The organism is Streptomyces sp. A5-4, assembly GCF_051131715.1.
Lineage (GTDB): Bacteria > Actinomycetota > Actinomycetes > Streptomycetales > Streptomycetaceae > Streptomyces.
Genome location: NZ_CP178591.1, coordinates 8,690,244 through 8,744,922, shown reverse-complemented (window position 1 = coordinate 8,744,922; position 54,679 = coordinate 8,690,244). Strand labels below are relative to the sequence as shown.

At 67.8% G+C, this 54,679-nt stretch carries 52 protein-coding genes, 1 tRNA gene and 10 pseudogenes (1 of these 63 running past the window's edge); 27 read left to right on the top strand and 36 right to left on the bottom strand.

Annotated elements, in window-relative coordinates; all coding sequences use genetic code 11:
• Nucleotides 1-1,133, bottom strand: partial view of an aldehyde dehydrogenase family protein gene (locus ACLLJJ_RS40925; protein ID WP_434599884.1) — the 5' portion only. It extends 466 nt beyond the left edge of the window; 1,133 of the gene's 1,599 nt are visible here — the first part of the coding sequence; it begins with the start codon at nt 1,131-1,133; the stop codon falls past the left edge of the window.
• A 226-nt stretch (nt 1,134-1,359) separates the two neighbouring features.
• Between ACLLJJ_RS40925 and ACLLJJ_RS40920 the strand changes: the two genes are divergently transcribed.
• The 4 genes from ACLLJJ_RS40920 to ACLLJJ_RS40905 all read left to right on the top strand — a co-directional run bounded on the left by ACLLJJ_RS40920 (nt 1,360) and on the right by ACLLJJ_RS40905 (nt 4,525).
• Complete coding sequence (locus ACLLJJ_RS40920; protein WP_434599883.1) at nt 1,360-2,364, top strand: bifunctional lysylphosphatidylglycerol flippase/synthetase MprF; 1,005 nt, start codon at nt 1,360-1,362, stop codon at nt 2,362-2,364.
• Nucleotides 2,365-2,375: 11 nt separating this feature from the next.
• Nucleotides 2,376-2,460: transfer RNA gene (locus ACLLJJ_RS40915), tRNA-Phe, on the top strand.
• Nucleotides 2,461-2,496: 36 nt separating this feature from the next.
• Complete coding sequence (locus ACLLJJ_RS40910; protein ID WP_434599882.1) at nt 2,497-2,991, top strand: SRPBCC family protein; 495 nt, start codon at nt 2,497-2,499, stop codon at nt 2,989-2,991.
• Between the two features lie 43 nt (nt 2,992-3,034).
• Nucleotides 3,035-4,525 (top strand): hypothetical protein, encoded by a 1,491-nt coding sequence (locus ACLLJJ_RS40905; RefSeq protein WP_434599881.1) that lies wholly within the window; start codon nt 3,035-3,037, stop codon nt 4,523-4,525.
• Between the two features lie 89 nt (nt 4,526-4,614).
• Here the strand turns inward: ACLLJJ_RS40905 and ACLLJJ_RS40900 are convergent, their stop codons facing one another.
• The 3 genes from ACLLJJ_RS40900 to ACLLJJ_RS40890 are packed head-to-tail and all read right to left on the bottom strand — an operon-like array spanning nt 4,615 to nt 7,942.
• The gene (locus ACLLJJ_RS40900; protein WP_434599880.1) at nt 4,615-5,559 is read right to left on the bottom strand and encodes an alpha/beta hydrolase fold domain-containing protein; all 945 of its coding nucleotides are present in this window, start codon (nt 5,557-5,559) and stop codon (nt 4,615-4,617) included.
• 20 nt (nt 5,560-5,579) lie between these two features.
• Nucleotides 5,580-6,443: an SDR family NAD(P)-dependent oxidoreductase gene (locus ACLLJJ_RS40895; protein ID WP_434599879.1), complete on the bottom strand. Its 864-nt coding sequence runs from the start codon at nt 6,441-6,443 to the stop codon at nt 5,580-5,582.
• Nucleotides 6,440-7,942 (bottom strand): flavin-containing monooxygenase, encoded by a 1,503-nt coding sequence (locus ACLLJJ_RS40890; RefSeq protein ID WP_434599878.1) that lies wholly within the window; start codon nt 7,940-7,942, stop codon nt 6,440-6,442. The genes ACLLJJ_RS40895 and ACLLJJ_RS40890 overlap by 4 nt, the downstream gene beginning before the upstream one ends.
• A 222-nt stretch (nt 7,943-8,164) precedes the next feature.
• On the opposite strand from ACLLJJ_RS40890, the gene ACLLJJ_RS40885 reads away from it, so the two are divergent.
• Together ACLLJJ_RS40885 and ACLLJJ_RS40880 are read left to right on the top strand one after the other, a co-directional pair.
• Nucleotides 8,165-9,700 (top strand): flavin-containing monooxygenase, encoded by a 1,536-nt coding sequence (locus tag ACLLJJ_RS40885; protein ID WP_434599877.1) that lies wholly within the window; start codon nt 8,165-8,167, stop codon nt 9,698-9,700.
• Nucleotides 9,701-9,837: 137 nt separating this feature from the next.
• The gene (locus tag ACLLJJ_RS40880; protein WP_434599876.1) at nt 9,838-11,292 is read left to right on the top strand and encodes an MFS transporter; all 1,455 of its coding nucleotides are present in this window, start codon (nt 9,838-9,840) and stop codon (nt 11,290-11,292) included.
• Nucleotides 11,293-11,364: 72 nt separating this feature from the next.
• Here ACLLJJ_RS40880 and ACLLJJ_RS40875 read toward each other — a convergent pair whose 3' ends face one another.
• Nucleotides 11,365-12,030, bottom strand: coding sequence for a TetR/AcrR family transcriptional regulator (locus ACLLJJ_RS40875; RefSeq protein WP_434599875.1), 666 nt, complete (start codon nt 12,028-12,030; stop codon nt 11,365-11,367).
• A gap of 263 nt (nt 12,031-12,293) precedes the next feature.
• On the opposite strand from ACLLJJ_RS40875, the gene ACLLJJ_RS40870 reads away from it, so the two are divergent.
• The 3 genes from ACLLJJ_RS40870 to ACLLJJ_RS40860 are packed head-to-tail and all read left to right on the top strand — an operon-like array spanning nt 12,294 to nt 14,502.
• Nucleotides 12,294-13,094 carry an AfsR/SARP family transcriptional regulator gene (locus ACLLJJ_RS40870; protein WP_434599874.1) on the top strand — a complete coding sequence of 267 codons (801 nt, stop codon included), beginning with the start codon at nt 12,294-12,296 and terminating at the stop codon, nt 13,092-13,094.
• Between the two features lie 11 nt (nt 13,095-13,105).
• Nucleotides 13,106-13,786, top strand: coding sequence for a MerR family transcriptional regulator (locus ACLLJJ_RS40865; protein WP_434599873.1), 681 nt, complete (start codon nt 13,106-13,108; stop codon nt 13,784-13,786).
• 38 nt (nt 13,787-13,824) lie between these two features.
• The gene (locus tag ACLLJJ_RS40860) at nt 13,825-14,502 is read left to right on the top strand and encodes an SGNH/GDSL hydrolase family protein (RefSeq protein WP_434599872.1); all 678 of its coding nucleotides are present in this window, start codon (nt 13,825-13,827) and stop codon (nt 14,500-14,502) included.
• A gap of 67 nt (nt 14,503-14,569) precedes the next feature.
• On the opposite strand, the pseudogene ACLLJJ_RS40855 reads toward ACLLJJ_RS40860, so the two are convergent.
• The 7 genes and pseudogenes from ACLLJJ_RS40855 to ACLLJJ_RS40825 form a co-directional block, all read right to left on the bottom strand.
• A pseudogene (locus tag ACLLJJ_RS40855) lies at nt 14,570-14,874 on the bottom strand (IS6 family transposase); the annotation flags it as partial.
• Nucleotides 14,875-14,884: 10 nt separating this feature from the next.
• A complete protein-coding gene (locus ACLLJJ_RS40850) occupies nt 14,885-16,267 on the bottom strand; it encodes a helix-turn-helix transcriptional regulator (RefSeq protein ID WP_434599871.1) in 1,383 nt (460 codons plus the stop codon).
• Between the two features lie 709 nt (nt 16,268-16,976).
• Nucleotides 16,977-17,225, bottom strand: a complete 249-nt coding sequence (locus tag ACLLJJ_RS40845) for a hypothetical protein (protein ID WP_434599870.1) — start codon at nt 17,223-17,225, stop codon at nt 16,977-16,979.
• Between the two features lie 35 nt (nt 17,226-17,260).
• Nucleotides 17,261-17,806: pseudogene (locus ACLLJJ_RS40840) on the bottom strand (transposase); the annotation flags it as partial.
• Nucleotides 17,772-18,074, bottom strand: a complete 303-nt coding sequence (locus tag ACLLJJ_RS40835) for a DDE-type integrase/transposase/recombinase (RefSeq protein ID WP_434599869.1) — start codon at nt 18,072-18,074, stop codon at nt 17,772-17,774. The gene ACLLJJ_RS40835 and the pseudogene ACLLJJ_RS40840, both read right to left, overlap by 35 nt.
• Complete coding sequence (locus ACLLJJ_RS40830; RefSeq protein ID WP_434599868.1) at nt 18,071-18,535, bottom strand: IS3 family transposase; 465 nt, start codon at nt 18,533-18,535, stop codon at nt 18,071-18,073. Before ACLLJJ_RS40830 ends, ACLLJJ_RS40835 begins: the two co-directional genes overlap by 4 nt.
• On the bottom strand, nt 18,535-18,837 hold the full coding sequence (locus tag ACLLJJ_RS40825; RefSeq protein ID WP_434600668.1) for a transposase: 303 nt from the start codon (nt 18,835-18,837) through the stop codon (nt 18,535-18,537). The genes ACLLJJ_RS40830 and ACLLJJ_RS40825 overlap by 1 nt, the downstream gene beginning before the upstream one ends.
• 196 nt (nt 18,838-19,033) lie before the next feature.
• Here ACLLJJ_RS40825 and ACLLJJ_RS40820 point away from each other — a divergent pair, with 196 nt between their 5' ends.
• Complete coding sequence (locus ACLLJJ_RS40820) at nt 19,034-20,290, top strand: IS4 family transposase (RefSeq protein ID WP_434599867.1); 1,257 nt, start codon at nt 19,034-19,036, stop codon at nt 20,288-20,290.
• Complete coding sequence (locus tag ACLLJJ_RS40815; protein WP_434599866.1) at nt 20,287-20,673, top strand: hypothetical protein; 387 nt, start codon at nt 20,287-20,289, stop codon at nt 20,671-20,673. Before ACLLJJ_RS40820 ends, ACLLJJ_RS40815 begins: the two co-directional genes overlap by 4 nt.
• A gap of 187 nt (nt 20,674-20,860) precedes the next feature.
• Here the strand turns inward: ACLLJJ_RS40815 and ACLLJJ_RS40810 are convergent.
• Nucleotides 20,861-21,154, bottom strand: a pseudogene (locus ACLLJJ_RS40810) (transposase); the annotation flags it as partial.
• On the opposite strand from ACLLJJ_RS40810, the gene ACLLJJ_RS40805 reads away from it, so the two are divergent.
• Nucleotides 21,048-21,455: a DUF5372 family protein gene (locus ACLLJJ_RS40805; protein ID WP_434599865.1), complete on the top strand. Its 408-nt coding sequence runs from the start codon at nt 21,048-21,050 to the stop codon at nt 21,453-21,455. The pseudogene ACLLJJ_RS40810 and the gene ACLLJJ_RS40805 overlap by 107 nt on opposite strands.
• A 130-nt stretch (nt 21,456-21,585) precedes the next feature.
• On the top strand, nt 21,586-23,628 hold the full coding sequence (locus tag ACLLJJ_RS40800) for a recombinase family protein (RefSeq protein WP_434597914.1): 2,043 nt from the start codon (nt 21,586-21,588) through the stop codon (nt 23,626-23,628).
• 7 nt (nt 23,629-23,635) lie between these two features.
• Here ACLLJJ_RS40800 and ACLLJJ_RS40795 read toward each other — a convergent pair.
• The 5 genes and pseudogenes from ACLLJJ_RS40795 to ACLLJJ_RS40775 form a co-directional block, all read right to left on the bottom strand.
• Nucleotides 23,636-24,637 (bottom strand): annotated as a pseudogene (locus tag ACLLJJ_RS40795) (IS256 family transposase); the annotation flags it as partial.
• A 613-nt stretch (nt 24,638-25,250) separates the two neighbouring features.
• Entirely contained in the window at nt 25,251-26,042 is a 792-nt protein-coding gene (locus tag ACLLJJ_RS40790; protein WP_434599864.1) for an ABC transporter permease, read from the bottom strand.
• Nucleotides 26,039-27,040, bottom strand: a complete 1,002-nt coding sequence (locus ACLLJJ_RS40785) for an ATP-binding cassette domain-containing protein (protein ID WP_434599863.1) — start codon at nt 27,038-27,040, stop codon at nt 26,039-26,041. Before ACLLJJ_RS40785 ends, ACLLJJ_RS40790 begins: the two co-directional genes overlap by 4 nt.
• Before the next feature lie 59 nt (nt 27,041-27,099).
• Nucleotides 27,100-27,948, bottom strand: a complete 849-nt coding sequence (locus ACLLJJ_RS40780; RefSeq protein WP_434599862.1) for a DUF4097 family beta strand repeat-containing protein — start codon at nt 27,946-27,948, stop codon at nt 27,100-27,102.
• 79 nt (nt 27,949-28,027) lie between these two features.
• Nucleotides 28,028-28,546, bottom strand: coding sequence for a hypothetical protein (locus ACLLJJ_RS40775; RefSeq protein ID WP_434599861.1), 519 nt, complete (start codon nt 28,544-28,546; stop codon nt 28,028-28,030).
• A 793-nt stretch (nt 28,547-29,339) separates the two neighbouring features.
• Here ACLLJJ_RS40775 and ACLLJJ_RS40770 point away from each other — a divergent pair.
• The 3 genes from ACLLJJ_RS40770 to ACLLJJ_RS40760 all read left to right on the top strand — a co-directional run bounded on the left by ACLLJJ_RS40770 (nt 29,340) and on the right by ACLLJJ_RS40760 (nt 30,951).
• Nucleotides 29,340-29,510, top strand: coding sequence for a hypothetical protein (locus ACLLJJ_RS40770; RefSeq protein ID WP_434599860.1), 171 nt, complete (start codon nt 29,340-29,342; stop codon nt 29,508-29,510).
• A gap of 46 nt (nt 29,511-29,556) precedes the next feature.
• Nucleotides 29,557-29,721 carry a hypothetical protein gene (locus ACLLJJ_RS40765; RefSeq protein ID WP_434599859.1) on the top strand — a complete coding sequence of 55 codons (165 nt, stop codon included), beginning with the start codon at nt 29,557-29,559 and terminating at the stop codon, nt 29,719-29,721.
• A gap of 249 nt (nt 29,722-29,970) precedes the next feature.
• Nucleotides 29,971-30,951: a TIGR03557 family F420-dependent LLM class oxidoreductase gene (locus tag ACLLJJ_RS40760; RefSeq protein WP_434599858.1), complete on the top strand. Its 981-nt coding sequence runs from the start codon at nt 29,971-29,973 to the stop codon at nt 30,949-30,951.
• A 93-nt stretch (nt 30,952-31,044) separates the two neighbouring features.
• Here the strand turns inward: ACLLJJ_RS40760 and ACLLJJ_RS40755 are convergent.
• Nucleotides 31,045-31,521, bottom strand: a pseudogene (locus ACLLJJ_RS40755) (GNAT family N-acetyltransferase); the annotation flags it as partial.
• Between the two features lie 10 nt (nt 31,522-31,531).
• Here ACLLJJ_RS40755 and ACLLJJ_RS40750 point away from each other — a divergent pair.
• Nucleotides 31,532-31,786, top strand: a pseudogene (locus ACLLJJ_RS40750) (molybdopterin-dependent oxidoreductase); the annotation flags it as partial.
• A 20-nt stretch (nt 31,787-31,806) separates the two neighbouring features.
• Here ACLLJJ_RS40750 and ACLLJJ_RS40745 read toward each other — a convergent pair.
• Nucleotides 31,807-32,226: a TOBE domain-containing protein gene (locus ACLLJJ_RS40745; RefSeq protein WP_434599857.1), complete on the bottom strand. Its 420-nt coding sequence runs from the start codon at nt 32,224-32,226 to the stop codon at nt 31,807-31,809.
• Between the two features lie 281 nt (nt 32,227-32,507).
• Between ACLLJJ_RS40745 and ACLLJJ_RS40740 the strand changes: the two genes are divergently transcribed.
• From ACLLJJ_RS40740 to ACLLJJ_RS40730, 3 genes are all read left to right on the top strand, one after another.
• Complete coding sequence (locus tag ACLLJJ_RS40740; protein WP_434599856.1) at nt 32,508-32,903, top strand: TOBE domain-containing protein; 396 nt, start codon at nt 32,508-32,510, stop codon at nt 32,901-32,903.
• Between the two features lie 138 nt (nt 32,904-33,041).
• Nucleotides 33,042-33,848, top strand: a complete 807-nt coding sequence (gene modA / locus ACLLJJ_RS40735; RefSeq protein ID WP_434599855.1) for a molybdate ABC transporter substrate-binding protein — start codon at nt 33,042-33,044, stop codon at nt 33,846-33,848.
• An 81-nt stretch (nt 33,849-33,929) separates the two neighbouring features.
• Entirely contained in the window at nt 33,930-35,879 is a 1,950-nt protein-coding gene (locus tag ACLLJJ_RS40730; protein ID WP_434599854.1) for an ABC transporter permease, read from the top strand.
• 131 nt (nt 35,880-36,010) lie between these two features.
• On the opposite strand, the gene ACLLJJ_RS40725 is transcribed toward ACLLJJ_RS40730, so the two are convergent.
• The 4 genes and pseudogenes from ACLLJJ_RS40725 to ACLLJJ_RS40710 form a co-directional block, all read right to left on the bottom strand.
• Entirely contained in the window at nt 36,011-36,403 is a 393-nt protein-coding gene (locus ACLLJJ_RS40725; RefSeq protein ID WP_434599853.1) for a VOC family protein, read from the bottom strand.
• Nucleotides 36,400-36,702 (bottom strand): ArsR/SmtB family transcription factor, encoded by a 303-nt coding sequence (locus ACLLJJ_RS40720; protein ID WP_434599852.1) that lies wholly within the window; start codon nt 36,700-36,702, stop codon nt 36,400-36,402. Before ACLLJJ_RS40720 ends, ACLLJJ_RS40725 begins: the two co-directional genes overlap by 4 nt.
• 294 nt (nt 36,703-36,996) lie before the next feature.
• Nucleotides 36,997-37,494 carry an N-acetyltransferase gene (locus tag ACLLJJ_RS40715; protein WP_434599851.1) on the bottom strand — a complete coding sequence of 166 codons (498 nt, stop codon included), beginning with the start codon at nt 37,492-37,494 and terminating at the stop codon, nt 36,997-36,999.
• A gap of 131 nt (nt 37,495-37,625) precedes the next feature.
• Nucleotides 37,626-37,811 (bottom strand): annotated as a pseudogene (locus ACLLJJ_RS40710) (response regulator); the annotation flags it as partial.
• Here ACLLJJ_RS40710 and ACLLJJ_RS40705 point away from each other — a divergent pair.
• Nucleotides 37,811-38,910: pseudogene (locus ACLLJJ_RS40705) on the top strand (sensor histidine kinase); the annotation flags it as partial. The pseudogenes ACLLJJ_RS40710 and ACLLJJ_RS40705 sit on opposite strands and share 1 nt — an antisense overlap.
• Entirely contained in the window at nt 38,907-40,097 is a 1,191-nt protein-coding gene (locus ACLLJJ_RS40700; protein ID WP_434599849.1) for a PP2C family protein-serine/threonine phosphatase, read from the top strand. The pseudogene ACLLJJ_RS40705 and the gene ACLLJJ_RS40700, both read left to right, overlap by 4 nt.
• A 446-nt stretch (nt 40,098-40,543) precedes the next feature.
• On the opposite strand, the gene ACLLJJ_RS40695 is transcribed toward ACLLJJ_RS40700, so the two are convergent.
• The 4 genes and pseudogenes from ACLLJJ_RS40695 to ACLLJJ_RS40680 all read right to left on the bottom strand — a co-directional run.
• Nucleotides 40,544-41,017: a nitroreductase family deazaflavin-dependent oxidoreductase gene (locus tag ACLLJJ_RS40695; RefSeq protein WP_434600667.1), complete on the bottom strand. Its 474-nt coding sequence runs from the start codon at nt 41,015-41,017 to the stop codon at nt 40,544-40,546.
• Between the two features lie 250 nt (nt 41,018-41,267).
• The gene (locus tag ACLLJJ_RS40690) at nt 41,268-41,726 is read right to left on the bottom strand and encodes a hypothetical protein (RefSeq protein ID WP_434599848.1); all 459 of its coding nucleotides are present in this window, start codon (nt 41,724-41,726) and stop codon (nt 41,268-41,270) included.
• 271 nt (nt 41,727-41,997) lie between these two features.
• A complete protein-coding gene (locus tag ACLLJJ_RS40685; RefSeq protein WP_434599847.1) occupies nt 41,998-42,426 on the bottom strand; it encodes a helix-turn-helix domain-containing protein in 429 nt (142 codons plus the stop codon).
• A gap of 214 nt (nt 42,427-42,640) precedes the next feature.
• Nucleotides 42,641-43,126: pseudogene (locus ACLLJJ_RS40680) on the bottom strand (S1 family peptidase); the annotation flags it as partial.
• Between the two features lie 247 nt (nt 43,127-43,373).
• On the opposite strand from ACLLJJ_RS40680, the pseudogene ACLLJJ_RS40675 reads away from it, so the two are divergent.
• Nucleotides 43,374-44,259, top strand: a pseudogene (locus ACLLJJ_RS40675) (LLM class F420-dependent oxidoreductase).
• Between the two features lie 315 nt (nt 44,260-44,574).
• Nucleotides 44,575-44,739, top strand: coding sequence for a 50S ribosomal protein L33 (gene rpmG / locus ACLLJJ_RS40670; RefSeq protein WP_434599846.1), 165 nt, complete (start codon nt 44,575-44,577; stop codon nt 44,737-44,739).
• Between the two features lie 290 nt (nt 44,740-45,029).
• Here the strand turns inward: rpmG and ACLLJJ_RS40665 are convergent, their stop codons facing one another.
• From ACLLJJ_RS40665 to ACLLJJ_RS40645, 5 genes are all read right to left on the bottom strand, one after another.
• Nucleotides 45,030-45,419, bottom strand: a complete 390-nt coding sequence (locus tag ACLLJJ_RS40665) for a hypothetical protein (RefSeq protein ID WP_434599845.1) — start codon at nt 45,417-45,419, stop codon at nt 45,030-45,032.
• A gap of 298 nt (nt 45,420-45,717) precedes the next feature.
• Nucleotides 45,718-46,308 (bottom strand): ATP-binding protein, encoded by a 591-nt coding sequence (locus ACLLJJ_RS40660; RefSeq protein WP_434599843.1) that lies wholly within the window; start codon nt 46,306-46,308, stop codon nt 45,718-45,720.
• Between the two features lie 158 nt (nt 46,309-46,466).
• Complete coding sequence (locus ACLLJJ_RS40655; protein WP_434599842.1) at nt 46,467-47,114, bottom strand: CPBP family intramembrane glutamic endopeptidase; 648 nt, start codon at nt 47,112-47,114, stop codon at nt 46,467-46,469.
• Nucleotides 47,115-47,941: 827 nt separating this feature from the next.
• On the bottom strand, nt 47,942-48,292 hold the full coding sequence (locus ACLLJJ_RS40650) for a PRC-barrel domain-containing protein (protein ID WP_434599841.1): 351 nt from the start codon (nt 48,290-48,292) through the stop codon (nt 47,942-47,944).
• Between the two features lie 422 nt (nt 48,293-48,714).
• Entirely contained in the window at nt 48,715-49,119 is a 405-nt protein-coding gene (locus ACLLJJ_RS40645) for a hypothetical protein (protein ID WP_434599840.1), read from the bottom strand.
• A 616-nt stretch (nt 49,120-49,735) separates the two neighbouring features.
• Here ACLLJJ_RS40645 and ACLLJJ_RS40640 point away from each other — a divergent pair.
• From ACLLJJ_RS40640 to ACLLJJ_RS40630, 3 genes are all read left to right on the top strand, one after another.
• Nucleotides 49,736-50,149: a VOC family protein gene (locus tag ACLLJJ_RS40640; RefSeq protein ID WP_434599839.1), complete on the top strand. Its 414-nt coding sequence runs from the start codon at nt 49,736-49,738 to the stop codon at nt 50,147-50,149.
• A gap of 231 nt (nt 50,150-50,380) precedes the next feature.
• Nucleotides 50,381-50,845: a helix-turn-helix transcriptional regulator gene (locus tag ACLLJJ_RS40635; RefSeq protein ID WP_434599838.1), complete on the top strand. Its 465-nt coding sequence runs from the start codon at nt 50,381-50,383 to the stop codon at nt 50,843-50,845.
• Nucleotides 50,846-51,035: 190 nt separating this feature from the next.
• Complete coding sequence (locus ACLLJJ_RS40630) at nt 51,036-51,425, top strand: hypothetical protein (protein WP_434600666.1); 390 nt, start codon at nt 51,036-51,038, stop codon at nt 51,423-51,425.
• A 253-nt stretch (nt 51,426-51,678) separates the two neighbouring features.
• On the opposite strand, the gene ACLLJJ_RS40625 is transcribed toward ACLLJJ_RS40630, so the two are convergent.
• The 3 genes from ACLLJJ_RS40625 to ACLLJJ_RS40615 form a co-directional block, all read right to left on the bottom strand.
• The gene (locus tag ACLLJJ_RS40625) at nt 51,679-52,395 is read right to left on the bottom strand and encodes a DUF2470 domain-containing protein (RefSeq protein ID WP_434599837.1); all 717 of its coding nucleotides are present in this window, start codon (nt 52,393-52,395) and stop codon (nt 51,679-51,681) included.
• Between the two features lie 417 nt (nt 52,396-52,812).
• Nucleotides 52,813-53,769, bottom strand: coding sequence for an RNA polymerase sigma-70 factor (locus tag ACLLJJ_RS40620; RefSeq protein WP_434600665.1), 957 nt, complete (start codon nt 53,767-53,769; stop codon nt 52,813-52,815).
• A 143-nt stretch (nt 53,770-53,912) separates the two neighbouring features.
• On the bottom strand, nt 53,913-54,386 hold the full coding sequence (locus ACLLJJ_RS40615) for a carboxymuconolactone decarboxylase family protein (protein ID WP_434599836.1): 474 nt from the start codon (nt 54,384-54,386) through the stop codon (nt 53,913-53,915).
• Between the last annotated feature and the right edge of the window lie 293 nt (nt 54,387-54,679).

Below are 54,679 nucleotides of genomic sequence, written 5' to 3'. Positions count from 1 at the left end.
CCGTCGATCTGCATGCCGTGGCCGCCGGTGACGATGGTCGCCCCGCGCTCCTCAGCATCGGCCAGGAACTGGTTGAACTTGTCGTGCCGCAGCACAGGAGAGAGCAACACGCCCTCCTCGTCCGGATATCCCGGACGCAGCGCCTTCGCTCTCTCCACGACGCGGGCGATCAGTTCGTCCGCCACATCCGGGTGGACGACCGCCTGGTTCGGGATCATGCACAGCTGCCCGGAACCGTAGAAGCTCTCCGCGAGCGCGTCAGCGGCCCGGTCGAGGTCCGCGTCCTTCCAGACCAAGACCACGTCGTTGCCGGCCAGTTCGAGGATCGGCTTCTTGCCGGCTGCGACGCACCTGCCCTCCAGCTTCAGTCCGCTAGGGACGTCGCCGAAATACATGATGTCGTCGACGTGCGGGCTGTTGACCCAGGCGTCCAGCATCGGCCCGGGGTGCCCGCACACGATGTTCAGGAGGCCGGGCGGAGCGCCGATCTCGTCCAGGATCGGGGCGATCAGGTGACGCAGCGCGTAGGTGACCCCGTACGGCGCGGTACGCGGCGCGCGCACCACGGCCGCGTTGCCCCCGGGAATGCACATGGTGCCCAGGAGCGCGCTGACCAGCGGGGCGTTCGCGGGCGGCGTGATGCACACGACGCCGTCGGCCTGGCGACGGACGATGTTGCGGCGCCCGTCGACGGAGAACTCCTGCCACAACTGTCCGCGCAGGTAGTCCGTGGTCTCCCTCCGGGTCAGCTCGCGCATGCCGGAGATCTCCCACTTGGCGAGCTCGAGGGGGTGGCCTTCGAGGGTCAGCAGCCGGACGAGCTCGTCGCCGTGCTCCAGGATGGTGGCGCGCAATAGGTCCATCCAGCCGTCGAACCGCGTCGTCAGCGGTACCCCGCGCCAGATCCTGCTCGCCTCCGCCGCGGCCACCAGCGCGTCCTGCTGGGTCTCCTTGTCAGCCACCGCGACCCGGCCGACGATCACGCCCTCGGGCACCTCGTCGGGCGACCTGCCCGACTCGAGTTTTCGCTTGAGACTCAGGCTTGCGAACGAATCATTCAGGACCGCACGCGGGGAGAGGACATACACCCACTTGCCGCTCTCCACGTCCTTTCCGCGTACGTAACTGCTCAATGAAGATATGTGATGGGATTCGACATGCGCTGCCAAAGTGACCTCTGCAATCTGAACTCCGACAACAACTCGGTGGTGGCGAGCCGCCCACGTCAGTGACGCGTAACAGCAGTATCGGCGACGGCTCTGAAATGCCCCTGACATCCTGCGGGCCGCGATGTCGGCCGGGTGTCAGAAGGCATCGCTAACGTCCGTTGCAACGAATTGCCGATCGTGGGGACAGCGCATGAAGGTGCCCGATTCGCTCCAGCCAGAAGGCCGCATCTCGATGATTTCCGCCCTCGAGCGGTACGCGGACAACCCGAGCGCGTTCCTCGCTCTCAACCGCGGCAACGAGTACTTCACCACCGCCGGCATCGACGGGTTCGTCTGCTACCGGCCACACGGCCGCAGATGGATCCAGTTCGGGGGGCCGTTCACCGACGCCCCGGACAGGAGGGAGGCCCAGTCCAGGTTTCTCGAACACGCGCACCGAAACGGCCGCCGGGTTGTGGGGGTCCAGCTCCAGCGCGAGGACGCCGAACTCTGTGCGGAGTTGGGTCTGACCGTGAACCAGATCGGAGCCTCCTACGCCGTTGAGCTCACCGCCTTCAGTCTCCGCGGAAAGCGGTTCGTACGCCTCCGCAACAAAATCTCCCGGGCCCTGCGCGCGGGACTGGAGGTCTCGGAGGTGGACGCCGGGAAATTCGGCGACGACATCGGGGACATCGACGCGAAGTGGCTGCGTGAGAAGGGAAAGCACACCAAGGAACTGACGTTCCTCATCGGGGAGATCGGCGGCCCTTGGCAGCCCCTGCGCAAGCTCTTCGTCGGGAAGATCGACGGCATCGCGGTCGGGTACGTTTCCTACGCACCCGCTTACGGATCGCGTCCGGGATGGCTGCACGACCTGAGCCGCCGGCTACCGGACTGTCCGCCGGGCGTCATGGAGGCGATCAACTCCCACGCCATTGACCACGTACGGGCGCTGGGAGCGCCCTGGCTGCACTTCGGCTTCACCCCGTTCACCGGCCTGGACGACGCGCACCGGCTCTCTACAGCCAGCCGCGCCGCCACCCGGATCGTCCGGCTCGTAGCCGACCACGGAGACCGCGTATATCCCGCGAAGAGCCAGCTGGAATACAAGTCCAAGTGGTATCCGACAGCAGTGCTGCCCGAATACTTCGCATTCGACGGAGGAATATCCCCCCGTTCTTTGTGGAGCGTAGTGCGAGCAACGAACATCGTGTGAACGAAAACCCGGGAAGGGTACTCGAAGCGGCCTAACGAGGTCCGGGGAAACCCGGTCGGGCTCACGCCCACGCAGGTTCGAATCCTGCTCCTTCCGCTCAGCCATAACATCGAGCACAGAACGGATCCCGCCATGACTGAAGTCCGTTTCGTCGCGGCCTGCAACGCCCCGCTCGACGTCACGTTCGCATATCTCGACAACTACCGGAACGTGACCGAATACTGGCACGGGATGGCGAGCTACCGGCCGGTCGGGGCCCTCGACCACGGCCCCGGATCAATCTACGAGGCGGTCTCCAAGATCGGGCCCTCCACCCTGAAGTCGACCATCGAGACGGTCGGTTGGGAGAAGAACGTTCGCATCGCCTACAAGTCGGTCGCTGGCATGGACTCGTCCACGACCTTCGACTTCGCCGCCGTCGACGCCTCCCACAGCACGGTCGAGTTCCGCATCGAGTTCCGGCTGCCCGGCGGAATCGCCGGCAAGGCCATCGCGAAATCGCTGGAGCCGTTCGTCGCCGCCGCCGCCAGGAACACTGCGGCCAATATCTCCCGCCGGGTCGCCGAGTACTGCGAGGCGGTGCGCGCCGACACCGGCCGTCGGGCCGCCGGCCACCCCCACCAGTAGCGGCGGCCACGCCCCCGCCGCACGACGGAAGGGACTGTCCAACATGCTCATCCAGGCCTGGCGGCTCGGCCGCGAACTGAATGTCGCCGCGCTGGAGCGGGCCCTTGGCACACTCGTCTCCCCCGGGCGCGAGGACGCTCCCGAGCCCCTGTCCGCCCGCGACGTACCGGACCTGCCCGCCATCCGCGACCTGCTGGCCGCGCGCAGCGCCACCGGGCGGGACCCGGCCGCCCCGCCGCAGCCGCGGGCCGAACTGTTCCAACTCGCGACGCAGGACCACCACGTCCTGGTCGTCTCGGCCTCCGCCGGCCTGTGGAACGGCTGGTCCGATGGCGTGTTCCGGCGCGAGCGCGAGCTGAGCGCGCTGTACGCGCTCGAGGCCCGCGCCGCCGTCTGGCCTCCCGCCTCACCGCGCCATCGCGCCCGCGCGGCCCGCCGACACGGGACCCTGGCCGACGGCTCCGGCCCGGTCCGTACGGCGGACCGCCCGCGGCCGGCCGGGGACCGCTTCACCGCCGCCGTGATCAGCCACCGGCTGGACCAGGCGGTGCTCGCGAAGGCAGAGGCCCTCGCCGGCCGTTGGGGTGTGCCCTCCTACGCCGTCCTACTCGCCGGGCTCGAGGTGCTGCTCGCCCGCTGGTCCGGGCTGGCGGAGGTCACCGTCCTCATGTCGCCCGACGGCGCCGCGCCGCACGAGCGCGCGGCAGGGGCGGGCGACCCGGTCGTGCTGCGCCGCGCGTACCGCCCCGACGAACAATTCGACGCGCTGGTCGCCCGCGAGGCCGCCCGGCTGGGCACGGGCCTAGCGGGCGGGGACCCGCCAGTCGGCGACGGGCGGCCGCTTCCGGTCCGGTTCTCTTTCCGGGTGGCAGGTGAATTCGTTCCGCTGAGCCTGCCCGGTGTCGGCGTCACGGAGATCACCGCGCTGCTCGTCGACGGCGAGCCGCAGGCCTTCCAGTGCGACCTGTCCCTCGATGTCACCTCGACGGACCTCGTGCTGCGCTATGCCGAAGAGCTCTCCGACGCGGCCACCGTGCGGCTGTTCGCACGCCACTACAGCGACCTGCTCGCCGCGGCCGTCGCAGACCCGTCCACGGCGGTCGGCTCGATCCTCTTCGCCCCGCCCGCCCGGGTGTTGCGCGCGCCGGGCCCGCTCGCTGAACTGCTTGGCGCGCTCCCCGACGCCCCCGGCGGCCGGGCGACCGGAGCCCGGATCGTCGACGACACGGACGGGGCGAGGGTCCCGGTCGGCTTGCGCGGCCGGCTTCAGGTGGAGGTCCGCGACCCCGTCGGCGCCCCCCGCTGGGTGGACACCGCCACGTTCGGCCGATGCACCCCGGGGGGCGGAATACTTCTCGGCCGCCCCCCGGTACCCGAGGAGCCGTCGTCGGACGCCCCCGCCCGTCGGCGCTTCGGCGGCGACGCGGCGGGCATGGCCTCGCAACTGGCTGCGGTGTGGGCCGCGAAGCTGGGCCTGGGCCCGGCGGGACCGGGAGAGGGCCGCCTCGACCTCGGCGCCGGCCTGACGACCTGAGCCCACGCAAGCACGCGTACGCGCGAGCCCCGCACGGCGTTTTTGGCCGGCGGGGCTCGCGCGTACCCGCGTACCCGCGTTCGGGAGCTTCAGGGGGACTGCGCCCCGGCGCGGGCGCCGGCCCCGGCCCCGGCCCCGGCCCCGGCGGAGCCCGCCCCCTGCCCGGACCGCCGGCCCGACCCGTTCGCGGTCAGGAACGCACCGACGTCCCGCAGAGACTCGGCCGCCTCCCTGACCAGCCCCGCCTGGGCCTGGGCCGCGTGCCACAGGACGGTGCTCTCCACGAAGCGCAGCGCGACGCCCGCACGACGCAGGGACACGGCGAGGTCCAGGCACTGCCCGTACAGCAGCTCGCGCGTGTTGGTGTGGAGGTAGGTCGGCGGCAGCCCCGCCAGCGGGCCCAGCAACGGGGCGTATGAGGGATCGGACGGGTCGCCCCCGCCGAGATAGGCGGCGGCGCAGGAAAGCGCCCACCGGCGGTTGATCACGAGGTCACGCTCGCGGTCGGCCACCTCGGCGGGGTTCACCCACGGGGAGATCAGGACGAGCGCCGAGGGCTGAGGCCCCCGATCCGCGGTGAGCCGCTGCGCCACCGCCAGGGCGATGCCGCCGCCCGCCGAATCCCCGGCCAAGGCGACGTGCCCCTCGACGGAGGTCAGAGCTCCGAACGCGTCGAGCGCGTCCCGGGTGGACGCCGGACAAGGGTGCTCGGGGGCGAGCCGGTAGTCCAACAGGTAGACGGGCCGACGGATCTCGCGCGCGAGGTGCGCGGCCAGCGACCGGTGCGTGGCGGGCGAGCCCACCGTATGTCCGCCGCCGTGCAGGTAGAGCACGGCCCCCGCCCCGGATGTAGCTCCGACGGTGATCCGCTCGGCCGGACGGTCCCCAAGGTGCAGCGTCCGGACGGAGGTGTCCGAGGGCAGCGGCTGCGCCCGGGCGACGAGGTTCAGCAGCGCGCGCTGCGCCGACCACGGCATGCGGTGGTGGAAGGTCAGGCGGAACCAGGGGTGCAGCACCGCGCGTGCAAGCGGCACCGGGAGCGTCGCAGCGGCCTTCACGCCGTCTTCCCGGGGCGCGGGGCGAGCCTGATGAGACGGGACATCCAGATGCCGAACCGCTGGGAGCCCACCGGGCTGATCCGCCCTAGCAGGTCGAGTGCCTTGGCTTCCGCACCCACCAGGACCCGCGCGCGGCGCCTGACGACGCCCTCGACGATGGTGTCGGCCGCCATCTCGGGGCTGTGCAGCGCCAGGCGCCGGTCGAAGGCGCGGGCGATGCCGGCTGCGTCCATGCCCTCAGCGGCCGTGGCGTTGCGGGCGACGGCGGTCTTGATGCCGCCGGGGTGCACGCAGGTCACGTGGACCGGATGCCGGGCCAGCAGCATCTCCTGGCGCAGGCACTCGGTGAAGCCGCGCACCGCGAACTTGGAGGCGTTGTAGGCACTCTGTCCCGGATAGGTGATCAACCCGAAGAGGCTGGAGACATTGATGACGTGGCCGTCGCCGGACTCGATCAGGTGGGGCAGGAAGGCCTTGGTCATGTTCACCACGCCCCAGAAGTTCACGTCCAGAACGCGCTCGATGTCCTTGAATGTCTCCCGCTCCACCTCGCCGTAGTAGGCGATGCCCGCGTTGTTGTACATCTGGTGGACCGTGCCGAAATGCGCGCGGACCTTCTCCGCGTACGCGAGGACGGCCTCCCGCTCGGTCACGTCGAGCCGGTCGGCCCGCACCCGGACTCCCAGGCCCTCGCATCGTACGGCGGTCACCTCGACGGCGTCGGCGTCGACGTCGCACAGGGCGAGATCGGCGCCGAGCCCGGCCAGGCGCACGGCCAGTGCGCGGCCGATACCCGATCCCGCACCAGTGATGACGACGACCTTCCCGGCGAAGCAGGCATCTTGTGGCTTCTTGGTCACTGTGGTCCTCCGGTCGAGACGTGGTAGGCGTCGATGTCGAACTTCCGCGTGATCCGCCGGAATTCGTAACTGAAACCGGGCCACATCGTGGTGTTGGCGCCGTGCTTGTCCACATACCAGCTGGCACAGCCGCCGACGTTCCAGATGGTCCGGGACAGCCGCTCGCGCAGCATCCGCGAGAAGCCCTCCTGGGCCGTCGCGCGTACCTCCACCGAGCGCAGGCGCCCGCGCTTCATGGTCATGACGGCGTCGGCGAGGTAGTTCACCTGGGACTCGATCATGAAGATCATCGAGTTATGGCCGAGCCCCGTGTTGGGGCCGACCAGCAGGAACATGTTGGGGAAGTTCGCGATCGCCGTGCCCTTGTAGCACTGGCGCCCCACCGTGTCGAACACCTCGCCCAGGCTCCGGCCGTCCTTGCCGAACAACCTGCGGTAGGTGGGAGAGTCGGTCACCTGGAATCCGGTGGCCAGGACCAGGGCGTCGACTTCGCGGACCGTCCCGTCCGTGGTGACCACGGACTTCTCGCGGACCTCGGCGATGCCGTCCGTGACGAGCGCGACGTGCTCCTCCCGGAAGGCGGGGTAGTACGTGTTCGAGAGCAGGAGCCGTTTGCATCCGGCCCGGTAGTCCGGGGTGAGACGCTGGCGCAGGGCCGGGTCGGGCACCTCGCGCCGCAGCTTCGCCCGGGCCAGCAGCCCGACAGGCCGCATCAGCCCGGGCCTCTTCGCCAGGGCGATCGCCTGCGCCTCGTGCGCCCAGTAGATGCCGCCGCGCACGAGCCGCTGGTAGAAGGGCACGTACCGGCACGCGAGGCGTTCGAGCGCGGAGTAGCGGCGATCAAGGCGGGGCAGCACCCACGGAGCGGTGCGCTGGTACACCTGGAGTTCGGCGACCCGCGGCGCGATGGCGGGAACGATCTGGATGGCCGACGCGCCCGTGCCGATGACCGCGACCTTCTTGCCGTCCAGGTCGCTGTCGTGATCCCACCGGGCGGAATGGAAGACCTTTCCCGCGAACGTGCCGATCCCGGGTATGTCCGGCAGCGACGGCTCGCAGAGCGCTCCGAAGGCGCCCACCAGAATGTCGGCGGTGAATGGCCCCCGGGTTGTCTCGACCTCCCACAAGGCGTCGCCCTCGACCCAGCGGGCACTGAGTACCTCGCACCCGAAGACATGGTGGTCCCGCACGCGGTACTGGCGCGCGACGCGGGTGATGTACTCCTGGATCTCCAGTTGCGGAGAGAACGACCGGCTCCACCCCGGGTTCAGGGCGAAGGAGTACGAGTAGAGGTGCGACGGCACGTCGCACGCCGCACCGGGATAGGTGTTGTCACGCCACGTGCCGCCAACCTCGTCGCCACGTTCGAGGACCAGGAAGTCGTCCCACCCCTCACGGCGGAAGCGGACGGCGGCGGCGAGCCCGGCGAGCCCGCCGCCGATCACGAGGATGTTCGTCCGCCGGCCCGGACCGGCGGAGGACCCCGTCCGGGCGGACATACCGCAGGGGGCGTCTGTCGTCTTGCTTTGGTTTGTAGAACTCAAGGGGGAATCCGATCTCCCATCACACCCGTCCCGAACGATGAACCCCCGGATGGTCCCAGATCGGATCTGACGGGCCTCTGAACCGGCCCCGTCCCCAGGGCAGAACGGTTTCAGAGCTGTTCCGGATGATGGACAGTCCCGATGACCTCGACGTATGAGCAGGTAAGGAGACGCCCGATGGGTTCCACACCGGCGAAATCAGAGGCAGTCGAAACGCCGGACGTGCTGATCGTGGGGACCGGATTAGCCGGCCTCGGCATGGCGATGAAGCTGCTCGCCGCAGGGCACTCCGACTTCGTCGTACTGGAGAAGGCCGATGGCGTGGGCGGCACCTGGCGGGAGAACACCTACCCTGGCTGCGCCTGCGACGTCGCGAGCGTCATGTACTCGTACTCCTTCGCCCCCAACCGCGGGTGGAGCCGGATGTACGCCGCGCAGCCGGAGATTCTCGACTACATCAAGCGTGTCGCCAAGGAGCACGACCTCGACACGCACATTCGGTTCAACACCGAGGCGGTCTCCTACGAGTTCGACGAAAAGACTGACCGGTGGTCCGTACGGACCCGCTCGGGCCGCGAGTACCGGCCGCGCATCGTGGTCCTCGCCCACGGGTCGCTGCACCAGCCCCTCATCCCGGACCTGCCCGGCATGGGCCGCTTCAAGGGGAAGATGTTCCATTCAGCGCAGTGGGACCACTCCGTCGACCTCAAGGGCAAGCGCGTCGCGGTCATCGGCACCGGCTCGAGCGCGGCGCAGTTCATCCCGGAGATCGCTGGCACCGCCGCCCACGTCGACGTCTTTCAGCGCAGCGCGCACTGGGTGCTGCCGAAGGCCGACCGGCCGCTGAAGGCCTTCGAGCACAAGCTGTTCCGGAAGCTGCCGTTTGTGCAGCAGCTGTACCGGCTCACCGCCTACTGGACGCACGAGGTCCCGGTCCTCGCCTTCCTGAACCCGAAGCTTCTGGGGCTGCTGGAGGCGGCGTCCCTGCGCATGCTCAAAAAGCAGGTGCCGGACCCGGAACTGCGGGCGAAGCTGACCCCCGACTACAAAATCGGATGCAAGCGCATCCTGCTGACCAACGACTACTACCCGGCCCTCCAGCGTCCCGACGTGGACTTGGTCGCCTCCCCGGTAGCCGAGTTCACCGAGACCGGGATCAGGTCCGCGGACGGGGAGTTCCACGAGGCCGACATCGTGATCCTGGGTACCGGATTTTCCACGGAGAACCGCTGCGCCACCGAACACATCGTCGGCCGCGACGGCGTCACCATCCAGGAGGCGTGGCGCGACGGCATGACGGCGCACCTGGGCACGACCGTGTCGGGGTTCCCGAACATGTTCATGCTGATGGGCCCCAACTCGGGCGGCGGCGCGCAGTCGATCCTTTTCGTCATTGAGGCGCAGCTCCACTACGTCGTCGAGTGCCTGCGCCTGATGAGGACGCGGCGGGCCACGCGGATGGAGGTGCGCGCGGACGTCCAGCGCGCGTTCAACGCCCGCCTGCACGGCAGGCTCGCCCGATCCGTGTGGAATACGGGCGGCTGCCACAGCTGGTTCCTGGACCACACGGGGAGCAACCGCCAGTCCTGGCCCGGGACCGGTACCTCGTACTGGAGGTCCACCCGCCGGCCCGACCCGCAGGCGTTCACCCTGACGGCCCGCCACGAAGGCCGGCGGCTCGCCCCCGTCCCGCGCCCCACCGAAGCCGGGTGATCTCGGAGCCCGGATTGAAGTAAACATACGGTCGTGCGTACACTCATTTTGCTGCGGCCCCGCGCGGACTCCATGGGGCTGCGCCGTGGGCTGTGCTGTCCAGCACGGAGCGGAAAGCCGAGAAGGGGGATGCATTCGTGACGAATGCCAAAGTAGAAGCCGTCGCGGCGAGGTCGGAAGCCGCTCCCGCGGTACCGTGGCCCGCCGTGGCGGTCGTCATGGTCGGCATGTTCATGGCTATCCTCGACTCGTTCATTGTCGTGGTCGCGGGTCCCGCGATCCAGGCCGACCTAGGCGCATCCGTCGGCCAGTTGCAGTGGGTCCTCGCGGGCTACCAGCTGAGTTACGCCGTTTTCATGATCACCGGCGGCCGGCTCGCGGACCTGTACGGCCGTAAGCGGATCTTCATCACCGGCACCGCCGTCTTCACCCTGTCCTCACTGGCCTGCGCCATGGCCCAAAACCCGGGCACCCTCATCGGGGCCCGCATCGTCCAGGGCTTGGGCGCGGCCCTGATGGTGCCCCAGGTCTTCGCCGTCATCACCCTCGCCGTCCCCGAGAAGGCACGGCACCGGGTTTTCGGCACTCTGGGCATCGTGATCGGCCTGGCGACCATGAGCGGCCAACTCGTCGGCGGTCTGCTGATCGGCGCCGACCTGTTCGGCACCGGCTGGCGCTCGGTGTTCTGGGTCAACGTGCCGATCGGGATCGCCACGATCGTCTTCGCGGCGAAGTACGTGCCGGAATCCCGGGCGACGGGCACCCGAAAGCTCGACCTTCCGGGCGTGATGGCCCTGAGCGCCGCCCTCCTGCTGCTCACGTTCCCGCTCATCCAGGGGCGCGAGGCTGGCTGGCCCTGGTGGACCTGGGCCTGTTTCGCCGCAAGCATCGCCGCCTTCGCCCTGTTCGTCGTGCTGGAGCGTGGCATCGACCGGCGCGGTGGGGAGCCGCTGATGAAGCTGAGCCTCTTCTCGCAGCGCTCGTTCTCGCTCGGCATCGTCCTGGTGATGGCTGTGTACGCGCTGCTGACCTCCTACTACCTGGCCCTGTCCATCTCGATGCAGGAGGGGCTCGGGATGTCGGCGCTCGGCGCAGGGCTGGTCTACACCCCGGCCGCGGTGACCTTCTTCGTCTTCAGCAAGGTCGCGGGCCGGCTCGTGCCGAAGTACGGCCGGCGCGTCCTGGAGATCGGCGCGGTGGTGCTCGCGGCCGGCTACCTGACCACCGCGGTCGTCCTGCTCTCCGGATCGAGGCTGACGCCCCTGCTGATCATTCCCACCCTGATGCTCCAGAGCGTCGGCGGCGGACTGCTCATTACGCCCCTGCTGAACACGGTCCTGAGCAGGATCGCCCCGGAAACCGTGGGCATGGCGTCCGGGGTTTTGTCGACCGCCCAGCAGATCGGCGGCGCCCTGGGCGTCGCCGTGATCGGAGCGGTCTTCTTCAACTCCTACCACCCCGATACCGACGGGAGGATCGACGCAGCGGGCCACGCCTTCGCGATGTCGTCCCTGACCACCTTCGCCATCGCGGTATTGGCGGCCGTACTTGTCTTCCTGCTCCCGAACAAGAAGGCCCCTGCGGCCGGCTGACGCTCCCGCGGCAACAGCGCGTGAACACGCCGATGCGGCGGACCGGACGGTCCGCCGCATCGGCGTTCGTCGTCAGCGCGGAGCGACGAGCAGCCCCTCGATGATACGGCGAGCCTTGCCCACCGCATCGGCGTCCCCAGCCTGATGAGCCGTGTTCGCGGCGCACAGCAGCGCGTCGATCTGGAAGACCGCGAGTTCGACGTCCAGTTCGGCGATCTCACCGGCGTTCACGGCGCAGAACAATTCGGCCGCGATGACCTCGCGCCATTCCTGCTGGTCGCGGAAGAGTGCGTCGCGGACCGGGCCGGGGCGGCTGTCGAACTCCGCAAGGTTCGCAGCCCGGAAACACCCGCCGGCGAAAAGCGGTGTCTCGGCGTACACGGTCCAGTGATCGAGTAGTGCACGCAACCGCTCCGTGCCGTGGGGGGCCGATTTGGCCGGGCGGATCACGGCGTCGATGAAGAGCCCGCGCGCGAATTCTACGGCCGCGAGCTGAAGGATTTCCTTCGTCTTGAAGAGGGCCTGGATTCCCGCCTTGCTGAGACCCGTGTCAAGCGCGAGGCGGCCGAAGCTGACACTGCCGAGGCCGTCCAGCGAGGCGACATCGACAGCCTGGCGGAGCACGATCTTCCGTGTACGGGCGCCGCGCAGAAGGCGTTTGTCCGTTACCTCCGCCTGCTTCAGGGGCAGGGGCGCATACGATCCGGGGCCATTTGAGCGTGAAGTGACCGGCTCCATTGCACTTCCCATACGGTCGATCGTACAGCATTTGACCTCGGATGGATCGGTCTGTGCGCCACACAGGCGACTGGCCGACTCCCCTGTTCGAGTAGGCCTCCTACTCGAACAGGGGGTAGCGCCGATGGACCCTACCTGAACGTGGGGCTGCACATGCGACATGTGTACGAATTAGGATCTCACTCGGCCATCATTTGGCGATTCCAAAAGAAAGCGCAAAAGAAAGCGTCAACGCTGATCTTTACAGTAGGGGGAGAAGAACGGTGACCGTCGCTGAAATATACATTTTGGGGCCGCAGCGGATCGTTCTCAAGAATACCGAAAGGATGCTGAGCGGGGCGAAGTTACGAAGCATTCTCGCCGTTCTCGCGCTCCGCGCCGAAAGCGAAGTCCGCCGCGACGAGCTGATCGAGGAACTGGACCTCATCCGGACCACGGGTGACGCCATCAACGCCGTACACGCCCATGTCGCCCGGCTGCGCCGCTGGCTGCACCACAACGGCGGGAGCGCCGACCTGCTGGAGACGGTCAACTCCAGCTACCGGCTCAACATCGAGCGGGACGCGGTGGACGCCAACCGGTTCGTGCGGCTGGTGGAACACGCGCTGAACCTGGCCCCGAGAACCCCCTCGGTCGTCGCGACCATCCTGGAGGACGCCCTGTCCCTATGGCAGGGAGACGCCCTGATCGATGCCCTCGAAGGGCCGCTGATCGCCACAGCGGCGGACGAACTGCACCGGTGGCGCGCCGCGGCACGGGACACACTGATCGACGCATGGCTGGCGCTCGACCACAACCAGAAGGTGGTCCTCCATGCCAGGAAGTTCATTGCCGAGGACCCGTTGAACGAACCGATGCGCGCACGGCACATCATCGCCCTCCAGCGCATGGGCCGACACGCAGAGGCGATCGAGGCCTACAACAACGCGGAGACGGTGCTGAGCCACGAACTGGGCATCAGGCCCGGCACCGAGCTCCGGGCAACCTCCGACCCCGCCACCCGCTACACGATCCCCTCGGTCAGGAGACACCGGGAGCGCTTCGTGATCGGCGCGCAGGCCTAATGGATCGCCGAGTGCGACGCGACGGCGGGGCCGCCGACTGCGGCCGGACGGCGGCCCCGGTCGAGTACCGGGCAGATGAACTGGCAGGCAAGGCGGGCATCACCGTGCGCACCCTGCGCTTCTACCGCGAGCGCAAACTGCTGCCGCCGCCCCGCCGCGAGGGCCGCATCGCCTGGTACGACGACCACCACCTGGCCCGCCTGCGCACCGTCATCGCCCTGCTGGAGCGCGGCCACACCCTGAACACCATCGCGGATCTGACCAAGGCCTTCGAGTCGGGCCGTGACGTCGGCGAACTCCTCGGCCTGGGCCGGCCCACCGAGGAGAATCCGGTCCGCCTCGCGCCGGAGGAGTTGGCAGACCACTTTGAGGGCGAGGCCACCGCAGCCAACCTTGCCACCGCTCTTGGCCTCGGTTACATCCGCACCGAGGGTGACGTGGTCGTGCACATCAGCCGCCGACTGCTCGAGGCCTCCGCCTCCCTGGTCCGAACAGGTGTGCCTCTGGCAGCGGTCCTGGACTCTGCGGCCCGTATTCGCCGCCACGCGGAAGCGATGGTCGACATCTTCACGACGACCATCCGAGCCCACGCCGCAGACGCGGACTTGGCGCGCCTACGCCCTCTTGCCAAGACCGTAGTCCAGGCCGAACTTTCTATGGCCCTGGACCGCGGGCTCCGCGCGGATGGATGACCCTTGTTTTTACATACGATCGACCGTATTCTTTATCCATGAATTCGACGCACATCACCGAGGAGTCCGATCCGTTCTGCTTGCAGCCGCTGGATGCAGCCGCGCTGCTCTTCGATGCCCCGTGGCATCGATTCGCCGTGATCGGAGACAGCCTGTCGGCGGGCACCGGGGACCCCAGCCCCGGCTATACGGACAAGGGGTGGCCCGACAGGCTCGCGGACATCCTTCGTCGCGTACGACCGGATCTGGAGTACCTGAACACGGCAGAGGACGGAGCGACGACGGCGCAGACCCTCGAGAAGCAGATCGCCCGAGTGTCGGAGTTCGAACCGGACCTGCTGCACCTGCCGTGCGGTGCGAATGACCTCGTACGGCGCGCACCGGACTTCGACGAGATCTTGCAAAAGCTACGACGCATGTACAAATTGGCGTCGGCCACTGGGGCCCAGCTGACGACGTTCACCCTGGGCAAGGCGTATGTCATTCCCGTCTTCCCAGACTGGAACGAGCGGGTCACCAAGATCAACGACATCATCCGTGGCTTGGCCACCGAATACGATGCCCTCGTCGTGGACATGTGGAACCACCCCATCAACGCGCGGGAAGATCTGTTGAGCGAGGACCGCATCCACTTCTCAACCTCGGGGCAGGCGGTGATGGCGACGGAGATGGTCAAGGGCCTGAGCCACGTGCTGAGCCGGGCCACGTCGGCGTAATCGTTGACGAGGGTGGGGATGTCGAAGAGTGTGTCACGGCATGCCCGGGGACAGTCTCGGTCCTCAATCAAGCCGCCGTGGTCAGTTCGGTGACACCGGTGATTTGCTTCCAGATCGCGAAGCGGATGGTCAACTCAGTGCGGCAGTTCGGGGTGACTCATCAGCTGGCGCTGTGGTTTGAAGTGGATGAGATGGCTGAATCACCCCGGAACCGGTGCCCCGCCCTGGCGTCGCGGAAGCCCTCCATGGCGCGTTCGCGTTGTCTGGTGGGCTGGTGGAAGTTCTCGGTGCGGTTGTTCATGAGGCCTTGTGAGCGCGCTCGACGGAGGGCATGCCCTCACGATGGGCAACGCCGCAGGAGCGCAGCTTGTTGGGGTTTGTCCTAGGAGCCCCGTTGTCCCCGCTCGGACTGGGCGATGATGGGCCCGAGTTTGACGCGCGTTGAGATCGAGAGCTTTCGGTAGATGTTGCGGAGATGGAAATTCACGGTGTGCGGAGAGAGCTCGAGCTGCTTCGCCACCTGTTGGTTCGTCATACCACGGCTCACGAGTCGCGCGATCTCGATCTCCCGTATGCTAAGTGAGGCCATCCGGCTCGATTCATGCGGCGCTGCGGAGACTGCATCGATCGGTTGCGGGGAACGCGGTGCAGGTCGGTCGCGGCGCTGAGCTTCTGATGCTGGCGTTTGGGAAGAGGCACCTGGTGACGCGGCATTACGTTGGCGACCCGCGCCGAAGTCCAGGATCGACGATAGCTCCGGCTTCTCGCCCGTTAGGGCGGTCCGTGCGCTTTCCGCAGCGCTGTCCAACAGAGTGAAACCGGGGTTACGGTTCGCCAGCCGTTCGATCGCCCGGAGGCAGCGTTGGGCGAGGGCGATGTCGCCGGCTCTCCGAGCGACGCTGATCAGCCACGTCGGCCGCGCGGGATCCTCAATGAAGCACGCCGAGTCGGTGCTGAGTAGATGCCATTTCGCATGTATCTGTTCGGTGGCCGCACGCGGTCCTTCTGATGCGGCGACCAGGGCGATTTCTGCGAAGGCGGCTCGTGCGACAGAGTCAGGCAGGGCGTAATAGTTGGTTTTCGCGTGGAACGACTTCAGGGCCTCGGACGCTCGATCCCACTCGCCACGTCCCAGATGGGCGATCGCCTCGACTGAAAGGGCGAGCTTTACACCGACAGCCGAGGCCTGTTCGACGCTTATGCGTACGGCTGTCGCGGCCGAATCCGTCGCTTTTTCGAAGTGTCCCGCTTGAAGATGAAGCACTGAGCGCAGCGCTTCAGACAGGGAACCGAACACGAGAAGGCCGGATCTGTCAATTAAGCTTTCCATATCACGAATGACACGGTTCGCTTGGAGGGATATATGTATGTCGCTGAGTTTCTTTGCGAGTAGCATATCAGCATAGACACGCCACATCGGGGCCACGTCATGAGAATTCTCGATGGCGGATCGATTCAGCGACAGCCCCCGCATCAGGCCCCCGGAATGCCACTGTTTATCCGACTCGATGCATAAAGAGACCACTCCGAGCGCATCACACTTTTCAGTGGACTCTTCACCTAGTTCAGCTATCCCCCGTTCTGAATCCACGCTGATCATGGATTCTAGGAATAATCGAAACGCGATGACGTCACGATATGACGGGTCGCAACTCTCCATGCCTTCAAGCGCTTCATCGGTCGAAGCTAAGGCGGCTTTGGTGTCGCCCCGCACGAAGGATATTCGGGCATTGTCGAGTATCCGAAGAACCTGGGCGGACGGCACCTCGGATCGATGAGAACTGATAAGGTAAAGAATATCGCCCATTGACCCGGGGCGGGGTATTCCGGGGCGGGACGCCCCTCCAGTCTTACCTGCCCCTCCGCTTTGCGATCTTTCCATTTCTCTCCCCCCGCTGCACGCGGTCAAGGGCGCGCCCAGACCGCGGTTTGTTCTTGCGGTTTCAGCCGTAAGGCTTGCATTCGATATCCAACCTACGCTTTCCCGCGCGCCCGATGGCCTCCGCCACCTCCATCACTGACAGTAAACTTAGATCACCCTATCGCTACGCTGCCAGTTACCGGCCAGTTGCTTTTGATTTTTGACAATGCATGACCTTAAAGTTGTCTCATATTTGACAGTCTCCTTAGTATTAAGGATCGATTCTTCAGTGATTATGCTGCCTTAGCCTGGTGGATTCCCATTTGTCTCGGCTGCTCTTGCTTAAGAAGCCGTTGCCTTCCTTATGTGATCGCTGAGTTTCTGCTGGTCAGGCATGGTTCAGGTGTCGTCGTCGGATGTTCGCCTCGACGATGGCGGAGGCAGCCGATGGCATCGTCGATGGGTTGGCGTTATCGGGTTGAGCGGATGCGTTCTCCTGCGGCATGATCATCCGTCTTTCGGATCGCCGGGAGGGCTTCACGTGGATAGGCCGTGGTATCGGGATTTTCGGTTTCCACCGGATGTCGGGGTGCGAGCTCACGTACACACACGTCTACCTGCTGGTGCGCAGAAAGGTGCGCCGGGCCGTGACGAGTTGGTGCCACCGGGTGCGGGTGGCGTGTTCGCTGTCGAGCCATTGCGGTGCGGTGTGCTCGGCGGGGAGCGGGAGGTCGGCCATGAAGTGTGCGATGTCGGCGTAGTAGGCGTAGTCCCCGCCTTGGGGCAGTTCACGCAGACGGGAGACGGTGGCCGTCAGTGCGTCGCGGTCGTCCAGGACGGCCTGGTGGAAGGCGAGGGCCAACTCGAGGGGGGCCTTGACCCCGGATCTTGAACACGTCTATGCGGCCTGGGCCAGGGTAGTTGATGTTGTTTGGGAGTCGTTCTCGTAAGCGATCGGCGATCGCTGTCCGAGGCGGGCGTGCCGGCGAGCCGGTCCTGCACATACTCACGCAAACGGTCGTTGTCCACGAGCTTCGCCGTCTTGGGGCGTTTCGCGGCCTGCTGCGCTTTCCACTGGGCCACCACAGCGCGGTAGACCGGCTTGCCGCCCCTGGTCGCGGCGTTACGACGCAGCTCGCGAGAGATCGTTCCCGGGTCGCGCCCGATCGTGCGGGCGATCTCACGCACGCCCTTGTCCTGAGCCTTGAGCAGTGCGATCTCCTCGCGTTCGGCGAACGACAGGTAGCGGCCCAAGGGCTCGTCCAGACTCAGCGGCGCCATCCCGCCAGCGTGTCGAAACCATCGAATCCCGACCGGTGCCGACCCGCCGACCCCCTCGGCGGCCTGGACAGAGGTGATCCCAGATGCGATCAGACGCCAGAACTCCCGTTGCACAGCACGCGAAGGCTCAGGCCGGCCCGGTGAACGCATCGGCGGCCGCATCGCTTCGTCCGCGGCCCACTGCCGCCGCGCACCCGATGGCACCTCCGGCAGCTGCTTCCTCGGTAGTCCCATCACACACCTCCGTGATCAGAAGGTGTTGCGACGACCAGTTGAATCCGCCTTGCGATCCATGATCGGTGTGCATCACTGCTCCGGCCAGACTCCCGCGGGTCCGTTCGGAGGCCCGGAGGGCGTCGATGACGAGCTCGGTGCGCATGTGATCGACGATCGCCCATCCGGCCAGGCGCCGTGAGCACAGGTCGATCACGGTCGCGAGATAGAGCGGCTCGCGCCGCTGACGGGCAAGTACGTGATGTCACCGACGTACTTCGCGTTCACCGCGGTCGCGGTGAAATCGCGGCCAATCAGGTCCGGGGCCTTGGCCGCGGCCGGGTCCGCGAAGGTGGTGCGGTGCCTGCGGGGCAGGCGCACTCCGGCGAGCCCGATGGCCCGCATGACGCGGGCGACGCGCTTGTGGTTCACGGCCTGCCAGGCGCCGTCGCGGAGTTCGGCGGTGACCCTGGGGACTCCGTAAGCCCCGTCCGAGTCCCGGTGGACGTGGCGTATCCGGGCCGCGAGCCGGGCGTCCGCCGCCTGGCGGGCAGCCCGCTCGGCAGCGGTGCGACGCCAGTAGTAGAAGCTGGAGCGGGCGATGCCGAGGACGGTGCACAGCCGCTTCACGCCGTAACGGCGCTGATGGTCGGCGACGAACTGGAAGCGGCTGCTCATCAGTTGGTCTCGCCCGCGAAATACTTCGCGGCCCTGCGCAGGATCTCCCGCTCCTGCCTCAGCTCTGCGTTCTGCTTGCGCGGCGCCGCGTTCTCCGCCTCCAAGGACACTGATGCTGCCGGTCCTGCCGCCCGGGACGTCACATGAGAGCCCGGGCTCCGGCCGTCGGAGGCCCGGATCCAGTTCCGCAGCGTCTCGGTATTGACGCCCAGACCGGCAGCGACCGACTTGATCGTCGCTCCCGGCCTCGACCGGTACAGCGCGACCGCATCCAACTTGAACTCGGCGGGGCAATGCTTCATCCCCACGGGGACTCCGTTCTCCTGGACCAACAAGATCCAAGTGTCTCCGGTGTCCAAGATCCGAGGTCAGGGCCAAGGCCGGGTATTTAACGTTTACGCAGGTCACGCAAGGGGAGATGGCGGGTGCTGATGTAGAGCAACGGAGCTCGTTGGTACAGGCAGTCGTCCAAGACAGCTTGTCCCGCAAGGAGCTCCGTTGCCTGTTTATCGTGTCCCGTCGCCTTCGCTGACGGCCATCACCCGTACGGTCACCGTGGCCGCGGGCCGGTTCGCGTCCGGCCATCTTGGGGAGCTGACGGCGATCGTGCCGTTCGAACTCGTCGATGCGGTCGTGGCGGAGACGAAGACCGTGCAGCAGCGGCTGCGTGATCTGCCCTCGAGGGTCGGGGTCTACTTCCTCCTCGCGATGTGCCTGTTCCCCGAGGTCGGCTACCGGCTGGTCTGGAACAAGCTGACTGCCGGCCTGTCCGGGATCCCGGTAGCCTTCCCGACCGCGAAGGCATTGCGTGACCTGCGCCGGAGACTCGGGGTTGCGGCGTTGCGGGCATTGTTCGATGTGCTGGCCGGGCCGCTGGCCCAACTTGGGACGCCAGGGGTGCGGTTCGGCCCGTATCGGACGGTGTCGTTCGACGGCTGCAGTTCGATCAGGGTCCCCGACTCCGAGCGGAACCGCTCCTGGCTGGGGAGGACGGCGCATCACGGCTATCCGACGGTGGAGTTGATGACGCTGGTCGAGACCGGCACCCGGGCTCTGATCGGTGCGGTGTTCGGCCCGACCGCTGAGGGGGAGACTAGTTATGCTGGCCGGCTGCTGCATCTGCTGGGACCGGACATGCTGGTGCTGTGGGACAAGGGGTTCGACGGGAACGACTTCCTCGCCGCGGTGACCGCCACCCGCGCCCAGGTCCTGGGCAGGCTCCGCAACAACCGGCGCACCCCGGTCCTGGCCCGCCTGGCCGACGGTTCGTACCTGTCGGTACTCGGCACCGTGAAAGTGCGGGTCATCGACGCGCAGATCACGGTGACCTGCGCGGACAGCACCGTCTTCACCAGCTCCTACCGGCTGGTCACCACCTTGACCGATGCCCGACGCTACCCGGCCACCGCGCTGACGGGGCTCTACCACCAGCGCTGGGAACACGAATCGGCGTATTACGCGCTCCGCCACACGATCACGGGCGGGCGCCTGCTGCGCTCGGGCGACCCGGTCGGCATCGAGCAGGAGATGTGGTCCCTGCTGACGCTCTACCAAGTACTCCGGACGGTCATGGTCGATGCCGCCGAGTCCGTCTCGGGCACCGACCGGACCGCTGCGGGTTCACCATCGCCCTCCAGACCGCCCGTGACCAAGTCGTCCAGGCCGCCGACGTCGTCACCACGGCCGCCGAGCCGGTCGGTCTCATCGGACGCCGGGTACTGGCAGCCCTGCTTCCGCCGAGGCGACAGCGGGTGAGCACCCGGAAGGTGAAATCGCCGACCTGCCGCTACGGCGTTCGCCTTGACGACGGCAGACCCGACAGCAGCCGCACCATCACTGACCTCGACATCACCGTCCTCGCGCCCACAGCCGAAGAGCGCCTCCTGCCCGACGTCTCACGAGACGACAGGCACGCCCACCGCTCCCCGCACAGCCGCCGGGAACGGGTCCTGCACCTCCTCCAGAGCCACCCCCAGCGCCGCTGGAGCACCCACGAACTCGCACAGCACCTCGGCGACATCACCCTCGGCACCATGTACAGACAACTCTCCCGCTGGAGCAAAGACGGCCACATCACAAAGACCGGGCTCGGCATCTACACAGCCGCTACACCAACGCCCATCAACTCCCTTGCGTGACCTGCGAAAACGTTAAATACCCGGCCTTGGGGTCAGGGCCCGATTCCTGCTCCAGTGAGGGGCCCCGAAGGTCGGTAAAAATGCCACCCCGGATCAGGCGGTTGTCTTGGCTGCGATCGCACGCAGCCTGTCGCGAACGGGAGGCCACGGGTCTGTGTAGCGAACGGTGGAACTCGTTCGGATTTCTTTAGCGGCGTCCGGCGGTGAGCCGGCCGTCGAAGGCGATGTCGAAGGCCTGGAGTGCGGCCTTCCACCGCATGGTCCACCGCTTGCGTCCTGCGCCGGTGGGGTCCAGGCTCATCACCGCCAAGTACACACATTTCAGGGCGGCTTGATCGTTGGGGAAATGGCCGCGAGCTCTTACCGCCTTGCGGATGCGGGCGTTGACGCTCTCGATCGCGTTGGTCGTGCACACGATTTTCCGGATCTCCACATCGAACTGGAGGAAGGGAACGAACTCGGCCCAGGCGTTCTCCCAGAGGGCAGCGCATAGTGCCCCTGATCGTGTTGATTCTGTGGATTCGTTGACCGTCACTCACCCGTTCCATCCGTGGTCGGGGCGCCGGGTGCGCGTGTGCCGGACGGTGCGCCGTTCGGGGCAGCTGGTCTTCATCTGCACGGCCGGTGACGGCATGACGGTGACGTTGCCGCAGGCGTGGACGGATCGCGCTCCAGTCGCGAGTGAGAACCGGCTCGCGATCGAGGGGCTCTGCGCGCTGTCTGCCCTGGTGAATGCCCTGATGAGCCGTTGCGGCGAGCCGAGCGGCGGAGGAACGTCATGAGGGGCGGCCCGCTTGCAGTCGCCCGAGTGGAGGTGACGGGCGGTGACGCATGCCGAGGACTGGAACCGGGTTGCTGCGCTGCTGGTCGCGAACATGATCGAGTCTGCTCTGCGCGGGGAGGCGAGCAGGGATGAGCGGGAGTCAGAAGATCACTGCCTCGCACCGGTCGAGGCTGGCGTTGATCTATGTGCGGCAGTCGACGCTGCTGCAGGTCAGGGAGAACACCGAGTCGACGGCCCGTCAGTACGCGCTGGCCGACCGGGCTCGGGAGCTGGGATGGGCCGCCTGCGATATCACCGTCGTGGATGCGGACTTGGGGACCTCGGGCCGGTTTTCCGGCACCCGGGTCGGCTTCCAGCAGCTGGTGGCCCGGGTCTGCCTCGGCGAGGTCGGGGCTGTGCTTGGCCTGGAGGTGTCCCGGCTGGCCCGGTCCTCGGCCGAGTTCGGCCGGCTCCTGGAGTTCGCCCGGCTCACCGACACCCTCCTGATCGACAGCGATGGTGTCTATGACCTGGGAGATTTCAACGATCGTCTGGTGCTCGGCCTGAAGTCCACGATGAGCGAGGCCGAACTGCACATCCTGGCGGGACGCTTGCAGGGAGCCCGCAAGGCCGCCGCCGAGCGCGGTGACCTGCGTCTGCCGCTGCCCGTCGGCCTGCTCCACGACAGTGACGGACACATCGTCATCGACCCGGACGAGGAAGTACGAACAGCGGTCGCCGACGTGTTCTCCCTCTTCGACCAGCATGGTTCCGCTCTCGGTGTGGTGCGGGCGTTTGCCGGGCGGCGCTTCCCGCGCCGGGATACCGGTGTCTGGGAGGGGCGCCTGGGCTGGGGACGGCTCACCCATGGCCGGGCCGTCGCCGTACTGAAGAACCCCGCTTATGCCGGTGCCTACGCCTATGGTCGTGACAGGAGCGTGCGTCGCGTCCGGCCCGACGGCACGGTGACCACGTCGGTCACCGGCCGCCCCCGTGACCAGTGGCCAGTCCTGATCACCGAGCATCACGAGGGGTATATCTCCTGGCCGCGCTATCTGCAGATCGAGGCGAAGCTGGCCGCGAACTGCACCAACACCGGAGCCCGGCCGCCGCGCGAGGGCCCGCCGCTGTGCCAGGGCATCATCTTCTGCGGCTCGTGCGGCTTCCCGATGAACACCAGTTACCGGCGCGCGGACAACACCGCGGACTACGTGTGCACCCGGGCCCGCAGCGACGCAGTCCTCGCCCCCGGCTGTCACACCATCGCCGCCGCGGCCGTCGACCCGCAGGTCGCAGGGCTGCTGCTGGACGCGCTGACCCCCGAGCACGTCCAGCTCGCCCTGGCCGCCGCCGACCAGGTCCACCACCGTCACCAGCGCTCCCACCGGGCCGCCGAACTCGCTGTCGAACGCGCCCGTTACGAAGCCGACCGTGCCGAGCGCTCCTTCGCTCAGGTCGAGCCGGAGAACCGGATGGTCGCCCGGTCACTGGAAACCCGATGGGAGGCGAAACTCACCGTCCTCGCCCAGGCCGAGACCGCACTGGCGGACCTGATCGCAGCCGAGCCGGCCGTGCCCGAACCTGGCAGCCTGCAACAACTCGCCCACGACCTACCGGCCTTGTGGGACGCGCCGACCACCACGGCCAGAGACCGAAAGCGCCTGCTGAGGACCCTGATCGCGGATGTCACCGTGCGACATGTCGACGACGCTCGCGCACACATCGGCGTCCGCTGGCACACCGGCGCGACCGACGAGATCGCCTGTGACCGGCGCACCAACCGCAACCCGACGGCCGCCGTGCTGATCGTCCGCGAACTGCTGGACACCTGCAGCGACGCTGCCATCGCCGAACACCTCAACACACTCGGCTTCACCACCGGCAAGTCCCGTCCCTTCACCGTCGCCTCGATCCGGCACATCCGCCAGCAGCACGCGATCGGCTCCAAACGCAACGACCCCACCGAACCTGGAGAGATCACGGTGCCGCAGGTCGCCCGCATCCTGCACATCCACGAGTCCGCGATCTATCCCTGGCTCCGCAGCGGCGAGATGACCGCCCGCCAGGGACGTCACCGCCGCTGGTGCATCCCGTGGAACGACGAGACCGAGGCGTACTGGCGCACCCGCGTCCAGACCTCTTCGCACCTCACGCGCACAAACCCCAACTACGAGACAGGGCAGGCAGTATGAAGCCGACTTCCCAGAGGCGGATGATCGCCGGGTACTTCTTGCCCCAGGCCTCGCCGAACTCCAGGAACCGTTCCAGGGCCGCGTCCTCGGTCGGCGCGGTGTAGACCGGCTTGAGCGCCTTCGCAATCTTCTCCCAGTCCTCGCGGCCCGCGTAGCGGAAGCTGTTCCGCAGCAGGTGGACGACACAGGTTTGAACGATCGTTGCAGGCCAGACGGTATTCACCGCGTCAGGCAGCCCGGTCAGACCGTCGCAGACCAGCATCAGCACATCGTCCGCGCCACGGTTCTTGATCTCGGTGAGGACCTGCAGCCAGTACTTCGCGCCCTCACCGCCGTCCCCAATCCACAGGCCGAGGATGTCGCGATGACCCTCGGCGGTCACCGCCAGGGCCATGTAAACCGGGCGGTTGGCGACAGAGCCGTCCCTGACCTTCACGTTCACGCAGTCGATGAAGACGACCGGGTAGACGCGGTCCAGCGGCCGGTTCTGCCATTCGGCCATGCCGGCCATGACGCTGTCGGTGATCGTGGAGATCGTGGACTTGGAGATCTCGGTTCCGTAGACCTCGGCCAGGTGCGCGGAGATCTCCCCGTGCGTCAGCCCCTTCGCGGACAAGGACAGGACCATCTCGTCGACCCCGCCCAGGCGCCGCTGCCGCTTCTTGACCAGCTGCGGCTCGAACGTCCCGGCCCGGTCCCGCGGCACCGTGATCTCCACCGGCCCGGCCTCGGTCGTCACCGTCTTGGACCGGTGTCCGTTGCGGTAGTTCTCCCGGCCGCCCTCGGCCCGCTCCCCGGGCTCATGGCCCAGGTGGTCGGTGAGTTCACCCTCCAGGGCCGATTCCAGGACCCGCCGGGTCAGCTCGGCCAGCAGGCCGCCCTCCCCGGTCAGTCTCACCCCGCCGGCCTGAGCCCGGGCCACCAGCTCGGCGACCAGCCCGTCATCCACGGCACTCGACGGATTCACGGCGGCCTCCCCGGCCTCGATGTCACTCGCCACGTCAGTCATCAACTGTCGCTTCCAGCTCGGGAGTTACACCAGTCACCGTACAGACCCGCCGTGGGAGGTCTACGTCGTCAAGGCCGACGCCGACCAGATGGGTAAGAGCCCCGCTCTGGACAGTGACGCCTGCTGTTGCGAGAACGACGGGGCCGCCGCGGCCGTGCCGGCAGCTGCGGGCTGCGTCTGCGGCAGCTAGAAACGGGCGCGCCCGCGCCTCCACCTGCTGTTGTGCTGTGTCCGGCGCACGCATCGGACACAGCACACCCTCCGCGGGGAAGCGTGAAAGCCGTAGCAGCGCGGGCAGTTGCGAGTCACAGGGTTCACGAGCTGCCCGCACAAAAATCGACAGTCGGACCCACCGGGGCGAGGAATGGTTCCAGCAGGCCGAGGAACTGCTTGGGGTGGCGCGGGGGATGGCATGGCTGCGGCATTCACTGGCCTGCGTTACAGCAGGTCTCCTGTCTGGCGGTGGGTTCGTCGTGCGCGGCGAGAGTGCGGTAGCTGTTTGACGCAGCGGCAGGGCGGCGTACGCCGACGTGGTGTCGGGGTACGCCGCCCTGCGTTTGCCGGAGTTGCGGGGGGTGGCCCGCGCGCTTGTGGTGGTTGCTTGGAGTCGCGGTTACTTCGAGTCCTGGTTGAACTTTGAGGTCGACCAGCGGTATCCGAGGACTGTCAGGCCCAGGCACCAGGCGATGGTGAGCCATCCGTTGTTGCCGATCTCGGTGCCGAGGAGCAGGCCGCGCAGGGTTTCGATGGCAGGGGTGAAGGGCTGGTATTCGGCGATGGGCTGAAACCAGCCCGGCATGGTGTTGATGGGGATGAAGGCGCTGGAGAGGAGGGGGAGCAGAATCATGGGCATGGCGTTGTTGCTGGCGGCTTCGGCGCTGGGGCTGATGAGGCCCATGCCGACGGCGATCCAGGTGAGTGCGGTGGCGAAGAGTACGAGCAGTCCGAACGCGGCGAGCCATTCCAGGACGCCGGCATCGGTGGAACGGAAGCCGATGGCGACGGCGACGGCGGCGACCAGGACGACGCTCATGACGGATTGCAGGACGCTGCTGATGACGTGTCCGGTGATGACGGAGCCGCGGTGGATGGCCATGGTGCGGAAGCGGGCGATGATGCCTTCGGTCATGTCGTTGGAGACGGAGACGGCGGTGCCCACGACGGTGCTGCCGACGGTCATCAGGAGCAGGCCGGGGACGATGTAGGCGATGTACTCGGCGCGGTTGGCGCCGCCGCCGCCGATGCCGGCGCTCATGACGTCTCCGAAGATGTAGACGAAGAGCAGCAGGAGCATGATCGGGGTGAGGAGCAGGTTCAGGGTGAGGGAGGGGTAGCGGCGGGCGTGCAGGAGGTTGCGGCGGAGCATCGTGCTGGTGTCACGTGCGGCGAGGGGCAGAGTGCTCATCGGACGTTCTCCTTGGGCTGGGTGGGGAGTTGGGTGGCGGTGGTCAGGGCGAAGAAGACGTCGTCGAGGTCGGGGGTGTGCACGGTCAGCTCGTCCGCTGCGATGCCGGCTGAGTCGAGGTGATCGAGGATGGTGCGCAGCTGGCGCTGACTGCCGTCGCTGGGGATGTTCAGGGACAGTGATTCGTTGTCCCGGGTCACTTCGCGCAGGGCGCCCGCAGCGTGTTCGTAGGCCTGTGGTTCGGTGAATCGCAGGCGTACGTGGCCGCCGGGGATGAGCCGTTTCAGTTCTTCGGCGGTGCCCTCGGCGGCGATTTTGCCGTCGTTGAGTACGGCGATGCGGTCGGCGAGCTGGTCGGCTTCCTGCAGGTACTGGGTGGTGAGGAAGACGGTGGTGCCGTTGGTGACAAGTTCGCGGATGATCTGCCACATGTTGTGGCGGGAGCGTGGGTCGAGGCCGGTGGTGGGCTCGTCCAGGAAAATGATCCGTGGGTTTCCCACCAGGGTCATGGCGAGGTCGAGGCGGCGTTTCATGCCGCCGGAGTAGGTGGCGGCGGGCTTCTTCGCCGCGTCCAGGAGGTCGAAGCGCTCCAGGAGTTCGGCGGCGGCGCGTTTGCCGTCGCCGCGGGGCAGGTGGTGCAGGTCCGCCATGAGGAGCATGTTCTCCTCGCCGGTGATCAGGCCGTCGACGGCGGAGAACTGGCCGGTCACGCCGATCGCGGCGCGTACCGCGTCGGGTGAGGTGGCGATGTCGTGGCCGGCGACCTGGGCCTGCCCGCCGTCGGCGGTGACGAGGGTGGAGAGGATCTTCACGGCGGTGGTCTTGCCCGCGCCGTTGGGGCCCAGGAGTGCGAAGACGGTGCCGGACGGGATCCGCAGATCGATCCCGTCCAGGACGAGCTTGTCACCGTAGGACTTGCGCAGACCGACGGCGGAGACAGCGGCCGGCCGCTCCCGACCGTCACCGGAACCTGATGTGGGCATGACAGATGAAGGCATGGTGCCCTCCCAATCGAAGGCTGGAACGGAGTGACTGGAATGGAGTGAAAGGTGGACGCTCAGGCGCGGGCGCGGCGGACATCGATGTTGCCCCAGCGGGTGCGGGCGCGGACCTCGACGGTGTCCTCCGACTTCTCCGGGCTCTCGGAGGCGTCGAGCGCGTTACGTACTTGCCCTCGGCTGGAACTGACGTCGAGCCAGGCGGCGGTGCCCTCGCGGATACCCACGTCGATGGAGCCGTTGGAGGTCTCCAACTGGACGGCGCCACGGGCGACTTCGGCGACGCGCAGCGCCCCGTTGGCAGTGGTGGCGGCGACCGAGCTTCCGGCGCGCTCGATACTGATGTCGCCGTTGGCGCCGCTCACCCGCAGATCTCCGGTCACGGTGCCGACGGTCGTGGCGCCGTGCGTGTTCCTCAGGACGGCGGGACCGTCGACGGTCCCGACGCGCAGACTGCCGGAGCTGGTGGTGATCTCGGCCGCGCCCTCGATCCGGTCGACGATGATCGAGCCGTGGGAAGCGGTCAGCTGGAGCGGCCCGGTCGCGTCGAGGCGGACGTCACCGCCCGAGGTCTTCACATGGACCTCGCCGAGTCGGCCCTCACCGAGCACCTGCGTCCAGGAGCCGGTCACGTCGACGCACGATCCGGCGGGCAATTCGACGGTCACATTGACGGCGCTGGTGGGCCCGACGACGCGATAGCGCGGCTTGGGTGTCCTGACGGTCAGGACACCGCCCTCGTACGTGACCTCGGTCTGCTCGGCAGCCCGCACGTCCTTGTCCTTCTTCGGGTCGCTGGGAGCTACGTTCACGACGGTGTCGGCGCGGTCGGCCGCGGCGAACTGGATGGATCCCGCGTCCACGTGGGCGTTGACCGAGATCGGCTGCGGAGTGTCGAAAGAAGGCATGGCTGTCCCGTCCTCTTGGCTATTCATGGCGTCCCTGCTGGTGGGACGTGGTGTGAGCTAAGTCGTTACGAGTGGCTGGTCAGTGCACCCAGCCCGTGAAGCTCTGGCCGATGGTCCCGGTCTTCCTGGGGCTGCGGGGGGGCCCGGCGCCACCCGTGTCGACCGCGGCCGACACGGCACGCACGAGCCATGCGTTGACCGACAGGCCCTCGCGGCTCGCGGCCTCCTCGGCGCGGGTCTTGAGGTGGGCGGGCAGGCGCAGATTGACGCGGGCGGTGCCGCCCTCCTCCGTGTCGGCGGGGGCCGGGGCCGCCGCGAGCGCCGGTGCGTCGAGCGGTTCGGTCCGGTCCTCGCCCTGCGGCAGCACCACCACGAACTCGGGGTCGAGGCCACGCAGTCGTACGTCGACCGAGCCCGGGGCGATCTCGCGGGTGATCTCACCCATGGCGGCGGACAGCACATGCAGCAGGGTCAGGCGGGTAGCCGACTCCAGCGGCGCGGTCAGCCGCTCGGCGAGCTCGCGGGCTTCTTCGCCCCCGGCTTCGGCGGCCACCGCCAGTTCCCTGTGGAGTGTTTCGATGTACGACGTGAGGTCCATGGCGCAATAGTGGCACCACAATGGCGCCATTGGCAAGCGTAAAGGTGCGACACATGGCGCAAGACGGCACTACGGAGTGCCGGACCGACTTATCGTTGCAGGTCAGCGCGCGGAGAGACTCGTGGCACCAAGTTGCTGCGGGGTGGTGTCACATGGAGCCGACCGGGTGCCCGCTCACTGTTCAAGATCAAGTGCTTGGCATTGGCGGCTGCACCGGGGCCACCACTACGGGAGCAGGACCCGGCACCCGTCGCGCGATCTGACGCCGATGTTCCCCAACTCCCCGACCACCGTCACCCCCTGAAATGCCCGGCCCGGACACCGCGACCCAAAGACGGTGCCGCAGCCCGGCGAGGCCACCCACCCGGGCCGCCGCGAGGAGGCGCCGCCGCCACTTGCACGTTCAGCCTCACCCCCGCTCCGCTGAAGCGGATTCGCCCCGAACGCCACAGAGACACGGACCGCAGACCCCGGCCACCGACACCGGGAGACACACCTGCCGATCAGCGGCAATGGCGGCCTGCAACCAATGGGCATCAGCAGCATGGGACCCGACGCGGTACCGCCTACCCCACGCCGCCGCGCGCAGCTGCCGTCACAGCCCGTCCCGGGTGAGGGAAGGTGGAGCCGGAGGCCGGCTCGGCCCGGGCCCGGCGTCATCGGCCGTGGAGCGCCAGGACTGGATCAGCCGACACAGCCGGCGGGCCGGTGTCTCACTGGGCACGAAGAGCACGGCAGCCAGCTCGGCCTCGCAGGACAGTACGCCGCAGGCGCCCACCTCATCCCGCGCGGGATGGATCGATCAACCTTCCTCTCGACCGTCGCCGCGCGGTGGACGCAGCTCAACCGCGCGGAGTACCCGTTCGTCCATCAGGTGGCGGCACAACTGCCCGAGCACGACGACCGCGAGCAATTCCTCGCCGGTATCAACCTCATCCTGGCCGGCGCCCGAACCGTCCGCTAGACGGTCCTCACTCGAGCGGCGACCAGAAGCCCCGGCCGATCCATGCGTGAGCGAAGCCGATCCGGCCGTGGAGCTGCGAGCGGCGGGCCAGACATGTGCGGGTGCCGGGCGTCCCGATGAGGACGACGCCCAGGTGGCGGCGGTCGACGCAGGCGCGGACCCGCTCGACGCCGGTGGTGTTGAGCTGATCAGCCTCGTCACCTACGAGTAGTTCGAACCGCGACGGCCCCACGCCGCGCAAGCCGTCCTGGACGGGGCGGATCCATGCGCAGGGCCGGGCCCCGCCACTTCGCCCGTTTGGTTACCGCATGCGGCGCGAGGGCGATGGCCGCGCCCGTCGGCGCCCGTGGCCAGGGACCTCAGATGCCCCCGTCGCCAACAGGCACGCGTTACGCCCTCACGTCGACGGGTACCTCTGTGCGGACGAAATGCCCTGGGCGCACGAGGAAACGAGGAACACGTGAAGGTTGGTTACAAGCTGGCCGCAGAGGCGTTCGGCCCGGCGGAGCTGGTCAGGCAAGCGGTTCTCGCGGAGCAGGCCGGCTTCGACTTCGTCGAGATCAGCGACCACTACCATCCCTGGCTCGACAATCAGGGGCATTCACCGTTCGTCTGGACGGTACTGGGGAGCATCGCGGCCAAGACCTCACGGATCGGCCTGGCGACTGGCGTGACGTGCCCCACCGTGCGCTACCACCCGGCGATCATCGCGCAGGCTGCGGCCACCCTCGCCCTGCTGTCAGAAGGCCGTTTCGTCCTCGGCGTCGGCTCTGGCGAGCGGCTCAACGAGCACGTTGTGGGCCCCGGCTTCCCGGAGGCGGTCCGCACCCGGCATGAAATGCTCAGGGAGGCCCTGGAGATCATCCGGTTCCTGTGGAGCGGCGGGTACCGGTCCTACGAAGGAAAGCACCTGCGGCTGGAGGACGCCCGGGTGTTCGACCTCCCCAAGGAACTGCCCCTGATCGCGGTGGCCGCCAGCGGCCGGTCCTCGTCACGCATCGCCGCGGAGCTGGGCGACGGCCTGTTCGCCACCGAGGACAAGCCGGAGATCGTCCAGCACTACCGTGATGCCGGAGGCACCGGTCCGCGCTACGCGGAGGTTCCGATGGCCTGGGCGCCCGACGAGCACACGGCGGCGAAGGCCGCCCTGAAGACGTCGCGATGGGCCCTGACCGGCTGGAAGGTCATGAGCGAGCTGCCCAATCCGGTCAACTTCGATGCCGCGACCACGACCGTCCGCGAGGACGACATCCTGGAGAAGTTCGCCTGCGGCACAGACCCTTCCCGGTACGTCGAGGTGGCGCAGAAGTTCGTCGACGCGGGCTTCGACAGGCTGGTCATGCAGAACGCCGGCCCTGACCCCGACGGCTTTATCGACTTCTACCAGCGCGAACTCGACGGGCCCATCCGGCAGCTGAAACCGAACGGCACGCAGGGCTGACCCGATCCCGGCGGCGCCCGTCCCGCGTGGTGAACGAAGCCGTCGTCCGTAGAGGCTTGACCGGCCGCTGCTCCCCTTAACCTCCGCGTCGGCCTACTGAACCGAGAAGTCGTACACGGCCCAGTCGGTGACCGGTACGTATCCGATGCGTTGGTAAAGGGCGTTACTGGTGGGGTTGGCAGGGTCCGCGTACAGCACGACGTCCGTCGCGCCCGCGGCAAGCGCGGCTCTGCTCACTTCGACCGTCACGGCGCCCGCGTAGCCACGCCCCCGCAAGTGGGCCGGGGTGTAGACGGGGTCCACCCGGACCATGTCGGCGACCATCGAGGTAACGGCCGCCATGGAGACGGGAGTGCCGTCCGGGGTCTCCCAGAACGTGAAGTGTCTGTCGGCGAAGCGCGAGTCGGCCCAGGATTCGGCGTCCACGGTGGGGACTTCTCCGACGGCGTCGACGAACTCTCCTACCCAGTCCACGAGTTGCTGATGGTCCTGCTCGCGCACGATTCGCCCCCGGCCCTCCGGGAGCGGCTCCGGTGGGGTGAGCGTGCCGAGACGGTACAGGCGGATCCGCTTACTGAGCGACGCCCGCCGACGCAAGGACCGCTCGCGCTTCCTTCTGGCGGTCGCCGGCGGGGACGGACACCACACCGTGCTGTCGTGGGCGGAGATCGACGCCGATGTCGGCAACGTCCCCGTCCTGCTGGCCACCCGGATGGACGGCCAGGACCTGGACGCTGCGGGCAGTCAGCTGGTGGTGCCCGCCGACCGCTGCGGAGCGCGCTACACCAGCGCGATCACCCGAGTGTGGGTCGGGGCCTGGCCTTCAACTGACTAGGCCGGCCGCACGGCGCCCGATCAGGCGGCTGCCAGCGAGATCTCCGTCGACTTGATCAGCGCGGTGACAGACGCACCCGAGGCGAGTTCAAGATCGGTCACCGCGTCCCTGGTGATCGCCGCGGTCAGCTCGCCGCCCTCGACGGAGATCTTGACGCTCGCCATGGCGCCGCCGGTGACGACGGCGGTGACGGTGCCGGGGATCTGGTTACGGATACTCAGGCCCTGGACAGCGCCGGTGGCCACGGACACCTCGGTGGACTTGATCAGTGTGCGGACCGGGGTCCCCTCGGCGAGACCGAGTTCCTTGACGGCTTCGCGCGTGATCGCAGCCGTGATCTCCTGGCCGCCCGCCAGGCGGACCTTGACGGTGGCCATCACCTCGCCCGCGGTGACGGCGGTGACGGTGCCGGGGATCTGGTTACGGATGCTCAGGTTCATGAAGAGACGCCTCGAATTCATGGTGAAATGCCGGGGATTTACCTGTTTGCATCCTCACTCTAGACACCCGTCGGCCAGCCGGTCGGCCGCCCGCCGCAGGCGCCAGGCCGACCGGGCGAGTCGCCCGGCAAAGCGGAGACAACGGGTTCGCACCCCGCACTCACCCCCGACGAAACTCTTTCGCGCACGCTTCGGGTGATCCTCTAACTGAGCTCGCATCTGCTATGTGGTTTCACATCAGACTTTTGAAATGCGAGCTCAAAGTGCCTAACATGTGGCACATGCAGTCCTACACCATTGGGCAGGCCGCTCGTCTGCTCGGCGTCAGCCCCGACACCGCCCGCCGCTGGGCGGATGCCGGACGGGTGGCCACCCACCGCGAGGAAAGCGGACGCCGCCTCATCGAGGGTCGCGACCTGGCCGCGTTCTCCATCGAGGTGGCTCAAGGCGGTGGCGGGGAAGAGGACGTGTCCTACACCTCCGCCCGCAACGCGTTCCCCGGCATCGTCACCGCCGTCAAGCTCGGTGACATCGCGGCGCAGGTCGACATCCAGGCCGGCCCGCACCGTCTCGTCTCGCTCCTTACCCGGGAGGCGGTCGAGGAGTTGGGACTGGAGGTCGGCATGCAGGCCACCGCCCGCGTGAAGTCGACCAGCGTGCACATCGACCGCACCTGATCAGCTCCCCCACCCAGCGGCGTCGCCCTCTCCCGAGCTCTCGAGCGGACCGGAGCAGGGGAGGCCCCATTCGGCGCGGCTCACCACCATCCGCTCGGACGGCACCAGCCAGCCGCGTCCCCAAGGAGTTCCACCCTCATGTTCCTCACCGTCACCAGACGCCGTGCCGCAGCCGCTGTTGTCACCGCGGGCCTGCTTCTTCCGCTGACCGCGTGCGGCAGCGACGACGACACGAAGGACTCGGCTGCCAAGCGCAGCGGGTCGGCGACCGGCGCGCCGAAGGCCGATCTGACGATTTTGGCCGCCTCCTCCCTCACCGATGTGTTCAAGACCGCCGGGGCCGCCTACGAGAAGAAGAACCCCGGTACGAAGGTGAAGTTCTCCTTCGCCGGGTCACAGGAGTTGGCCGCCCAGGTCAAGCAGGGCGCACCCGCGGACGCACTGGTGACCGCGGACACCAAGACGATGGCCGGGCTCAAGTCCGACACCGACACGCCGACCGTCATCGCCAAGAACCGCCTGGTGATCGCCACCGGGAAGGGCAACCCGGAGAAGGTCGAGAACCTGGGGGACCTCGCCGACACCAAGCTCAAGGTGGTGCTCGCCGCGCCCGAGGTCCCGGTCGGCCGCTACAGCAAGAAGATCCTCGACGCCCAGAAGATCGACGTGAAGCCGGTCTCCCAGGAGCCCAACGTCCGCGCCGTCCTCAGCAAGGTCGAGCTCGGCGAGGCCGACGCCGGTCTCGTCTACAAGACCGACGCCGCCACGGCCACCGACAAGATCAAGGCGATCGACATCCCCGACGCGCAGAACGCCGTGGCCTCCTACCCGGCCGCCACCCTGAAGACGTCCAAGCACAGCGAGGCCGCGACCGCGTTCGTGGCGTGGCTGTCCACCCCCGAGGCGCAGAAGATCCTCGCGGACGCCGGCTTCCAGCAGCCGTAACCGACAGATGTTTGTGCGCGTGGCCCCGGCTGCATGTAGCCAGGGCCACCCGCACCGGTTTTCCAGCCTCAGGAATCGTCGATGAAACGCCTCCCCCGCCACAGCACGGGCCCCCGCGCACCGATCGTCCTGGCGATCCCCGCGCTCCTGGCCATCACCTTCCTGCTGCTGCCCCTGATCGGGATCCTCGCCCGTACCTCCTGGGGTGAACTCGGCTCTCACCTGACCAGCCCAGGCACGACCCAAGCGCTGACGCTGTCGCTGGTCGTCTCCGCGTGGGCGCTGGGCCTCTCGGTCGTCCTGGGGATCCCGCTGGCCTGGCTCCTGGCCCGCGTCGACTTCCCCGGCAAGGCATTCGTCCGCTCCCTGGTCCTGCTGCCGATGGTGCTGCCCCCCACCGTCGGCGGCGTCGCCCTCCTCCTCGCCTTCGGGCGCCGCGGCCTCCTCGGGCCATGGATGGAGGACACGTTCGGCATCACGCTGCCCTTCCACACCTCCGGCGCCGTCGTCGCCGCCACGTTCGTCGCGATGCCCTTCCTGATCATCAGCCTCGAAGGGGCGCTGGGCGGGCTCCGCCCCCGCTACGAGGAAACAGCAGCATCGCTGGGTGCCTCGCCGGCACGGGTGTTCTTCACCGTGACCCTGCCCATGGTCGCCCCCGGTCTCGCAGCAGGAGCGGCCCTCACCTGGGCGCGAGCCCTCGGCGAGTTCGGCGCGACCATCACCTTCGCCGGCAATCTCCCCGGCACCACCCAAACCCTCCCGCTCCAGGTCTACTTGCTGCTCCAGGACAGCCCCGAAGCCGCCACCTCCGTCTCCCTTCTCCTGCTGGCCATCGCCATGGTCGTGCTCATCGCACTGCGCGGACGCTGGACCGGCACCCCGACCACCGCTACAGCACAGCCGCAGACTCCGAAGGACGATTCCGGCCCCGCTCCGCGGGAGGACACCCCTACCGCGCCGACGGACACGTCCAATCCCGTTGGCGCAGTGGGGAGTTGGCCACTTCATGCCACAGTGACCGGGTTCAACGACCTCACCCTCGACGCGGATGCCGGCACCACCATCGCGGTCGTCGGCCCCAACGGCGCCGGCAAGACCACACTGCTGCGCGCTCTCCTCGGCCTCACTCCGCGCGCCCACGCCGAACTCCGGCTCGGCGACACCGACGTCACCGCGCTCCCCCCGCACCGCAGAGGCGTGGCCTGGGTCCCGCAGGACGGTGCGCTCTTCCCTCACATGAACGCACTGGCCAACACCGCGTACGGACTTCGCGCCGACGGTGTGTCACGTGCCGAGGCCCGCCGCAGCGCCCAGGAATGGCTCGATCGCCTCGGTGTGGGCCATCTCGCGCACCGCAGGCCGGCCCAGATCTCCGGAGGCCAGGCCCAGCGCGTCGCGCTCGCCCGAGCCCTGGCCGCCCGCCCCCGGCTGCTCCTGCTCGATGAACCGCTCGCCGCCCTCGACCAGACCACCCGCGCTCATGTCCGGCACACCCTGCGCCGCCATCTCGACGGCTTCGGCGGCGTGTGCCTGATCGTCACCCACGACCCCGTCGAGGCCGTCGCGCTCGCCGACCGGGTCCTCGTCCTCGATGACGGGCGGGCCCTGCAGGACGCCCCGCCCGCCGAGGTCACCCGCCACCCCCGATCTCCGTGGGTCGCCCGCATGCTCGGCAAGAACGCCTGGTCCGGCACCGCCACCGAGGACGGCCTCCAGCTCACCGGCGGCGGCACTCTCATCGCCGCGGACCCGCTCCCGGCCGGCACGAACTGCCTCGCGATCATCGCTCCGGAAGCCGTCGCCGTACACCGGGACATGCCCACCGGCAGCCCCCGCAATGTCTGGCGCGGCACCGTCCGAGAGATCACCACCAGCGGCAGCCGGCTACGCGTCCTGATCACGTCGGACCAGGCACCGGACCTCGTCGCCGAGATCACTCCGCAGGCCGTCGCCGAGCTCGGCCTCGCTGAAGGGACTCCCGTCTGGACCAGCGTCAAGGCGACCGAAGCAACGGTGGTGGCCCTCTGAGCCGCTCCCGTCGAACGCCGACCGGGCCGTGTTCTCGTACAGCTAATCCGTTGATAGCGGCACCACGGAACAGGCGTTGAGCCCGGGGCCGCACCAACGTCCGGCGGCTGGGCCCACACGCGGCCGACTGTCTACTGGGGCTGTGTCGCGATCTGGATCAGGTTGCCGCAGGTGTCTTCGAAGACGGCGGCGGTGATGGCGCCCATGTCCAGGGGCTCCTGGGTGAAGCGGACGCCGAGGCCGCGCAGCCGCTCGTACTCCGCCTTCACATCGTCGACGGCGAACTGGGCGAGCGGGATGCCGTCCTTGAAGAGCGCGTCGCGATAGGGCTTGACGGCCGGGTGACCCGCGGGCTCCAGGAGGAGTTCGGTACCGCCGAGCTCGTCGGGCGACACCACGGTCAGCCACCGGTCCTTCTCGCCCACCGAAACGTCGTACTTCTTCACGAAGCCGAGGATCTCGGTGTAGAAGCGCAGGGCCTTGACCTGGTCATCGACGAAGACGCTGGTCAGATGGATCTTCATGAGGTGCTCTCCTCCGGTGCGGATGTGCCGGGCACAAGCCACCGCACGGCGATCTGCCGCAGCGGGGCCGTATTCAGGTCGTGGAACTTGCAGCGGCCATCCCGCCTGGTCTCGACGAGCCCGGCGGCCTCCAGCACGGCGAGGTGCTGGGAGACCCCCTGGCGCGAGATACCGAGGTGATGCTTCATGCTCAGCCGCGAACAGATCTCGAACAGCGTCTGTCCGGACCTCTCCGTGAGCTCGTCGAGGATGATGCGCCGGGTGGGATCGGCCAAAGCTTTGAAAACGTCGTCGGCCACGACCAGAGAATAGGCAAACATTCACTTGCCTATCAAGTCGAGGGCCGCTGAACGAAGCCAACGACGGCACCGCCCCACCCTGCCGACCGGACGTCACCCCTGCATCGCGTCCGGGAATCCTTCCCCGCCCGGCATCTCGCCCGAGGGGCCCGCAGGACCTCTCCAGCCGCGCTACGACCGTTACGTCGGTTACTCCGACCGGAACCGCATGCCCGTCATTTTTTCGAAGCCGTCCGCGTCGGCCAACTGGCGGACGATCTTCGAAGACACGATCCGGGCATCACCTCAGACGTGTCAGGAGAGGCGCGGCAGCGCGAGCCAGTCCTGCCAGGTGGTGTCACGGCCCAGACAACGGGGCTGCTGGAAGGGCCAGTCGGCGGCGATCCACTGCGGCACCAGCGCGTCGAGCGCGCGCTCCACCTCGCCGCCGGCGAGGTCGTCCACCACCCACCAGGAGACCTCTCCGTCGGAGCCGGTGCGCTCGGGCGGGTCGATGTAGACGCAGCCGAGGAGCACGGTCTCCTCCTCGTCCAGCAGCGCGTAGTTGAACGACTGGTGTGCGGCTATCTCCTTCTCGTGCCGCAGCAGGTCGATGCGGTCCTCTTCATAGGTCATCGTCTCCGAGGGCCAGGCCCAGGCGGGGCCGAAGATCTCCCACAAGCGCTCCCGGGATCCCATCACGGCGGGGTAGTCGAGCGCGGTGTCCGTCTCCCGGATCGGCCGCAGGTGAAGTGCGGTGCTGGGCACGGGCACGTGGACGGGATGGACGAAATCGTCAGGCAGCCAACTCATAAGGGCCGAGACTACAACCGGTCGCCGCGGGATGATCAGTCCTTGGCGAACCAGCCCGCGCCCGTCGTGTCCGTCTATGACGAACTGCCCGTGGCAGCCTCCCGGGTGCCTGGAGACAGGCCCCGGGTGGTTCAGTGGCGGGGTCGGGTGGCGGTGTCCAGGTAGAAGGCGTCGATGCTCTGGACGGCCTGCTCGAACTCCTCCAGGTTGACCGGCTTGGTCACGTAAGCGTTGGCGTGACTGCTGTACGCGCCGGTCACGTCGTCGGGGGCAGCGGACGTGGTGAGGACGACCACGGGGATGGTCTGCAGGTCCTCTGGGCAGCCAGCAGGAGCGGCTGCGCGCGGACCGCGTCCGGGCGAGGGACGTCCTGATGGCCACGATCGCCTTGCGGAACTGGGTGTTCACCACCATCGGAATACTGATCGTCGTCCTCACGGCTTTGATCTTCGAAGGACTGCGCCGCGGCATCAACAGGCCGCTGGACCGGCTCGGCGCCGATGCCCGCACCATCGCCGGCGGCGATTTCGACCATCCCATCGTCCCGACCGGCCCTGCCGATCTGCGGCGCCTCAGCGGCGAGATCGACTTCATGCGCCGGCGTCTCGTACGGGAACTGGCCTTCAGTGAAGAGGCGCGGCTGCGCCTCGATGCGCAAGCCGCGGACCTTCAGCGGTCCAACGCCGAGCTGGAGCAGTTCGCGTACGTCGCTTCCCACGACCTGCAGGAGCCACTGCGCAAGGTCTCCAGTTTCACTCAGCTCCTCCAGCGCCGCTACGGAGAGCAGCTCGATGCCCGGGCCGATCAGTACATCGGCTTCGCGGTCGACGGAGCGAACCGCATGCAGACCCTCATCAACGACCTGCTCGATTTCTCCCGGGTCGGGCGGTCCACAACGAGCACCAGAGCGTCGACCTGGACAAGGTGCTGGAGCGGACCCTGTCCACGCTGAGCATCGGCATCGAAGAGGCCGGAGCAACGATCACCCATGATCCACTGCCGACCCTGGTCGCCGACCTCACCCAGATCGGCATGCTCTGGCAGAACCTGATCGGCAACGCCGTCAAGTTCCGCCGCCCGGACGAAGAGCCGAGAATCCACATCACGGCGGCCCGCGAAGGCGAACTGTGGCGGTTCACCGTCACCGACAACGGCATCGGCATCGCACCGGAATACACCGACAAGGTCTTCGTGATCTTCCAACGGCTGCACACCAAGGACGCCTACACCGGAAGCGGTATCGGCCTCGCGATGTGCAAGAAGATCGTCGAATTCCAGGGCGGCACCATCGCCGTCGATCCGGCATACCGCGACGGCGCACGCATCACCTTCACCCTGGCACCCCAACCGCCGGAAAGCCCCGGCCCCTCCACCCTGCCCAAGGCCACCCGTTCCACCACGGAGCAGTCACGATGACCGCCGCCACGGAAACGGTCTCCGACGAGCAGCTGTACCGCATCCTCCTGATCGAGGACGACCAGGGCGACGCCCTGCTCGCGGAGGAGCTCCTCCACGACACGGGGTTGCGGTTCGAGTTGACGATCCGGACCACGTTGACCGAGGCCCGCGTGGAACTGTTCGCCACCCCGATCGACTGCATTCTCCTCGACCTGCACCTGCCCGACGTGTCGGGCATAGGCGCGGTCGCCGCAGTCCGGGCCCTGGCGTACACCGCGGTCATCGTCCTGACCGGGCTGTCCGAGGCCCAGGCAGGCACCAATGCCATGGCCGCCGGGGCCCAGGACTACCTCGTCAAAGGGAAGGTCGAAGCGGACCTGCTGCACCGGACGGTGCGCTACGCCGTCTATCGGAGCCAGACCGAACGCACGAGCGTCGAGGCGCAGGCAGCCCGGCTGCGGGCGGAGGAGAACGCCCGACTGGAACGCGGCCTGCTGCCGCAGCCGATCCTCGACACATCCACGGTGAAGGTGACGTCCCGCTACCTGCCCGGCGCCGCGATGGCCCTGCTCGGCGGGGACTTCCTCGATGTGGTGGAAGGCGACGACGGGCTGCTGCACGCCGTCGTGGGCGATGTCAGCGGACATGGCCCCGAAGCCGCCGCGCTCGGAGTCTGCTTGCGGATCGTCTGGCGCTCTCTCGTGCTCGGTGGGCACCGCGGCGACGACCTGCTGCACCTGATGGAACGTATCCTGATCGCCGAACGCGGCAGCCAGCAACTGTTCGCCACCTGCTCTCTCCTGACGCTCAATCAGGATGCCGCCACTGCCACTCTCCACCTCGCCGGCCACCACGAACCCCTCCTCACCACAGCCGACGGGACTCGGGAACTGACCGCCGCACACGGCATCGCGCTGGGGATCGTTCCCGGGCTGCGTCGCTGGCCTTCCACGGTCATCCCGCTTCCGACCACCGGAGCCCTGACCCTCTACACCGACGGCCTCACCGAAGGGCACAACGGGGCGACGAGCGAGCGGCTCGGCGTCGAGGGGCTGCTCACGCTGATCGGGTCACTGCCGCCGGCGGACCCGGCCGCCCATGTCGACCTCCTCATCAAGGAGACCCATCAGCTGAACGCCGGACGGCACTCCGACGACCTCGCTGTGCTCCGCCTCGACTGGGGCAGCCGACCCACCCGTCGCTGAAAGCCGGCCAGCACAACACCCCGGGCGGGGCCTTCGCGGCTGGACGGCACGCGGCTTTCTCCACGGCGGGCGGCGGAAGGTGCCCCGGGCCGTATCGTGGACGGACTTGGCCCGACGGGTGCGGGCGAGACCGGACACGGCCAGGTCTTCGAGAGGCACGGCTTGGCTCTCGCCGATCAGGACCGGAGTCTGCTGGCGCACCCAGTCCCGCCGCGTGTCCGCGACCTGACGTGCGCTTTCGTGACGCGGAGTCGCGCCTTGGCCCGGTTAACCGACTTCTTCGTCTGCGGCTGAGGTCCTGCTGGGCCTTGCGCGGCTCGCGCTCCACTCGGCGCGCCCAGGGCTTCCCGTTGTCCCGACGCCGGGACCGGCGTCGGGAACGAGTCTCGCCATGGGCCGGGAGCCGGAGATCCGTAGGCCGAACCGGATGTGCCGCCGCGTCAGGACTACCCGGCCGCCGGCTCCAGAACGAAGAGCGGGATCTCACGGTCCGTCTTCTTCTGGTACTCGGCATAGTCCGGGAACGCCGCGACGGCCCGAGCCCACCACACGGCCTTCTCGTCCCCGGTCACCTCGCGTGCCAGCATGTCCTGGCGCACCGGGCCGTCCTGAAGCTCCACCCGGGGGTCGGCCACCACGTTGTAGTACCAGACCGGGTGCTTGGGGGCTCCTCCCAAGGAGGCAACCACGGCGTACGAGCCGTCGTGCTCCACCCGCATGAGCGGGGACTTCCGGATCTTGGCACTCTTCGCGCCCAGCGTGGTCAGGATGACGACAGGCAGGTCCCGCCGCCTCACGTCGTCCGAACCGACCAGGCTGCTCAGCGTCGTTCCTTGCGTGCCACCGGAGCTTTCGTACAGCTCCACCTGGTCACGTACCAACTGCGTCGTACTCGGCTCGTACTCGCCTTTGAGCGGCATGTTGCCCATCTCCAAGCTGTCGAAGAGTCTTCATGGCACGCAACGCACGAGGCGGACGCGATCATTCCCGATGCGATTGGCCGGCGTGACCGGCAGGCTCAGTTCGCGAAGAACTCCCGGCCGCCCCTGTGCGGAGTGGCGTTACCGACCGGCGCCCGCTCACCCTCGTGACCATGAGCGGGCGCTGCGGATGCAGAGGCGGGAAAGGCGCTCCGGCCGCAGGGCGTGAGGTGATCGCCCACGCGGCACATCACCATCCGCCATCGAAGAAGGCCAGGAGTGCCGGCACCGGGGCTGCTGCGGTCGTCGCGTTCGCCACAGCGCCAACGATCACGATCAGCGACAACAACACCGAGAGACCACCGAACGCCCCCAAAGTGCGCCTTGCTCGCCTGTCGGACGACCCCGCTCTCGCACGCCCCTTCCACAACAGCACGCTTATGCCGACGAGGACGACCGCCACCATCACAGCAATCACGGCCATCACCGCGTGAAATCGAGAGGAGTCGCTGATCATCGCCTCAAGAGCAGGCGGGGTGTGGCCACCCGTACTTGAGGTGTCAGCGAGTCGCTGCCTGACGTGATCGAGCGTATCGGCAAGCTCTCCGTCCGTCGCGCCGCCGCCCAGCATCGGCCGCAGCGAGGAGAAGGGCGTTACTGCGCCCTGGACGTTGGCCATCACTGTCATCAAGGAGAACAGCGCGAGCATCGTGACGAGACCGCCGGCCGACGCGAGGGCCGCTCTCCTTCTCGCCCCGAGTCCGCCGGCCTTCAGGAATGCCTTCCCCCTGCCGCCCGGCCGGTGCTCTTCAAGTCGTCATGCACAGCATCCTCCCCAAGACCCCCTGCGACATCAACCCGCCCCGGCCAAGCCCACAACACCAAGGCTGCCCGCGCCTGTGGTGTGTTGGTGCGCCCGGCTGCTCCCTCCGGTCCTGCATGGATACGGGAAACACCTGTGCGGCACCGACCGCGCAGGCTCAGTCCCGGACGGCCTTCAACACCATCGTGACAGAGGTTTCGGGAGGGGACCGGTGCTCGTCCAGACAGACGGTCTCATGGATGCCGATCGACTGGACGCCGGTGTTGAAATGCGAGAACGCCTCCCCCAGCGCCTGTTCCATGTCGGAATTCTCGCCATAGAGGCTTTGCGGGGCGGCCGAGTTCACAGGCATGGTGCGGCCGCGGGGCCGGTGCGGGCCGAGCAAGGAACGCAAGGTGCCTGCCGGCAGATCGAGCATGGGTTCCAGCGCGTCGACAGCGCGCAGCGACTGGTGCCGCTCGGGTTGGCTGCGACCGCTCTGCCAGTAGCTGAGGGTGGCGAGGCTGACATTGATCTGCTGGGCGTGCAGGCGGTCGCGTATTCGCTCCAGGGACAGCCCGCGTCGCCGCAGGGCCTCGCGGAGCACGGTGGCGAAGGTCGCGTCACGATCTCTGTGGTGGGGGGGCGTTCGACATGGTGCCTTTCGGCGGGCACGAGGCTTTTGTCGACGACCGGGCCGGTGGATCCCGCTCGCAGGGACACGCGCGGGAGGCGGGTTGCCGTGCCCCGGGCCTTACGCCGGAGAGGGGGCCGCCCGCCGTTTCCGGCGAACGGCCCCTTGTCGTAGCGGGAGAGGTGACTCAGTTGGTGTTGAGTGTCAGCCGGTAGTGCGCGAGCGCGTCGTCGAGCGGCTGGAAGTACGAGGAGCCGCGCGAGTTGACGCCTCCGGTGCACTGCTGGCCGATGGGGCCGCCCGAGGTCATGCCCTGGGCCTGATTGCCGGAGATGTAGGCGCCGCCACTGTCACCGCCCTCGGTGCAGACGCTGGAGCTGCCGAGGCCGATGACGACCGTGTCCGGGCCACCTTCCTCATCCGTGTAGGTGACGCTGACGTTGTACGAGCTGACCTTGCCGCAGGTCCATTTGGTGGTCTGGCCGGACTTGCAGAGTGCGGCGCCCGAAGCGGCACGCCGGCTGCCCCTGACGGCGACCGGGTTGCTGACGTTGTAGGTGCCGACGCTGGTGGCGATCGAGTCGTCGGAGTCGACGGCCGCGATGCCCATGTCGACACTGCGGGTGCCGAGTGCGAATCGGGTGTTGGTGGCCTTCGCGAAGTGCGCGTCGTTGGGATTTGTTCCTCTCGGCCTCCTCGTGGTGCGCCTCTCGGCGGGAGTGGGCCTGAGCCGCAGTCTCAGCACGGCTTCCGGGGCCTGCGAGGCGAAGGCCCCCTGCCCGGAAGGAAGAAGAGGCCTGCTGACGGGCCCCATCCTCCGCGCCGCCCGTTCCCGCACCGCAGCAATCGCCCGGCACCCGTACCGGTGAATCCCCGCTCGGCCGGGAATAGGGCGGGCAGGGGTCCCCGTTGATCACGCCATGACTTCTGAGGCACGCGAGGGATTCGGTCGGGTCGGCATCTGGAGCAGCGCCCTGCACGGGTCGCGGACGGATGACGCGGGCAAGGAGGCGATCGCGGAAGCGGTCGCCGAACTTGAGGAACTGGGCATACGGCACACTCTGGATCGGCGGCAGCCCTTCGCCCGACGACGTCGGGGCTGTCATTGGCGCCACCCGCACGGTCACCGTGGCCACTGGCATCCTGAGCATCTGGGACCACACCGCCGAGACGGTCGCGGCGCGGATCGCGGCGATCGATGCGAACGCGCGGGGGCGGTTCGTCCTCGGCCTGGGGGTCAGCCATGGCCCGATGGTGCCGCAGTACGCCAAGCCGTACAGCGCGATGGTGGCCTACCTCGACGCACTCGACGCCGCTGCCCCGGACTCCGGACGCCGCGTCCTGGCGGCGCTCGGCCCGAAGATGCTGAAGCTCGCGGCCGACCGGACGCTGGGCGCACACCCCTATCTCGTCACCACGGAGCACACGGCGGAGGCGCGTGAGGCTCTCGGCCCCGACGCGCTGCTCGCCCCGGAGCTGACCGTAGTGCTCGACACCGACCTCGACCGGGCCCGTACCACCGCGCGGAACATGCTGGGTAGGTACCTCCGACTGCCCAACTACACCGACAACCTGCTGCGCCTGGGGTTCGAGAAGAGCGACTTCGTAGACGGCGGCAGTATCCGTCTCCTCGACGCACTCTTCGCCCTGGGTGACGCCGAGCATGTGAAGGCTCGGACGCTGGAGTACTTCGACGCGGGCGCCGACCATGTCGCCCTCCAGGTACTCACTGCCGACGAGGGTGGCGGCGGCCTGCCGCGGGCTGAATGGCGTGAGCTGGCCGGGGTGTTCGCCGACGAGCTGTAGCGGGTGGCTCGCACGGGCACCGGATCGGGTCGCTGCCGCTGGCCCTGCGGACGATTGGGTGCCCCTGCGATCTGGAGCACCTGTGGGAGGCGGCCCGGCACTCGCCCTCACCCCGTGCAGTTCCGCGGTCTCCCCGAAGGGCGACAAGGCGGGAGAGGGCTACGGACGGCCACGGGCCTCGGCGACCCGCGAGACGGGCCGGAGGCACCGCCCTGCCAGAGCACGGCGGGAATGTGGTGACCAGGGCTGCCGCTGCAGCAAGCAGCTGACATGCGCGGGTCAAAAGCTCGTGATGTGAGCAGAAGGAGGACACTCATGGCACGCAACAACACGCGCCCCGTCGTCACGCTGAAGTCGACAGCCGGGACCGCCCACACCTACGTGACGCGCAAGAACCGTAAGAACGATCCCGACCGGCTCGTCCTGCGCAAGTACGACCCGGTGGCCGGTCAGCACGTCGCCTTTCGCGAGGAACGCTGAGCCAAGCCCAACCTCACCGGGCATACGGCCTCAGGGAAGGCCGCACGTAAGTACCTGCACTCGCTGAAGTCCAAGCCCGAGCTCAAGCGATCCGGCGACGTGGCGTGGTCTTCGTCGTCACCAAGAAGAACCGGCGCTGCAAGGTCCGCCACGCCTGACCGCGCGCCGCCTGCTGCAGGCGGGCCCTGGGGCCCGCGACTCCCGCGAACCGCGGCCCGTGACGGCACACTGCCCTGTCGGGTAAGCGCACCAGGCCGTCATGTTCCGCTCCGCTTTTTACGCCGTACCGTTCATCCGTCTCGTTTCACAGAAGCGATCACAGCGGAAACGGCTGCGGTCATGACGAGGCTTCCCACCATGACCATCCCCACGCCGACCATGAAAAGGCCACTGGAGTCGTCCGACCAGTCGTAGTAGGCGGCCACGGTCAGCCCGACCGTGACGCCGAGCACAGCGCCCGCGAAGTAGCGTCGGGATGCCGCCCAGTACACGGCCGCCAGCAGAGTCAGCACCAGCCCGATCACCTGCCACGCCTCGTAAGGGCCGGTCGTCGAGCCATCAGGTTGCACGTCACGATGCTGGTCCCAGCCCAGCCAGGCAGCCCACATCGTTGAGGTCAGCACAGCCAGCACGAGGATCGCCAACAGCTCGGGAACGAGATTCGGTCGTCGTTGTTGCATGGCCCAAAGTATTTCGGTTCGCCCCATGGCCGATCAGAGCGAAAGTACTCAGATCTGTCCGAGTACCTCAACCGACCTTGGAGCACACCGGCGACTTCTTCGGGTAAGAGACGACGGATGGTGCCACGGTCGCCGGTAGGCAGGCGGCTCCCGAACCCCTTGACGTCGCCCGGGCCTGGCCCCGGTCAGCGACGACCAGTTCGCGCCGACGACCCGGTTGGCTCGGCGCAATTGCACGCGATCGTCCTCCCAGCTGCCACCGGGCAGATCTCGTACGAGCTGCGGGGCCCGCCCGGGCTCAGGCCATCATCCCGTCAGCGGGCCGCACGGGGATCCGGGCCTTGATCTTCTTCCCGATGGGCTCGCAGAGCACTTCGAAGCTTTCGCACAGCGCCCTGACAATCTCCAGCCCATGCCCGCCGACCCGGCCCGGCTTCGCTTCCCGGGGCACCGGCAGAGCCGGATCGGTGTCCCACACTGTGATCTCCAGAGCCGGCCCGTCGAGCTCCACGTTGACCACGCACGGCCCTGGCGCGTATTTGCACGCATTGGTCACGAGTTCGCTGACGACCAACTGGGCAGCACCGGCCACCCGCGACGAGATCTCTCCCCTGTGCTCCTCCGTCAGTTGAGCCAGGAAGCCGACGACGAACCGCCGGGCATCCCCAATCGCTCCCGGAGTCCCGTCGTACGCCGCTCCCGCCCATGCACGTCGGCCGGCCCGCACCGCGCCCCCAGCGCCGTGTACCGCCTCACCCGTGCCGTCCCGGGCGACCGGCCCATCCGGTGCAGCATCGGCGAGCGACCCGCCGCCAGTCGTCCCTTCCACCACCGAGCCGCCGCCAATCCGCTGAGCCTGTACGTCGCCAAGATCCGTATCCCCGTTCATGGCTGAGCACCTGCCCCCGTCCCGCCGCGCTATGCAGAATCATGGAAATCCGCACGAGTGCCCACAACATCCACTTCTAGTCACTCGAAAACGGAAGGCGGACACGATTCCCCTCCGCAGCGCCTCTCCCACCCCTCCCCGCCCTGGTGGACGGTCGATTACGGAGCGGGTGGGGTACCCGTGACCGTTGTCTGTCGGGCGGGCTCGATCGTGCGGCGCTTGGCAAGCAACACGAAGATCAGAACGACCTGGAGGACGATGATCAGGACCATTCCGATGGATGCCTGGGGCTCGTCGCGCACGAGGTTGGAGATCAGGCTGGTGTCCCACAGACCGTGGACGAGCATCGGCGACAGGATGATGCCGCCGACGCGCAGGCACAGGTAGAAGAAGTAGCCGGAGGTGGAGACGATGAGGGCCTGCCCGATGGCTTGCGCTCCCTCACCGAGGGCATTGCTGACGTGCACGAGACCGAAAACGAGCGAGGAGTAGAGGGCGACCTTTCCCTCGGTGAGGCCGGCCCGGCGGAAGACATGGACGCCGATGCCGCGGAACATGAGTTCCTCACCGACGCCGACGAACAGCCCGAGCAGCAGCAGGCAAGCGACCGGGGAGACGCTCTGGTCCACGAGATGACCGTAATTCAGGCCGATCAGAGCGACGCCGAGCATCGAGATCGGTACCCAACGGACCCAGCGCCGCACGGGTGCGCGGTAGTGCAGGACCTCGCCCCACCAGCCTAGCCAAGTGACGGCCGCGGCGGCGAACACGATCGACGCCCCGATCGGGATCAGCGCGTTGCGCACCAGGGACTCGGTGGTGGGGAACTGACTGTCGGAGTAGCTGTGTCCACACCGATCAGCCGTCCCAGGCCCTGAATGATGCCCGCGTACACCACCACCAGCACCAGGAACCACGTTTACGACAGCCTGCGGCCCGTCTGGCTGCCCTCTACCTCGTCCGCTGTGTGCCGCACGGTGTCCCCCTCGTCAGGCGGCGAGGCGTCCCAGCCCCATCGGACGCAGTCGCGCGCCGCTGCGGCCCTTCCGGGCCAGGTTCTCCTATGGAACCGTGTCATGACGGCTCCCGAGCGACCACCAGGAATCCGCTCTTCGGCCGGGCAGGCACCGTCGCTGGGAGAACTCTTCGGCGTATCGCTGTGCGAGGCCGTGTGCGTTCTTCAAGGACGCTTATGGAAAGGCAGCAGGTGCTTGAGCCCGGCCGACGACCGTGAGTACGCAATGCGTCAGGCGAAGGCAGGTCAGGTCACTGGTGGAGCTGATCCGGAAAGCCCGTGCCCCCGATCAGCGCATCACCAAAAGATGCTGCGCCCCCTTCTGGCGTGATGTCGCGAAATCAGCGGGACTGATGCAGCGTCCGAGCCCCCGCGTGACCATATGTACGTCGAACAGGCAGCAGCCGACATGTGGCCACGTCGGCAGAACAACCTGCCGGATGCGAAAATCTCTTGAGCACGACCGGAACGGCCTTCTCCTGGCCACGCACCTGACGGACCACATGCACGCGGGGAGCGACGAGTGCAGGCGCTGCGCACAGCGCCGCAGTTATTGCGCACAACGCTGGGGCGGGGCAGCCAGTGAAACTGGCTGCCCCGCCCCAGCACATGTGATCCTCAGACGGCGCGGTGACGGCCGTAGTGACCGCCCACTTCCTCGTGGTAACCGGCGTCGCCGAGATGCTTGTCCTTGTCGAACTCAGGAGCTGCCTTGATCTGCTCCTTCGTCCGATCGACGTAGATCTTCTCCTCCGCCGCGTCAACCCGCGTCACCGTGCCCGCCGGCAGCAGCACGTGCTTGCCGAAAATCCAGACCCCGGTATCCACAACAAGATAGGAAGAACCGACCTCGTCGGAGTGCTTGTCCACCTTCCCGATGCTTCCGTCGGTCGCCTCGACCTTCCACCCGGTCAGAGTGTTGCCCGCGGTGTAACCGGTCGTCGGCTGGTAGCCCCAAATGTCGCTCATACCAATGCTCCTTCATCGACTGGACGCAGTACAGGAAAAGTGACACCGAAACTGCTTGACCGCTCCGGCGACCCAGTCCTTCGCCTGTCCCGGGATCTCCGGCTCACACAGAAACACGCAAATAAATTTCGGCCCCGCCCGCGAACACACGGCACAAGGAAGTGGCACGTTTGCCGGGCGCCAGAGCGGTGACACGCACCAATCTCTGCTTTCCGCCGGACCGTCGCCCACCGGGCCCCGCTCATGCTGTGCCGGCTGCCCGGCGGCTGCGCATGCCAGTGCTTGATACTGGACCCGGGATCGGTCAGAGAAGAAACGAAATCGTACGTGCTTCAACGGCCGGGAATACGCGCAAACTCAACGCCCCCGCGCTGCGACGCGACACCGAGACCAATACCCCGGAGTCTTCCGAGCCTTCCGGCTTATGGCCGTGCGCGTGCGCTGCGTGCGATGCGGAAGTCCAGGTACGCCAGTGCCAGCACGAGGGCCGGAACTATGGTGCACAGCAGTACCACTCGAAGGCCGGCCTCCGTCAAGGCGACCACCAGAGAGACGACCACAGCGGCGGTGACGAACCCGAGGAACTGCCGGTAGGAAGTGAACCCCCCCGTAGCCGGCGCCGCGTTCCCCTCGCCAGGCTCTTCTTCGGCGAACGCGGCGCGCACCGGATGCCTGTCACCGTCGCGGCGTGCCTGACGCCAGGCCAGGAACCAGCGGGAGAGCGCGTACAGGGCAACCACGCCAAGGAGGATCCACCACTCGGCGGCGCTGTCGGGCAGGGAACGGGCCAGAGTCATGAACAGCGCGTACCCCTTGATCGGCGGCACAGCCGATTCCGCGATTCACTGCCGGGTCCTCGGACGATTCAACAGAACGCCTGCAGGCCCGTCCGGCATTCCGCTCCCAGGTGGCCGCGCCTCGCTCGAATTACGCGTCCGGACCTCCGGGCCACCCTCAGCCCACCCTGCCGATCATTTCGTGCGACCCGCCTTCCGCCAGACCACAGCCATCCCGAGCGCCAGGACGGCCAGAGCCACGACCACGATGACGGCCTTGGTGCCGTTTTCTGCACCCGGAGATCCTCAGCCCTCAGATGTGCGTTGCCGCACTGGACGCACATCTGGACGATCTTGCGGCGCTCAACGAGGCCCCAGAGTCCGCGCGTTGATCGCAGAACAGCCCTGTCTTGGGCGCCAAGCCGAGCTCAGCACTCCGAGAGCCCCAGCAGAAGGACCACCCAGGATCACCACCCGGCCCAGGCGCGCCGCGGCCATCGCCGCTCCTACCCGGGCGAGCACGCGTGGGCAACCGGTTCGCGATCACGAGCACCGCATTCTGACCGGCAGGTGCTCCGTGGTGCGCCCCCTACCTGGTGGATCAGGTGACCGGATCGGTCAGGATTCGAGAAGCGCGGGTCACGGAGCCACGCCTAGCATCATCGTCATGGACATCAGCATTCACGCGAGCTTCCTCCCCCATGACGACCCGGACGCATCCCTGGCCTTCTACCGCGACGCCCTCGGCTTCGAGGTCCGCAGCGACGTCGGACAGGGCAAGATGCGCTGGATCACGGTCGGCCCAGTCGGCCAGCCCGGGACCTCCATCCTCCTGGCGCCCCCGGCCGTCGACCCCGGTGTCTCCGAGGACGAGCGCCGCACCATCGCCGAGATGATGGCGAAGGGCACCTACGGCTGGATTCTGCTGGCCACCCGGGACCTCGATGGCACTTTCGAAAAGGTGCTGCAGGCCGGCGACGCCGAGGTCGTCCAGGAGCCGACCGAGCAGCCGTACGGCATCCGCGACTGCGCCTTCCGCGACCCTGCGGGCAATCTGGTCCGCATCCAGGAGCTTCGCTGAGCCGTCCGGTCCGCGATCCGGTCATGAGGGTCGGCGACGCGAGCAGCCCCGAAGGACACGACTGCAGCGCGTCCAGTCCGCCGCCTTCGACCACCCGCAGCGGCGGCACACCACAAGCGTCTCGCGCTGGCGACCGACTCCAGCAAGCCGGTCATCGCCATCGAGCACCTGGGGCGCCCGTCTCGGCATGCGCCCCAGGTGCTTACCCACCTCGTGAAAGGGAGTTCTCTCATGTGTCACCCCTCGTGGGGACGCGCACGCACCACGGCGCAGCGCCTGGACGACCTCGCGCGGCTGCGCCGCGTCCGGGACCGGATCGACCGCGAATACGCCCAGCCGCTGAACGTCGAGGCGCTCGCCCGCGGCGCGCACATGTCCGCCGGACACCTCAGCCGTCAGTTCCGAATGGCCTACGGCGAGTCGCCCTACTCGTATCTGATGACGCGTCGCATCGAGCGCGCGAAAGCGCTGCTACGGCGCGGCGACCTCTCCGTCACCGAGATCTGCTTCGCGGTCGGCTGCTCATCACTGGGCACCTTCAGCACTCGCTTCACCGAACTGGTCGGCACATCGCCCAGCACCTACCGGCGCCGCACAGCAGGCACTGCGGCAGGGATGCCACCGTGTGTGGCGAAACAGGTGACGAGGCCAGTCAGGAATCAGCATGCACCCCTCGCCGAGCCGCAACCAGCGTGACGGAGGCTTGGGTCGCGAATCAGCAGGGCCGTTGATGCATCAGAGCACCCACCTGACGCGGGTGCTCACCGCGAGCCGCCGCGGTATGAGTACCTGGGGACGAACGAGCTGAGTACGTCGCCCGATGTCCGACCGCGCTGCCGCTGCTCGAATGAGAACCATGATTCCTGACGCACCGCGGCACGTGAGTATGCAGCACCTCACCAGCACCGGCACCGCACTCGCCGTGGCGTTGCTGCCGCTTGCGTTCGGTGTACTCCTGGCCAAGACGATGGCCGGGGATCCTTTGGCTCCGGTGAACGCGCTCATCACCAGTGGAGGTCAGCGCGCGCCCATCTCCCCTCTGCAGTGGCGCAGATGCGGCAGGACCGTTCTGTCCGGATGGAAGGCCGAGAGGCAGCTCGCCGACGCCAACGCTCCGGGGCGGCCCTGGCGTCGTATGCCCCCGGCGCTGGAAGCGAGGGCACGCGCGTACGCGGACCGTCGCTGGGCGGCCGATGCCAGAGGACGGCTCCGCATCGGACGCCTGCCGGTCGAGCTGCCGCGGGCCGAAGCGACGGAAATCTCAAGGGAGTTGTGAAGCCACGAGGGTCGATGGCGGCGCAGGCGGTCATGCCGGCCAAAGCTCGCGGGGCCCCCTGAACACCCTCGCCCCCCATGGCCATGGGGGTGGCACGAGGGCGGTCGGCTCGCGGTCGTGAACACACACGGCCACAGGGAGTGACCGAAGTCCTTCGCGAGTTGCTGCCGGATCTCAGCGGCGCTCCTGCCACGTACAACCGGGGCACCCCGCCGGTCGGCCCGAGATCCTGTTGGTCTGCGAGCGGACTGTTTCACCTCTCGTGAATGGTGAGCAGGCGGTTGCGGTGGGAGGTGCGACGGGCCGTGGCCAGGAGGCTGCGGATCTGGGGTCCTGCTTGTTCCATGCTGCTGACGGGAGTTGCGAACGGCAGTCGGACATCGTGATGTGTGGCCGGGTATTCCAGGCGCAGGGTTACTCCGTAGCGGTCCATCGCCAGCGGGACGGCGCGCAGCATGTCTCTCGTCGGCCGCGGTTGCACAAGGCGCACCAAGAGGGCGACGAGCCCCCCGTGGCTGTCAACGAGATGGGTCAGCAGCTCCGCCTCGTTCACCGCGATCGGGGCCGGGCCGGCCGCCCAGAGCTCGTCCAGCGAGACGAAGTGCCGGCCTCGGCTGTCTTCGAGGACTGCCTGCCCGAACTCCATGCAGGTGCTTTTGGTTGAGTCGTTGCTGTACGGGGCGGCGAGCAGCCCCGTGAGGGTGACCCGGGCACGCAGCCGGTCGCGTACGACGGTGGGTGCGATGTCCGTGAGTTCCAGCCGAACCGGGAGGCGCGTGTGCGACGTGGCCGGAGCGTCCTCGGACGGGGGATGCAGGTGGATATGCCCCATCGCTCCGCTGCCGCCGAGTCGGTTGACCTCGGCGTTATGTCCGTCGCTCACCACTGTCATCGACTGCGCTGCCTGCAGGATCGACTGCACGCGTTCGGCGGGGGTCGGCTGCGGAGCACGGGTCCGGTGTGGGCGCATCCAAGTTCTCCAGGGCGATCAAAGAGACCCAAGTCAGCAACTTAGGTATGCCTAACCTGACTCATGAGGGATGTTCGGGGAACCTCCGCGCCCCGACCCGACTCCCCCGTTCCGCCGAACCCCTGCCGCCCCTCGGAGGTATCGCGTCGCACCGCAGCGCCCACCGCCCCCGGCCAAGTCGCGCACCTCTCGATCGCCTGGTGCTGCTGTCCAGGGCTGCGACCATCGCCTCGGCCGGCAGCGACAGTTGGCCGAACCGTGGCCGCGCGCTGATCGCATGTCCCACGCCAGCTCTTTCCTTGGCCGCCCAGGAACAAGCTCGAACGTTCCGCTCGGCTCAGCGGGTGCTCCCGGGTCGCGCCCCTCGCGCATTGATCATCGCCGGCGCACCCTCGACAGACCGGTGGCGACGTCCGCTCACGGTTGCATCGGCGAGCCGAACGGGTGGCGCGTCCGCAGGTGTTGGCGGACCTGCTTCACCTCGCGGTCGATGGCCCAGGCGTCGGCGACCGGCCCGAGGTGGCCGAGCTTGTCGGGATTGATCACCGTGCGGACAGTCTGAATCTGCCCGTCGAGCACATCAAGGACAAGGATGTGGAGCACCTTGCCGTCCCGGTCGCGGACGATCGCGCCGGGCTGGCCGTTGATCTCGTGCGGCTCGAACGACACGTCGATCCGGATCAGCCAGGTGAACGCCGCGCCCAGCAGCCGTGCCACGTTCTTCGCGCCCGTGACGGCCTTGGCCAGCTGCGGCGCCTTGCCGCCGCCGTCCCCGACCAGCTGCACATCGGCGGCCAGCAGATCCTGCAGCCCGCCCACATCGCCGTCCTTCAGCGCGTCGAAGAACCGCCCCGCCAGCTCCTGCCGCTCCTGACGGTCTGCTGCGAACCGCGGCCGGCCGGCCTCCATATGTCGCCGCGCCCGAACCAACAGCTGCCGGCATGCGGCCTCCGAACGCCCCACCGCCGCGGCGACTTCGTCGAACCCGAAAGCGAACACCTCCCGCAGCAGGAACACCGCCCGCTCCAGCGGGCTGAGCCGCTCCAACAGCAGCAGCGCCGCCATCGACACCGAGTCGGCCAACTCCACCGACCGCGCCGGGTCCTGATACGGATCACTCAGCAGCGGCTCGGGAAGCCACGGCCCGACGTACTCCTCCCGGCGCACCCGCGCAGAACGCAGTACATCGATCGAGATCCGTGTCACCGCGGCCGACAGAAAGGCCTTGGTCGACGTGGGCCGGGTCGCCGAGGCGTCGAAACGCAGCCACGTCTCCTGCACCGCGTCCTCGGCCTCACCCACACTGCCGAGAATCCGGTACGCGATCGAAAACAGCAGGGGCCGCAGTTCCTCGAAGTCCTCGACCTTACTCATGCCAACTCTCCTCTCCCTGGCGCCTTCCCACGAGGCGGCGCTCACCGGCGCAGGCATCCTATGGTGATCATCCGAAGCATCGGCAGTGCGGCGGAACGTACCCGAGCCGGCGACGCGGGGCCCGTGCCCGTTTCAGATGCCGTTCAGTGAAATTGCCCGACCTCGTAGCTACCGGCCGGCTGCTGGGTGATGACGTTCAGCCGGTTCGCCGTGTTCATGAAGGAGATCAGGACCACCAGGGCGGTGAGCTGTTCCTCGTCGTAGTGCTTGGCGGCAGACGTCCACACCTCGTCGGTGACCCCGCCGGCGGCGTCCGCGATCCGGGTCCCCTGCTCGGCCAGCTCCAGCGCGGCGCGCTCGGCCTCGGTGAATACGGTGGCCTCCCGCCACGCCGCCACCAGGTTCAGCCGCACCGGGGTCTCACCGGCGGCGGCAGCCTCCTTGGTGTGCATGTCGACGCAGACCGCGCAGCTGTTGATCTGGCTCACGCGCAGCGCCACCAGCTCCTGCGTCGCGGCGGGCAGCGGCGATTCCTTGAGTACCTTGCCCGCGGACATGAAGTGCTTGAGGATCTTGCCGGCGGTCGGGCTGGCGAAGTAGTTCAGTCGCGCGTCCATGATGTGCTCCTCCGTGGTCGTCAGTGCCTACATACCCTGAGACGAGGTAGCCCGGCCCCCTGTGACATGGAGAGAGGTGGACTGCCTCTCCCGAGTGGCCGCGCGGGTCGGGCGACGCATATTTGGCCCCCAAGCGCTCGACGGCGAACGCGCATGCCACGGCCCATCTCCGGCCGCTCAACCACCAGGAACCTCTCTGTGTGACGGGGGTCACTCCTGGAGGAAAGCCTGTCGGCCTCCCCGGACGTCTTGCAGGTGTGAGATCAGTGAGAAAGACACCGGGCGAGCTGGAC

What these genes read in the sequence shown, in the direction of transcription:
- ACLLJJ_RS40920 (WP_434599883.1), top strand. Translation starts at nt 1,360, where the DNA reads ATGAAGGTGCCCGATTCGCTCCAGCCAGAAGGCCGCATCTCGATGATT.
- ACLLJJ_RS40910 (WP_434599882.1), top strand. Translation starts at nt 2,497, where the DNA reads ATGACTGAAGTCCGTTTCGTCGCGGCCTGCAACGCCCCGCTCGACGTC.
- ACLLJJ_RS40905 (WP_434599881.1), top strand. Translation starts at nt 3,035, where the DNA reads ATGCTCATCCAGGCCTGGCGGCTCGGCCGCGAACTGAATGTCGCCGCG.
- ACLLJJ_RS40890 (WP_434599878.1), bottom strand. Translation starts at nt 7,942, where the DNA reads ATGTCCGCCCGGACGGGGTCCTCCGCCGGTCCGGGCCGGCGGACGAAC.
- ACLLJJ_RS40885 (WP_434599877.1), top strand. Translation starts at nt 8,165, where the DNA reads ATGGGTTCCACACCGGCGAAATCAGAGGCAGTCGAAACGCCGGACGTG.
- ACLLJJ_RS40875 (WP_434599875.1), bottom strand. Translation starts at nt 12,030, where the DNA reads ATGGAGCCGGTCACTTCACGCTCAAATGGCCCCGGATCGTATGCGCCC.
- ACLLJJ_RS40860 (WP_434599872.1), top strand. Translation starts at nt 13,825, where the DNA reads ATGAATTCGACGCACATCACCGAGGAGTCCGATCCGTTCTGCTTGCAG.
- ACLLJJ_RS40830 (WP_434599868.1), bottom strand. Translation starts at nt 18,535, where the DNA reads ATGAGCAGCCGCTTCCAGTTCGTCGCCGACCATCAGCGCCGTTACGGC.
- ACLLJJ_RS40825 (WP_434600668.1), bottom strand. Translation starts at nt 18,837, where the DNA reads ATGAAGCATTGCCCCGCCGAGTTCAAGTTGGATGCGGTCGCGCTGTAC.
- ACLLJJ_RS40805 (WP_434599865.1), top strand. Translation starts at nt 21,048, where the DNA reads ATGCGGGCGTTGACGCTCTCGATCGCGTTGGTCGTGCACACGATTTTC.
- ACLLJJ_RS40800 (WP_434597914.1), top strand. Translation starts at nt 21,586, where the DNA reads ATGAGCGGGAGTCAGAAGATCACTGCCTCGCACCGGTCGAGGCTGGCG.
- ACLLJJ_RS40790 (WP_434599864.1), bottom strand. Translation starts at nt 26,042, where the DNA reads ATGAGCACTCTGCCCCTCGCCGCACGTGACACCAGCACGATGCTCCGC.
- ACLLJJ_RS40785 (WP_434599863.1), bottom strand. Translation starts at nt 27,040, where the DNA reads ATGCCTTCATCTGTCATGCCCACATCAGGTTCCGGTGACGGTCGGGAG.
- ACLLJJ_RS40780 (WP_434599862.1), bottom strand. Translation starts at nt 27,948, where the DNA reads ATGCCTTCTTTCGACACTCCGCAGCCGATCTCGGTCAACGCCCACGTG.
- ACLLJJ_RS40775 (WP_434599861.1), bottom strand. Translation starts at nt 28,546, where the DNA reads ATGGACCTCACGTCGTACATCGAAACACTCCACAGGGAACTGGCGGTG.
- ACLLJJ_RS40770 (WP_434599860.1), top strand. Translation starts at nt 29,340, where the DNA reads ATGGATCGATCAACCTTCCTCTCGACCGTCGCCGCGCGGTGGACGCAG.
- ACLLJJ_RS40745 (WP_434599857.1), bottom strand. Translation starts at nt 32,226, where the DNA reads ATGAACCTGAGCATCCGTAACCAGATCCCCGGCACCGTCACCGCCGTC.
- ACLLJJ_RS40740 (WP_434599856.1), top strand. Translation starts at nt 32,508, where the DNA reads ATGCAGTCCTACACCATTGGGCAGGCCGCTCGTCTGCTCGGCGTCAGC.
- modA (WP_434599855.1), top strand. Translation starts at nt 33,042, where the DNA reads ATGTTCCTCACCGTCACCAGACGCCGTGCCGCAGCCGCTGTTGTCACC.
- ACLLJJ_RS40730 (WP_434599854.1), top strand. Translation starts at nt 33,930, where the DNA reads ATGAAACGCCTCCCCCGCCACAGCACGGGCCCCCGCGCACCGATCGTC.
- ACLLJJ_RS40725 (WP_434599853.1), bottom strand. Translation starts at nt 36,403, where the DNA reads ATGAAGATCCATCTGACCAGCGTCTTCGTCGATGACCAGGTCAAGGCC.
- ACLLJJ_RS40715 (WP_434599851.1), bottom strand. Translation starts at nt 37,494, where the DNA reads ATGAGTTGGCTGCCTGACGATTTCGTCCATCCCGTCCACGTGCCCGTG.
- ACLLJJ_RS40700 (WP_434599849.1), top strand. Translation starts at nt 38,907, where the DNA reads ATGACCGCCGCCACGGAAACGGTCTCCGACGAGCAGCTGTACCGCATC.
- ACLLJJ_RS40695 (WP_434600667.1), bottom strand. Translation starts at nt 41,017, where the DNA reads ATGCCGCTCAAAGGCGAGTACGAGCCGAGTACGACGCAGTTGGTACGT.
- ACLLJJ_RS40690 (WP_434599848.1), bottom strand. Translation starts at nt 41,726, where the DNA reads ATGCTCGCGCTGTTCTCCTTGATGACAGTGATGGCCAACGTCCAGGGC.
- rpmG (WP_434599846.1), top strand. Translation starts at nt 44,575, where the DNA reads ATGGCACGCAACAACACGCGCCCCGTCGTCACGCTGAAGTCGACAGCC.
- ACLLJJ_RS40665 (WP_434599845.1), bottom strand. Translation starts at nt 45,419, where the DNA reads ATGCAACAACGACGACCGAATCTCGTTCCCGAGCTGTTGGCGATCCTC.
- ACLLJJ_RS40660 (WP_434599843.1), bottom strand. Translation starts at nt 46,308, where the DNA reads ATGAACGGGGATACGGATCTTGGCGACGTACAGGCTCAGCGGATTGGC.
- ACLLJJ_RS40650 (WP_434599841.1), bottom strand. Translation starts at nt 48,292, where the DNA reads ATGAGCGACATTTGGGGCTACCAGCCGACGACCGGTTACACCGCGGGC.
- ACLLJJ_RS40640 (WP_434599839.1), top strand. Translation starts at nt 49,736, where the DNA reads ATGGACATCAGCATTCACGCGAGCTTCCTCCCCCATGACGACCCGGAC.
- ACLLJJ_RS40635 (WP_434599838.1), top strand. Translation starts at nt 50,381, where the DNA reads ATGTGTCACCCCTCGTGGGGACGCGCACGCACCACGGCGCAGCGCCTG.
- ACLLJJ_RS40630 (WP_434600666.1), top strand. Translation starts at nt 51,036, where the DNA reads ATGCAGCACCTCACCAGCACCGGCACCGCACTCGCCGTGGCGTTGCTG.
- ACLLJJ_RS40625 (WP_434599837.1), bottom strand. Translation starts at nt 52,395, where the DNA reads ATGCGCCCACACCGGACCCGTGCTCCGCAGCCGACCCCCGCCGAACGC.
- ACLLJJ_RS40620 (WP_434600665.1), bottom strand. Translation starts at nt 53,769, where the DNA reads ATGAGTAAGGTCGAGGACTTCGAGGAACTGCGGCCCCTGCTGTTTTCG.
- ACLLJJ_RS40615 (WP_434599836.1), bottom strand. Translation starts at nt 54,386, where the DNA reads ATGGACGCGCGACTGAACTACTTCGCCAGCCCGACCGCCGGCAAGATC.